Below are 57671 nucleotides of genomic sequence, written 5' to 3' on the forward strand. Positions count from 1 at the left end.
AATGATTGGAATATAGCGTTGGCAAGGAACTTTGTTGGATGAGATTGGCACGATTTAATAAGTGTAGCATGGGATACTCCTTTTCTCTGAGGATGAAGCGAATAGTGTTTTTAATTGATAATGATTATCATTTATATTTAATGGGTCGTCAAGTGACTTTTTTCACTTTTTCATCAAATTTAATGCTTTATAATGGGTAACAATCAACAGTTTGAGAAAAATATGTCAAAAGTCGTTAATGTGGCAGTCGCGGTGATACATTTTAACAATCAATATCTACTGGGATTTCGTCATGCTAGTCAACACCAAGGCAATCGCTATGAATTTGTTGGGGGGAAAATTGAGCCAGATGAAACCCCAACACAAGGGTTAATTCGTGAAGTCTATGAAGAGATTGGCTTGGATATCGCGCAAAATACCGCAGTCAAAATGGGGGTGATACGCCATGATTATGCTGATAAAACCGTGGCATTGCATGTCTTTAAAATTCGAGTGAGCCAAGCCCAGTTTGATGGGTTACAACAGGGTAAAGGCAAGGAAGGTCAAGCCGTCACATGGGTTCATCAGTCAGACTTGGTCGCCAATCAGTACCCTTTGCCCGATGCCAATGCCCGCATTTTAGAGTGGTTAAAATTGCCTAATACAATTTATATCACCCAGCCTTTAGATAGCTTGGTTAGTGTGGATAAGTGGGTTGATTTTTATAGCCAAAAACTGCCCCAAAGTGCCCATTGTTATCTTCGCCCGCAAACCAGCGATGAAAATGCCACCGCTATGATTGATGGCTTACTCACGATAAGGGCGGATATCACCCCGATTATTCAATATGCAACAGTTGAGCGCTTATTTGAGTACTTACCTGAGCGCTTATTTCAGCGTTTAGATGCGTGGTTAAAAAACGGCATGGTACATTTAAATCACCAACAACTCATGACGCTTGATTTCTCAAGTTTATCAAAAAATTATCACTATTTTGCCAGTTGCCATGACCAACATAGCCTAAGCAGATTAAATACCTTGGCAACCTCGCACACTGTCATGGGCTGTTTTTTATCCCCGGTGAAAGCCACACCGACACATCCAGAAACCTTTCAAAGTGGGGGCATGGGCTGGCAAACCTTGGGTGAATTGGCAAAAATCTGTGATGTGCCGGTGTTTGCGCTGGGCGGGGTGGGGCAGGCAGATTTAGCCACCGCCTATGAGCATGGGGCGATGGGAATCGCGGGTATTCGGTTATTGTTCGACAAGGTATAAAAAGTAGCCAACAGGTTGACTTTTTGTTACAACTTGGTGACATACTTTGTGGGCGGTAGAGCGATTTGCTTTATTAATTTACTTTTTTAACTTGCTTTTTTAACTTGCTTTTTAACTGAGTTGGTTTGTTAGCGAAACTGTGTACAATCTTTAACCTAATGAAAAAAGCCCATAAGCGTTTGGGCGTTTGCTATTTAACAATAGCGCATTCGTTGTAACAACTGGCTGACAAAAAATGCCCCAATAGTCACCGTTTGAGCGTTTATTTTGGGCTAAAATGACTACTTTAATGCGCAATAACACTGAGTAAAATAAGGTGATATAGACAATGAAAATAATGAGTAAAAAAACGTTAGCAGTGGCAGGTATTGCAGGTACATTAATTGCGATAAGTGCTTGCTCCACCACCACCCCCACCAAAAACACCTCAACCGAAACCACCGCCAAGTCCACAGGCATTGGTAAAGCTCAGGCGGTGCAAAGCGTTGATTTAAACCGTTATGCGGGCAAATGGTACGAAATCGCCCGTTTGCCGATGTTTTTTCAGCGTAACTGTGCCAGTGATGTCACCGCCACTTATACCCTACAACCGACAGGCAAGGTGGAAGTTAATAACCAGTGTATGGGCAAAGACGGCAAACCCATGCAAAGCATTGGTGAAGCCACCAAAAATGGCGATAGTGGCAGTAAACTTAAAGTTACTTTCTTGCCGCAAGGATTGCGTTGGTTGCCTGTGGGTAAAGCCGACTATTGGGTGCTTGCTTTAGACCCCAATTATAACCATGCGTTGGTAGGTACGCCAAACCAAAAATACTTGTGGATTTTGTCACGCACACCCACGATGGATGAAGACACTTATCAAACAATGGTCGCTACCGCAAAATCTCAAGGGTACGATGTCAGTAAATTGCAAAAAACCGTACAAAACAGCCGATAAGCTTGCTAGCTGAAACACCCTGCTTTAAAATTGCTAAAACGCCTAAATTCCGTTACAATTTAGGCGTTTATTTATTGCTGCATTTTCCACAGATTTTATTTTTCCTTCACAAAAAAAGGTCATACTATGTCTGCCAATCTCTACCAAGACCACCTCACTACTCGCAAAAATCAAGAAGCCCAAGCGATTCAGTTGTTAGTTGAGCTAAATACCCTAGCCAATAAAGGCGTCGATGTGCTGTTTTTTGGCAACCGCATTGCCTTAAACCTTGTTGATATCATCGCCCATCATGACAAAAACGCCCTTAACATCGCTGATACGCTCGCCTTTGTCACCGCGTTAAACGACCAAGATCTAAGCCATACCACCGTGGACTTGGGTCAAGCGCTAAAATCAGGTAAACAAGCCGACAGCTTTACCAGCGGTGACGAAGTGCCTGCGACAGATGTCGTGTTGTATGGTTTTGGTCGTATCGGTCGTATCTTGGCTCGGTTGCTGATGAGCCGTCCTGCCTCAGATAAAGGCTTACAATTAAAAGCCATCGTCGTCCGTCCAGCCGGTGAAGCCGATTTGGAAAAACGTGCAAGCTTGCTTGAGCGTGACTCGGTACATGGCTGGTTTGATGGCTCAGTGGTGGTTGATAAAGCAAACAGCGGTATCATCGCCAACGGTCGTTTTATCAAAGTCATTTATGCTGCTGACCCAAGCGAAATCGACTACACGTCTTATGGTATCGACAATGCCTTAATCATCGACAATACCGGTAAATGGAAAGATGAAGCAGGTCTTGGCAAGCATTTACAGTCAAAAGGTGCCAAAAAAGTGCTATTGACTGCCCCAGCGTCGGGCGATATCAAAAACATCGTCTATAATGTCAATGATGACACCATCGGCAGTGATACCATCGTATCAGCGGCAAGCTGTACTACCAATGCGATTACCCCTACGCTTAAACTCTTAAACGATAAATACGGCATTGAAAACGGTCACATGGAAACCATCCATGCGTTCACCAATGACCAAAACTTGGTCGATAACCACCATAAAGCCGAGCGTCGTGGGCGTGCTGCAACCTTAAATATGGTGATGACAAGCACAGGTGCTGCCAAAGCGGTCAGTAAAGCAATTCCAGAATTAAAAGGCAAATTGTCAGGTAGCTCGGTACGTGTACCAACGCCAAACGTGAGCCTTGCGATTTTGAATTTGAATTTCAAAAACCCGGTTAATTCAAGCGATGAACTCAATGCCTTTATCAAAGAAGCCAGTCAGAGCGAACAATGGCAAGCGCAAATTGCTTATTCAGATTCAGATGAAGCTGTTTCTACCGATTTTGTGGGCTGTGAAAAAGTGGCGATTTGGGATGCCAAATCTACGCTTGCGCAAGACAACCGTGCAGTGATGTACCTATGGTATGACAACGAAATGGGCTATAGCACCCAAGTATTGCGTGTCGCTGAAACCATGGCGAAAAATGTCTAAGTGTTCCTAAGCGTTAAGGACGATTACAAGACCGCTCAAGTTTGGGCGGTTTTTTATTGAATAAAATTTCAAACATCGATTGAGTTCAAATTTTTCTTGCTAAAATTCATGCTATAATATTTGGTTATCCAAGAATTTAAGGAAAGTCTTCAATGCGTTTTATCGATGAAGCAATCGTAACAGTCAAAGCAGGCGACGGCGGCAATGGTATCGTCAGTTTTCGCCGAGAAAAATACGTCCCCAAAGGCGGCCCCGATGGTGGTGATGGCGGCAAAGGCGGTGATGTGTATGTGGTGTGCGACGACAACACCAATACCCTCGTCGATTACCGGTTTACACGTCGCTATGATGCCAAACGCGGCGAAAATGGCGGCGCCAAAAACTGTTCAGGTCGTGGGGCGGATGATATCTATCTATCCGTACCCATCGGTACCACCGTGGTTGATACCGAAACAGGTGAGGTTTTAGCGGACTTGACCAAAAAAGGGCAAACGGCGAGGATTGCCAAAGGCGGTGACGGCGGGCAAGGTAATACCCATTTCAAAACCTCCACCAATCAAGCACCACGACGTGCCACCCCAGGTTTCCCAGGCGAATTAAAAGTCTTGAAGTTTGAGCTAAAAGTGGTGGCTGACGTGGGTCTTATTGGTCTGCCAAATGCGGGTAAATCCACCTTTATTCGTCAAGTCTCTGCTGCCAAACCCAAAGTTGCCAATTATCCGTTTACTACTTTGGTACCGAATCTAGGTGTCGTGGATGTGGGCAAACACCGCTCATTTGTCATGGCAGATATCCCAGGACTGATTGAAGGGGCATCTGAAGGGGCAGGACTGGGTATCCGCTTTTTAAAACACGTCGCTCGTACCCGTCGATTATTGCATCTTGTCGATGTACAGCCCATTGATGGTAGCGACCCTGTGGCAAACGCCCAAGTGATTTTTAATGAGTTAGAGAAATTCTCACCAGAGCTGTCAAAATTGCCACAGATTTTGATTTTAAATAAAATCGACCAAGTGCCCGCAGAAGAATTAAACCAACTTTGCACCCACATCGTGGCAGAGCTTGGTTGGACAGGGATGGTTTTTCGTACCTCCACGCTCACAGGCGAAGGGGTTGATGCCGTGGTTTGGCATTTGATGAATGAAATCGAGCAAGAGCGCGAGATGGAAGAAACTGATCCCGACTTTGCTGAAAGTCAGCGGTTGCGTTTTGAACGACTGGAAGCGGAAGTGCGCGCCAATACGGAAGAGCAAAAAGAAGCATATCGTGCCAAACGTAAAGCTGAGCGTGAAGGTCGCGCATTGGATGAAGATGATTTTGATGACGACGACTACGATGACGATGATGGCGTGGAAGTAGTATACGCACCTTAGCGGTGATGGAAATAGCTTTAAAAAGGTTAGCCCGGGCTAACCTTTTTATTAAGTGAATTTAGATAAGGACGGGTCATTTTTTTAATGCTTTGACAATATGCGGTAATTCACCATAAAACACCCCAATGCCTGTCCCCATCAAGCCATGATTGGCAAGCGAAATAGTCGACACGCGAATGACAAGCAAATCATCCCAACCAAAATGGGTCGCTAATATTTTTTTAAAAAATTCGGTACTTTCATGATGCCCCGTATCTGTCAAATAGATAAACGCGGGTTGATTTGCGGCAAGTTTTTCGATGGTTTTTCCCATGGTGATCAGGGTTTTTTCAAGCTTGCGCACTTTTTCCACCGCGATAATCTCGCCAATTTGATTAATTTGCATAATCGGTTTAATATCAAATAAGTTGGCAACAAATGCGGCAGGGGCGGACAATTTTTTGTTGCGAATAATATAGTCCAAGTCACTGAGGGTAAATAAAAATTCACTGCGACGTCGCAAATCGTCAAGTTTTTTTGCCACGTTTTCAAACGATTCACCTTGTTCAATCAACACTTTTGCCTCGTACGCCAGCGCCCCTTCAGCAATATTGAGTGTTTTGGTGTCATACACAAAGATGTGCAGACGATTGGCATAATGTACTTTGAGTTCTTCTAGCATGGGCAAGGTTTGGCTAAATTTGGACGAGATGCCGCAAACAAATACCTCAGTGACTCCGCGAGCAATCAAATCATTAAACAACAGATGCATTTCATGGATGGATGGCGGAAATGTACTCGCTACCGATTTGAGGTTGGTTTTCATGATGGTTGCTAGGCGCTCACTGGTGATATTTTTACCATCGATAAAATCAACGTTGTTGATGTTTACGTGTAAACGCAGAATGTCTATGCCTTGCGACAATCCGTGGGCTTCAAGACAAGATGAGGAAGTGGTGACAACAGCGCTTTTCATAAATTTGATAAACCCAGTAGCACATGACGATGAGCAAATTTATATAAAAGCAATGTTGATAGCAAGTTATCCTCATCTAAATTGAGAAAACCTCAAGTCAATATTTTTTAGTTGACAATGTCAATTTGTTTTTTCAATGGTTACTATTTGATTGGGATAGAAATGCGTATGATAAAAACATGTGATATTTAACGGCTACCGGCATCGAATTAGCATTTATAAAGCCAGTAAAAATTGTTACAATGCTCAGCCAAGCCATTATGGCATTTAATTTGATTAAAAAATTGCACTTGACTAATTATGATTGCCAACTTATGACTGCCAACGCCTCACCTAGCTCAACTAAAAAAGCCCTTAAGTCAAATACTATTGTGGTAAAAATTGGTTCATCGCTACTAACCAATAATGGTAAAGGCTTGGATCGCACCGCAATTTATGAATGGGCGAAGCAAATTGCCAAGCTGCATAATGAAGGTTATCAGGTATTGCTAGTGTCCTCAGGGGCAGTGGCAGAAGGGGTGGTGCGGATGAATTTGGAAGAACGCCCCAAAAAATTGCAAGCCTTGCAAGCCTGCGCCGCCATTGGGCAGATGGGCTTGATTGAAACTTGGTGGTCGGCGTTGATTCAGTATGGTGTACAAAGCGCCCAGTTGCTACTGACCCATGACGATCTTGCCAACCGAAATCGTTATCTCAATACCGCTAATACGTTAAATCAGCTACTTGAATGGCGCGTGCTACCGGTCATTAATGAAAATGACACCGTCAGTGTCGATGAAATCAAATTTGGTGATAATGACAGTCTAGGTGCGATGGTGGCAGCCATGGTCAAAGCTGATTTATACATTATATTGACCGACCAGCAAGGCGTATTCACCGATAACCCTCGCACCAACCCGGATGCGAAGCTGATTAAGAGCGAACGGGCAATGGCAGATTATTTGTTTGACGTGGCGGGAGATGGTGGCAAATTGGGTCGTGGCGGGATGATTACCAAAATTCGCGCGGCAAGGCTTGCGGCAATGGGTGGTTGTCCCACCGTGATTGTCAGCGGCAGCATCGATAACGTGATTAATCGCGTGGTCAAAGGGGAATCCTTAGGTACGATGCTCACTACCAATGACGATGATAAACGCATTGCCAAAAAACAATGGCTAGCCGCTCATCTGCGTATGGCAGGTCGCTTGGTGATTGACGATGGCGCAGTGGATGCCATCATTAAAAATAACAAAAGCTTATTGCCTGTCGGGGTGATTGAAGTGCAAGGTGATTTTGATGAGGGCGATGTGGTGGAGTGCGTTGATAAAACAGGGGTGCGTATCGCGGTCGGTCAGGTGGATTTCTCATCAAATGAAGCTAAGCGCATCGCTCGCAAACGCAATAGCGACATCGAAGCGATTTTGGGTAAAAATGAGGAACGGCACGTGATGGTACATCGTGATAATATGGCGATTATCGTATAATTTTCGACAATTCTTGATTGAAATTTGACTACTTTTAGACTGATTCAATATTATTTTACCCAATAGTATTTTTACCCAAGATTATTTTTGAAGGCAATGACATGACCCATAACTTTCCGATGTTAAAAAATGACCGCATTTTAAGAGCCATGCGTTTTGAATCTGTGGATGTGACCCCTGTGTGGATGATGCGACAAGCCGGTCGATATTTGCCTGAGTATAAACAAACCCGTGCCCAAGCCGGTGATTTTCTATCGCTTTGCAAAAATACCGATTTGGCGACGGAAGTCACCATTCAGCCATTTCGCCGTTTTGAGTTGGATGCGGCGATTTTGTTTAGTGATATTTTAACCATTCCTGATGCGCTCGGTTTGGGTCTGTATTTTGAGGCAGGGGAAGGTCCAAAATTTCACAAAACTGTCAGAAGCATGGCAGAGGTTGAAGCCTTGCCAACCGTCGCGATGGCAGATGCACTTGACTATGTGATGAAAGCGGTGACCAGTATTCGTCATGCGCTGGCAGGCCGTGCGCCATTATTTGGCTTCTCGGGTAGTCCGTGGACGCTAGCGACCTATATGATTGAAGGCGGTAGTTCTAAAGAATACCGCTATGCCAAAGCCATGTTGTATGGCGAGCCTGAAACCTTGCATGCGCTGCTCGCTAAAATCACTGATGCTGTGATTGATTATTTGCTAGCGCAGATAGCAGCGGGGGCGCAGTTATTACAAATTTTTGATAGTTGGGGTGGGGCATTGGCGCATCGCCAATTTGTTGAATTCTCGCACCATTACAATACTAAAATTGTCGCGGCGATCAAAGCAACATACCCAGAGGTACCTGTGGTACTATTTACCAAAGGTGGCGGCTTGTGGTTAGATACCCAATGCCACAGTGGCGCGGATGCGCTAGGACTTGATTGGACGATGCCACTAGATAGAGCCCGCAGCATCGTCTTTGAACAACAAAAAGAATTGACCAAATTGCACAAAAAGCTGCATACAGGCATCGCGCTGCAAGGTAATCTTGACCCCGCGACATTATTTGCATCGCCTGAGCATATTCGCCAGCAGACGCATTTGATGCTACAGGACGCCTACAGCCTCGGTGATAAAACAGGCTATATAGCAAACTTAGGTCACGGTATTAACCAATGGGTTAATCCTGACCATGCCAAAGCTTTTATTGATGCGGTGCATGAATATAAACTTTAATACCAACATCAGGAGACGACCATGATCAAAGTAGGTATTGTCGGTGGCACAGGCTACACTGGCGTAGAGCTAATTCGACTATTGAGTCGTCATCCACAGGCACAAGTGACGATGCTGACATCGCGCTCAGAAGCGGGCCGACGCGTTGATGATATGTTTCCAAGTTTGCGGGGCGTGACCGATTTAACGTTTTCGGATTTGGATGAAAAAAAATTAGCAGCATGTGATGTGGTATTCTTTGCTACGCCCCACGGCGTTGCCATGAAGCATGCCAAATTTTTAACCGAAAATGGCACTAAAGTCATCGATTTGGCGGCAGATTTTCGTTTGCAGTCGCTACAAGATTTTGAAACTTGGTATAAACTTGAACATACTTGCCCCGATATTTTAAAAGAAGCTGTGTATGGGTTACCCGAAGTCAATCGTGATGCCATTGCCAAAGCCAAGGTCATTGGCAACCCAGGTTGTTATCCCACCACGGCGATTTTGGGATTAAAACCACTAATCGACGCCCAAAACAGCCAGCAGCAGGCATTGATTGAGCCTTGGATTATTATTGATGCCAAATCAGGCGTCTCAGGTGCAGGTCGCCAAGCCAAAATGAATTTGTTATTTAGCGAGACATCGGATAGTTTTAGCGCCTATGGCGTGGCAGGTCATCGTCACGCTCCAGAGATTAGCCAAGGGATTGACCAAATATTGGGTCAAAGCAAACGCTTTCAGTCGCATGATATCCGCTTTGTACCCCATTTAGTACCCATGATTCGCGGTATGTTTACCACGATTCATGTTCGCTTGACGGCGGCGGGTCAAGCGTTAGATTTACAATCTTTATATGAAACCAGCTATCAAAACGAATATTTTGTAGACGTCATGCCAAAAGGGATGTACCCAGATACCCGTAGTGTACGGGGTAGCAACTATTTAAGAATTGCGGTGCAAACACTAGAAAATAGCCCGATGGCGACGATTTTGGTGGTACAAGATAATTTGGTCAAAGGTGCGGCAGGACAAGCCGTGCAAAATATGAACGTGATGTTTGGGCTTGCAGAGCAAACAGGGTTGGCGTTAGTTGCCGTCGTGCCTTAAGTTATTTCTTTAATAAGTGGTTTTCTTAAGCTATTTATGGTCAGCCTATTTAAAAATGTTAATGCCATAACAAGCATTGCTTTATTTTTTTTAGCCAAAAAAATATGACGCTATGATGAAATGGGCTAACTTTATTATTTTTTCAGTCAATAAATTTAGCTGAATTCATCATAATTTTTGTTTATAATGGGGTTCGCTTTAATGGATGTCATATTCATCAACCCTTTTTGAGCTATCATCAGTACTGTGATTATCCATGTTTTGATCGTTTTTCAATTTGAGTATCTCTATGGATTTGCCCGAAGATAATAACTCTTCTCAATCTTTGCCAGAAGCACAACGCAATTATATTGCCCAACCCAACAAGGTGTCGGGGTGGCTGATTGCGTTTGGGGTTAGTTTGTTGTTAGTTGCCATCATTGCACTGGTGTTAGGTCAACGCATTGGTTATCATCGCGGCTTGAGCTTTGCTGCTGAAGAAGCGAAAAAAACCGCCGCAGGTCTTGAAATCTCAGCAGAAAACATCAAATCATTAAAGCTAAAATCTGATACGTTACAAAGCCAATTAACCACTGCGCAGCAAGAGCGTGATATCAGCTTGGCGAACCTATCAGCGCTGCGTACCGATATTCAAGATCTAAAAGTCACCAACTTACAGCTTGAACAAGGTCAGCAATTCTTAACCACGTCGCTTGCCAAAAAAGGCGGTATGAGTTTACAAGTCATCGGGGCAAAAATCGCACCATTGCCAGAAAATGCCTATGAATACCGCTTTGATGTCGGTATGGTCGATCCATCAAATCAGCCAAAAAATCTGATACCAAAATTGACCTTGCTCGATGAAGTTAATATGGTCGAAGTCCCATTGCAACCTAATAGTTACTCGATTCATGGGATTGCAAGAATTCGCGGGCGTTTTTTGATGCCCAAAAACTTTGTACCCAAACAAGTGAAACTTGAATTAGCCGCCGGCAACCAAAAAACTGAGCAAGTGTATGATTGGCAACTCGGTCAACCGATTGATAACATGCCGTATACGCTTGAAGAAACGCCTGAAGCGGATAAACGACCTGTGAGTTCGACCGATAGCACGCCAGTGGCAAGCACAGCCAATACGCAAAAACCTGCCGCAACGACTGCTGTAAAGTAGTATAATCAATGTTTAATCTAATCTTAGGTAAATGTTCAATTAATGATGCTTCAAACGCTTAATTTTTCTCGTCAATCAGTTGTATCACAGCCAACCACCACGAATATGGATTGGCATCTACCCGCATGGTTGCCAACACAGTCCCCTAAACAGCCACCTAGCCAATCACCAAATTCATTGCCAGCCCGTTTGACCGACATAGAAGGCGAGCCAAATACTGACCCCGTCGAAGATGTGCTATTGGCTGACCCTGAACTTAAAAAACCACAGATGTATGCGGTGGTCATGTATAACGATGACTATACGCCGATGGAATTTGTGGTGGATGTTTTACAAAATCATTTTAAACATACGCTAGATTCAGCTATCAGTATTATGCTTGCCATTCATCAACAAGGCAAAGGAATTGCCGGTATATACCCTAAAGACATCGCAGAAACCAAAGCCCAAGCCGTTAACCGTGAAGCGCGTCAGGCAGGTTATCCGTTACTGAGTCAAATTGAGCCGCAAGGTTAGTGGCAGTTTGCTATTTAACCCAGTTTTATTTTGGGTAGCACCTTATTTCTATTTTTTATTCATCATTGAATTTTTTGCCATTTTAAAACCCGCCATTAACTACGTTTTATCACTTGAATTTATTAGCAATGTCATTATATTAAAGGTAATGATTTTGATTTTTCCCATTTTGTCATCTTTCATTTTTACTTCCTTTTAACCGAACTTAGCATGATTAGCCAGATATCAACAGGATATTTGGTGCTGAAGTGACGGCAAATGAAACTTGAGAAAACATCAACGCAAAAAACCATCAACACCTATAACGACATCAAACCAATCAATTAGATAACGTATGATTTTTCACGTAGGGCAAAATCAAAAACCGTCGGTGACAAGTATTAAGGACATCTTATGTTAAGTTTAGAATTACAAAGCACGTTGCGGTTGGTAGTGACACTCGCAAAACAACGTGCACATGAATATTTAACGGTCGAGCATTTGCTATTGGCACTGTTAGAGAATGAAAATGCGGTAGAAGCCTTGGTGGCTTGTGCAGTCAATGTGGATCAGCTCGGCAAAGATTTGACCCAGTATATTGATGAACATACCCCAACGGTCGATATCAACGAAGATTACTCGCCACAACCAACGCGCAGTTTTGACCGTATCTTGCAGCGTGCGATTTTTCATGTGCAATCGGTTGCTAGCAGCCGTTTGGTAGAAGGCTCAGATTTGCTAGTGTCTATGTTCTCAGAGCATGACACCTACGCGGTGTACCTGCTTAAAAAACAAGGGGTGACGCGACTTGAGTTGACCCAGTACTTATCGCATGGTCAAGACAAAAAAGTGCGCGACAAATTAACCAGTGTTGAAACTGAAGAAACGGGTGAAAAAGCCAATAAAGACCCATTGACTGAATTTACCGTTAATCTCAATCAAAAAGCCTCTACGGGTGGCACCGATCCGTTAATTGGTCGCCAAGCAGAAATCGAGCGTACCGCGCAGATTTTATGCCGCCGCCGCAAAAATAATCCGCTACTGGTGGGTGACCCAGGGGTGGGTAAAACGTCGATTGCGGAAGGCTTGGCATGGTTGATTGTCAATGACAAAGCACCAAAACCATTATCAGGCTGTGTGGTATATAGTTTAGATATTGGTGCGCTGATTGCCGGTACAAAATACCGCGGTGATTTTGAAAAACGGATGAAAGCGCTATTAGATGCCTTAAAAGCCAAGCCCAATGCGATTTTATTTATTGACGAAATCCATATGATTATCGGCGCAGGCTCATCGATGAGCAGCAATATGGATGTGTCAAATTTAATCAAACCTGCGTTGGCATCCGGTGAGCTGCGTTGTATCGGCTCAACCACCTTTACCGAATACCGCCAAGTGTTTGAAAAAGACCATGCCTTAAGTCGTCGTTTCCAAAAAGTTGATGTCAACGAGCCATCCATTGATGAAACGATTGATATTCTACGCGGTCTGAAAAAACAATATGAGAAATTCCATAACGTCAGCTATACCGATCAGGCGCTACAAAGTGCGGTGCATCTGGCGGTAAAACACATTCACGAACGCTTTTTACCTGACAAAGCCATTGATGTGATTGATGAAGCGGGTGCATTTGTTCGCCTGCAAAAACAAGCCGAAAATCAGGTTGAATCTACTGTGGACAGCAATCAATCCACTGATAATGTCGCAAATGACAAGTTATCAAATCAGCCTGTGGTGGATGAAGACGCACTTGTCGATGACTTAGATGTTAGCCATGCAGCGGATGGTGTTGTCGAACCTGAGGCTATGTTAAGCGAAGCAGATAATCAAGTGATTGACGCGGCACAACACGGCGGACAAGTGGTGATTGATGTCCCGCAAATTGAATACATTATCTCAAAAATTGCGCGCATCCCGCCAAAATCCGTCTCAACGGATGACAAATCGGTGCTACAAAATCTTGAAAGTAACCTAAAACATCTGGTGTTTGGTCAAGATGAAGCCATTAAAAACTTGGCAGATGCCATCAAGTTGTCACGTGCAGGCTTAAAACCCGATGATAAACCGATTGGTTCATTTATGTTTGCTGGTCCTACCGGTGTCGGTAAAACTGAAGTCAGTCGTCAGTTAGCGAATTTGTTAGGCATTGAGCTGGTTCGTTTTGATATGTCTGAGTATATGGAAGCACATACAGCGTCCCGCTTGATTGGGGCACCGCCAGGCTATGTGGGCTTTGATCAGGGTGGTTTATTGACCGAAAAAATCAATCAATTCCCGCATTGTGTACTATTGCTAGATGAGATTGAAAAAGCCCATCCTGATGTATTTAACTTGCTGCTCCAAGTGATGGATCATGGCTCGCTCACCGACAATAACGGTCGCACATCAAGCTTTAAGCAAGTGATACTGATCATGACCACCAATGTCGGTGCTGATAGCATCAGTCGCAACAGCATGGGCTTTACCAAACAAGACCATAGTCGCGACAATAGTGAGGCGATGAAACGGATGTTTACCCCAGAGTTTCGTAATCGTTTGGATGCCATCATTCAATTTAACCCATTGGATCAAAATGTCATTGTATCTGTGGTTGATAAATTCTTGGTTGAGCTGCAAGCCCAGCTTGATGACAAGAAAGTGGTGCTTGAAATTGATGATGCGGTCAGAAATTATCTGGCAGAAAAAGGTTACGATCGTCTCATGGGTGCACGCCCAATGAACCGCTTGATTCAAGATGAAATCAAAAAACCATTGGCAGAGCAAATATTATTTGGTGATTTGGTGAATGGCGGTACGGTTTCGATTCGTATGAATGCCGATAAAACAGCGATTGAGCTTGTGCCCATTGATGAAAAGCAAATCGACAATGTATAGTAATGTCTAGTATAAAAAAAGGAGCTATTGAGCTCCTTTTTTTATGCCTACTGATTATAGTTAATGACTATACTTAATGACTATCGCTAATGATTATAATTAACCCCAGTTCTACATAAGCCATACTCTAAGGCTTTGAATTAGCAAGCAATCTTAGCGACGAAAGGTTCAATCAGCACATTTTTAAGTGTCGGTTTCTTGGGTTGATGGCAATAAGCAATCAGCCCTGCCACCAAATTACTCATAAACCCAACATGGCTACGATGCCTTGAATGCTCGATATGGCAAATATTCTTTAACTCATCAAACACCGTCTCAATCAAGAAACGGCGTTTAAGCAATCGTTTATCTAACCAAGCAATGTCTTTAGCTTTCATATTCTTTTTGACGTTGGTAACCAGTTCAACATCCAAGTTTTCGTCGAGCCAAGCGGTTAGGGATCTATCAATGTAGCCTTTATCGCCAAACAGTTTACCAAAGACTTGGTTTTCACACAGTTGTTTGACAGGCTTTCTGTCATCAACATTGCCCGCTGTTACGGTAAGATTCACGAGTTCACCTTGGTGGTTGATGATGGCGTGTAATTTAAAGCCAAAGAACCAGCCCATACTGCTTTTGCCCCGTCCTGCTGTATCGGCAAAGACTTTGTTGCGTTTGATACGGTGGTTATCACAAACCGCTAGGCTGGTTGAGTCGATGTAGCTAATCCCTGTGCAGTTGCCTTGCATTAAGAATTGTAGGTAGTCACACATGGGATATACGGCTTTTTCCATCAGTTCTACCATTCTGTTGTAACTTGGTAGTCTTGGAAAGGCATTTTTTAGCCATTGACAGACATAGCCATAGTAAAAGGCTTTAAATTCTCGATAGCGTATTTGATGAAATAGTACCAAGATGGTGATGATTTCTGCTAAACTTATTTTGCATGGTTTGTTGCGTGGCTTTTTACTGCTGTTGCTCGGCTGTGTAGGCTTTGCAAAAGTCGTCGATGTGGCAGTAAAGTTCTACAAGATTGTCCATGTAAGAAGTCCTGGTTAAAGGTGTTTGTGGTGAACTTACTTTAGCATGTTGGACTTCTTTTTTTTATCCTTTCTTATGTCGAATTCAGGTTAATTAATGATTGGGCTTAATAATTACACAAAACCAAATTTGGGTTTTTCTGCTTGTTTCTCTCGATAGGACAGATGATCCATGTTGGTTAGCTCTGCCAATGAGTGCGGTTTATTGACGATGATAGCTTTATCAATCGATGCCAAAAACGCGTTGGATTTTTCAACGGACAATTCTTTGAATTTATACTCAGCTATCAATCGACCTTTACGCAGCAGCGCGGGGTCAATTTTTGAGATATCGGAGTTAAAGGTACAAATAAACTGACACTCCAACACATCCGACAGCATACCATCAGCAATGTTCAAAATCGCCGATACCACATCGGTATTGGCGTTATCAATGCTACGTTCGGCAATGTAGTTTTCACAGTCTTCAAGCACTAATACCGAGTTTTTATTATCCACCAATAGTGACATAAATTCAGGGTTGGTCAAATACCCAATCATAGTAGTGGGCACAAAGATGAATTTTTTATTAGGCACTTGGCTGGTTAGCCATTTGATATAGTTGGTTTTACCTGAGCCCGCCACGCCATGCAACAGTACCACGCCTTTACCATCGTGATTGAGTGACTCTTTGATATGCTGATGCACAGGCAGAAAATCCTCGTGATACATGGTATCTAAATTGATGGGAAATGGCTTGATACGATGGGTTTTAAATACAAAACCATGGACTTCTTTAAGTAAAATCGATACTTTAGCCTCTTGCGAGACATACTTTTGCAAGTATTCATCAAACACGTTTTTGACACTTGCCGCCGAATGCGGATTGGTCGAAATATAGTAAATACTGACGACTTTTAACAAGCCTGACTCAAAGATGTATTCGTCATAGTCATTTGACAAATCTTCATTGGTGAGCATGAACACTTCATATTTGGGATGAAAATAACAAGCTTCACGCTCATACAATGTATTATTTTTATGCGAATAGGCGACGGTAGTAAAATCGGTGCAACGCTCAAAATCTTTAAGCTGCTCTTTGCGAATTACCATATCATGGTTGCCAACATGCACCCCAGGGAAAATATCATCGAGTAGCGACTCAAAAGGATTATATTTGCTAGCGTATTGGAGGTTGTCTTCAATAAGTTGAACAGTATAGGGCGGCTCGGAGGAGGCGCTGAGCAGCTTTCGCGGCTGGTAATAGGGCGATTGTAAAATTTTCATAGGAATATAGGCTTATAAAAGGCAGTAGAAAAATTAACATAGTTAGTAGTAAACAAGCTAACTATAGAGATGGGGCAGTTAATACTAGATGCAAGTTAAAAATTAGCTAGTTGGCAATCAGTTAAAAAATTTTTAGCAACAAAATGAGCAGCATACTGGCTAACAGTAAGGCAGTAAGCAATGGTGAGATAAGATAGACAGGAATTTTAGGCATAAAAAAACCTGCAAGAGGCAGGTTAATTTAACTAATACCGATTTGAGTGGTGGGGCTGAAGAGACTCGAACTCTTACACCTCGCGGCGCTGGAACCTAAATCCAGTGCGTCTACCAATTTCGCCACAGCCCCATGAGTTGCCTCAAAGTGTTGACTCAATATTTGTATCAGTGTCTTTGTGGTTGGCTATTATATAGAAAATTTTCGCTTTGGCAAGGGGTTTTTTAAAAAAAACGCATTTTTTTATTGGTTAAGTAAAATTTTTAGCGCATTGATAATATCTGCCAAGTTACTAATACGGTTTTCCACGCGTTTTGCCAGCAGCTTGTCAATAAAAGGCTGGCAAGCTTGGCAAGCAAATTCTGATAACTGATGATTTGGGCATAGAAAAGGCACGGGCTGTTGGCGATGCGCGATTGCCCAACCAGGATAATCATCTGCCATAAAAGGCAGACATCCCATCAATAATTCGTACCATATCACCCCCAAACTATAGTAGTCGCTAAACTTGTCAAAAGGCTGTCCTGTGAATTGCTCAGGACTCATATAGGCAGGCGTACCAGCGGTGTAAGTTTTGCAGTTCAGTGAGGCATTTTTCCCCATAGCATCGCCAAGACCAATATCACTAAAACTAAAATCACTCAGACCAAAATCAATTAACACCACTTCAAGATTGGGTTTTACAATAAAGTTGGCGGGTTTGAGATCCAAATGCATCAGCCCAAATTGATGCAAACGGTTGACCACTTGGCAACTATGTAAAAAAATGGTCATTTTTTGCGGAAGATTAAGTATTGGCAATTTAGCATGCGCATACAGCAAGGATTTTAACGTCTCGCCTGGATGATACGACATGACTAGACACGGACTAACAGATTGCTGCGGCTGCTGTTGGTCAAAGATGAGGGTATCAGGTAGAAGGTTTGAAGCATACAGCGTGGGAATACCGCTTGTATGATGGGTGCTGTCAATCGCTAGGCTTTGGCAATGATGAAGGGCGTTAATTTCTTGCTCAAAATGGGCGAGATTGGTTGCATTAAAGTGAGGTAGTAATTGTTTAACGACAACGGCAGTAGGCGGGGAGTGAGTTGAATGCCATACCCCGTACCAAAGCTCGGTATGGTTGAGTGGATTTGAAGCTGATAGTGGCTGTAAGTCAGTAACGAGCGACTGACAGCCATTTTTTATGATAACCAGTACTTTGTGAGTTGACCTTGTCTCAATCATGATGGCTTAACGAGTCTACCTTCAATCAACTGCTGGTATTTTCGGGTCACGGTATTGCGCCCCCAACCCAGTAGGTCAGCCGCTTGTCCTTTATGCTGAGCAGTATGGGCAAGTGCCACTTCAAGTAAACATTTCTCAAACATCGGATAAGCGGTTTGCAGAATGTCGTACTGTCCTTCAGCGAGTGCTTGTTGTGCCCAAACTTGCAGCGGCGTGATCCAATCTGCGGTTGCGCCAGTTTGTGAGGCGTGCAAGGTCGGTATGACCGTCGTAGCGGATAAAGGCGTTGGCAGCTCACTCGAATGGACATTCAGATTAGCACTAGCACTGGGGCTGTTACTCGGAGCTGGCAAAGATGACGGATGTTCGCTAGCAGGTGCCTCAAACTGAGTGTCAGGCTGATAGTTATGTGTCGTATGTGTATTGGGCTCACGCGTAGTTACAGGCTTGCTATCTTGTAATTCAAACGCTTGTAAAATCTCGGGTGGCAAATCACTCGGCTGAATGGTTTGCCCTGTTGTCATCACACTGAGCCAGCGGCAGGTATTTTCAAGTTGACGCACGTTACCTTGCCAAGGATAGCTTTGCAAAATATGCATCGCAGACGGCGTGATGGTTTTGGTGTGGGTATGCATGCTTTTGGCGATATTTTGCATAAAAAAATCGATTAACAGCGGAATGTCTTCGCGGCGCTCACGTAGGGAAGGTAGCGCCAGTCGAATGACATTGAGCCGATAAAACAAATCTTCACGAAACTTGCCTTGCTGCACCAGAGTTTCTAGGTTTTGATGGGTCGCTGCGATGATACGTACGTCGACTTTAATGGGTTTGAGCCCACCGACACGGTAAAACTCACCATTTGCTAAGACGCGCAGCAAACGCGTTTGGGTCGGTAAAGGCATGTCGCCGATTTCATCCAAAAATAAAGTGCCGCCATGCGCCTGCTCAAAACGCCCTTGGCGCGTGGTAGTCGCACCCGTAAACGCGCCTTTTTCATGACCAAATAGTTCAGCTTCAATCAAATCATGCGGAATCGCCGCCATATTGAGGGCGATAAATGGTTTGGATTTGCGTGGCGAATGTTCGTGTAAGGCACTGGCAATCAGCTCTTTACCCGTCCCTGATTCGCCGGTGATGAGTACTGTCATCGGCATATGCGACAAGCGACCAATCGCACGAAATACTTTTTGCATGGCAATGGATTGCCCGATGATGCCCGATGGGTTGGTGGGGGCTTTTTCTAGCGCGACTGCTACTTTTTGCGCTGGCGGCTGCTGTGCATCACGAATCAGAGAGTCGTTGTAGTTCTCAGACTTACTGCGCTTTTGTGTTTGGTTTGACTGGCTTTGCAGGCAAGCTTTTTTCACCATGGCAATGGCATCATCCAACTCAAACGGCTTGGGTAAGTAATCAAATGCGCCTGATTGATAGCTATCCACCGCAGACTGCACATCGGCATGCGCGGTCATGATGATGACAGGGATTTGTGCAAAGGCTTGTTTGATTTTACTGCTAAAGTCCAATCCGTTCATCATCGGCATTCGAATATCGGTGACGATGACACTTGGCAAGGAGGCACTATTGTCACTCTTCGGTTGGCTGTCTTGCTCGCTATCTTGTAGTAGCCGCCACGCCGATTGCGCATTGCCAAAGGTTTGCACTTGAAACCCACTATCTGTCAGCGTATCTTCTAAAATCATACGTAGCGCTTGGTCGTCATCGATGACCCAAACAATAGGCTCGGTGGTTGGCGTTTTATTATTGGTATAAGTCATATAAAAACCCTATATGGGAAACTGTAGTGTTTAAAAATTCATAGCCGATCAGTCATGATGCTGTGGTGTATCACGCTTAAACTATCATTTGGTTATTTGCCGAATTTGCCAAGGTAAAAAAATCGTAAATAGGGTTTCACCTGGCTGAGAGGTCACACTGATTTGCCCTTGATGGCGCTGAATAATGTCATGAGCAAGTGCCAGTCCCAACCCTGTACCATTGGCGCGTCCTGTGACCAAAGGATAAAAAATTTGCGGTAACAACTCACTATCAATGCCCAAGCCATTATCAATAAAATCAACCCGCAATACGCTTTTATGTCGTATATCGCCAATGGTTTGTTGGTGCTGAATACGGGTCTTTACCGTGATGATAGGCGATACAATGTCGTTTTCATTGAGCGCTTGTATCGCATTATTGACGATATTCATAAATACTTGTACGAGCTGGTCTTTATCAGCGGTGATTTCTGGCAACGATAAATCAAAGTCTCTGACTAGACTAATATTGGGGTTTTGTATCTCTGCCAACGTTAGTACATGCTGCAGGGGCTCATGTACATTGATTAATTGCCAGTTGGGCAAATTTGGCGCACCCAGCAATTGGGTCACTAAGTTATTGAGTCGTCTGGTCTCATCCATGATGATACTGAGATAATTCGCGACCTTTTGCGCCTTGGTGTCGTTAATATAGCGCACAATCCCATCAAACTTCATGATTTGATTAAAATTCTTCTCAAGCAGTTGGCTTGCCCCAAGGATGCCGGCTAAAGGGTTTTTGACTTCGTGTGCCATACTGCGAATCATTTGACGGGTTATCAAATGTTGGTGATTTTGATACTGTTCTTGTTGAATACGACTTTCGCGATCTTTTGCCCAAATTTCAATCAAATAGAAAAAACCCGCCTCGGTTTCTAACGGGGAAACCCCATAATCGACCAATAATGGTGCACCAATCCCTTGAGCGCTTAGCCCCAAAATGGTGCAATCATGATGGATGAATGCTTGGTACATTTTTTTGGTATGTTCAAATTGGTTTTGCAGCGCCAATTTGACCTGTGCTTTGGTTTTTTTATGGGTTATCGGGTCATCATCCGTATGCGATTGCTCTGATGCTTGCGTTAGTAATTTTTCATAGTTTGCGGGGGTTAAAATATCGATCACATTTTTATGAAGTAAATGGTGCTGACTGACTGACAAAATCTGCTCAGCCGTCGCGTTGATATAGACGCACTCGTAGTTGATGTCAGCGACAATTAACCCCGATAGTAGGTTATTGAACATGTCCTCAAACAGGTTCTGGTTGGATTCGAGACTATGTAAAAAAGTAGGATGGGTCATTGGATAACTACCACAAATTTGAGCAATGGTTAAAGTGCAATTTAAATGCCAATAAACTATTGGATAATTTTTGGATTATTGTCATAACAGATAAATAATTAGAGTGATGGGCAGCAAATCAGTCATTTGATATTAAAAAATCACTCATTTATAGCAACGTGCTAATCGTAGTATGATATATTTTGAACCAAAATAGTGCAAAAGTTAAAGCCTAATTGCTAAAAAAAGACATATAAAAAAAGGGCATAAAATCTATGCCCTTTGATGTACTGTAGCTATAAAAATTTAGAACCATTGGTAGGTTAGTGAGACGAATGAATTAATGCCTTTTTGGCGGTAGCCATAAACGGTCTCATAATCTTTATCTGTGAGATTATTAAGACGACTGCTAATGGTTAGGTTGGGACTGACATAATAATTCCCAGTCAGGTTCAACAAGGTGTAGCTGTCTAGAGTTTGTGAATTGTTGGCATCACGATAACGCTCTCCGACGTATTGTACCTCCGTTCGAATGTCATATTTTGGCTGTTGATAGCCTAGGTAAACAATACCTTTGTTTTTGGGTTGATAAATTAATTCTTTGCCCGTTTTTTTATCTTCAGTATCTAGATAATCATAACCTAGACCAAATAAAGTATTATTTAACTGCCAGTCACTGGTTAACGAAATACCGTTAATATCCGCTTTATCTATATTTTGCATTTGACCTGCATAAGTAAGTGGGTCGGTGGTTACCCAAGCTAATTTATCGGTAAATTTAGATTGGTAGGCTGTTACGCGTGTGTGTTGATGATGATTGCTGTTTTCAATAAAGATTTCTGCATTTTTGCTGGTTTCAGGTTTTAAGTTGGGATTTTCTGAGCCTGGCCAATACAAATCGTTGAATGTGGGGGCACGAAAATTGGTTGCGTATGATGCACCAATGCGAGTGTTGGGGCTAAGACGATACGCACCGCCCACATTGTAGGTGGTCTTGCTATCAAATTGTGAGTTATCATCGTGACGCACATTTAATTGCACATCATATTTATCTTGAGCGAGCTGATATCCCAAAAACTCACTGTTGATAGTGCGGTGAGTCACGTCATAATCATTAGAGCTATCAACTTCTTGTTTTAAATTCTCATAACCACCGATAAGCTTACCGAGTGGCAACTGATAGCCAAGCTGTATGGTTACTTGTTTCTGAGTCGTATTGATTACATCGTCTAGGCGACCTGTTTGCCAATCTGCACCATCATACGTGGTAGATTTATCATAACTTTGACCATATTTAATATTTGCAGACAGTTTATCTTGTTGATAATCGGCAAAAGCTGAGACAGCCGCGTTTTTTTGGTCAGCATACGCGTTTGGCACTTCTGAACCACTATCAATATCTGTAGTGGATTTTGCAAATAATCCTGTTGCTCCAATTTCAACATTGTCATTGACTTTATGCTTGGCGACCAAACTTGCGTTTTTGGACTCAAAACCGTCTTTGTCAGCATGATGTATGCCGAACTGAGCGTAAGGTTTCGTCGCGTCAATGCCATTGGTCTTTTCATAACCCGTAGAAAGGCTTAAAGTCGTTGCAGAATTAACCAGTTGTCCTGTAATTTGCCCTTTATAGCTGTTTTCTGTGCCGCCGCCAACAGTCAATGCGACATTAGACTGTTGGGCGTTTTGACCTTTAGTAAAGACTTGAATCACGCCGCCCATCGCATCTGAGCCATAAAGACTTGAGCCAGAAGCACCATAAACTATTTCTATTCTATCGATTTGGTCGACTGGTAACAGCGATAATGCTGCTCCACCTGCGGTTGCAGAGCTGTAACGAATCCCATCGATTAATACTAAGACTTGACTATTGGAGTAACCACGCAATCTGACACCACTGCTCGCACCATCCCCACCATTTTGAGTAACATATATGCCACCTTGTCCACGAAGTACATCTATCACGCTTTGACCGCGATAACGTTGCAATTGTTCTTCATCAATCACAGTGGTTTGGGCGATGGTATTCTTGACAAGCGTCGGCGTTTTGGTTGCCGTGGTGGTAAAAGTAAGGCTCGGCAAAGTCGTTTCAGCTTCGCCAATAGCAGCTTCGCTAGTCGCTGCATGAGCGCTAACACCAGTCATGGACATGCCAATAATCACCAAAACGCTTTGCGTCATTGGATGGATATTAAAAAATGGCTTTTTGATAAAACGAGGTGATGTCTGACAGGTATAACGCATAACTTGACCCAAAAAAATAGTTTAAAGATACATTGTAGAAAAATATCGTTACATAAGCTATTACTTTTGCTTGGTTATTGCTCATCAAAGCTTGAGGATTTTTCAATAAAAAACCCCTTTAGCAACTAAAGGGGTTTTGATAAAAGCCTTCGTATCAACAGTTAGCTGGCTTGTTGCTGTAATTTTTTAGCTTTTTGGTAGCATTCATTGATGTGATTTTCAGCAATTTTTTTAAACATCAAATAACCGATGGTACCTGCCACTAATTGACCGCCAAATGGTACAAATTTGGTGACCTGCTTGGCGATAATACGGCTGCCAAAACCTTGGAAAGTTTTTTTGGCAATACTGCGCGTCACCACTAGCCCTGCAAAATCCACTGCTTTATCTTTTAATTGGCTGATTTGCGCGCCGTTGTTCAAATCTACAGCTGTTTGGGCGGGTTCAATTAAACCAAATTTAGCAGAAATTTCAGGTAGCAATTTTGATAACAGCGTGGCATCCACCGCAACGTCTAGCAGCGGCACAGGGACAACCGCGGCGGCTGCCGATATTTTGGCTTTACTTTTAATCATCGCCTCGCATTCGCGTTTGATTTTTTCTAAATCAAGTTTTGGGTCGATGGTTTTGGTCGAATTTTCTGCTGACATAATTTTTCCTTCTAAAAAATTTCAATTATCAATAGTAAAGGTAGTATTGCAAAACGCTTGCAACAAGAGATGATTATTCATTAATGGTCATTGATACTGTTTCATTAATGGTAAGTGATAACTCCATGGTTTGATTATAACTGAGTGTAAACGTATGAATAAGCATCTTTTTGCAAAAAAATGCTAATGGTTTGTAGTGGCATTATTACGATATGCAAAATCCACAGAGGACTATGGAAGCTGATGGGATGTTTTTCACCGTTTCGCTGTTGTAATTTTGCCTATTCACTCTCATTATGCTAGTTTATTCTCTCTACTTTATTTGGCAAACATGATAAATTTATGTTGACTGTAACTCCCCGTTTTAGTGCGACCCATATTGACGAGATTCCCCATGATTTACAGCCGTTGGCGCAGACATCGATGACATTAGCACGCATTTTGGCTGGGCGAGGCGTGCAAGATGTGGCAAATTTAGACACCGCCTTTAATAAGATGTTGCCTGCAAATTTGCTGACAGGCATTACAAAAGCAGTGGCTCTGCTTGACAAGGCGATTGATACGCAGCAAAAAATACTGATTGTGGGTGATTTTGACTGCGATGGCGCGACCAGCACGGCACTGATGGTAAGGGTGCTGCGTGAAATGGGCGCGCAGGTTGAGTTTTTGGTGCCCGATCGTTTTAAGTACGGTTATGGACTGACGCCAGAAATTGTTGCGCTAGGTATTGAAACCTATGATCCTGATGTGATTGTCACGGTTGATAATGGTATTTCCAGCCATGCCGGGGTCGAGCTTGCCAAAGCCAAAGGGCTAACGGTGATTATTACCGATCATCACCTGACGACGCAGGCGACACCAAACGCCGATGCCGTGGTCAATCCCAATCAGCTGGGCTGTGATTTTGCTAGTAAATCATTGGTAGGGGTTGGGGTGGCATTTTATGTGCTAGGCAATCTGGCCAAAGTCAGACGCCAAGCCAATAAATCCACCACCCAAGTGAGTCGCTATATTGATTTGGTGGCACTTGGCACGGTGGCGGATGTGGGCGTATTAGACCAAAATAATCGCATCTTGGTACACCAAGGCATCCAAGCCATCAAGCAAGGTCGTTGCTGTGTGGGTATTTTGGCGTTGTTGGAGCAGGCGAGTCGGCAGGCAGCAGATATCACGGCTCAAGATTTTGGTTTTATTTTAGGACCCCGCATCAACGCCGCAGGTCGTATGGAGAGTATGCGGATTGGCATTGACTGCTTGCTCACCGATGATTGGGGGGAGGCACAGCGGCTTGCGTATCAGCTTGATAAACTTAATCAAGAGCGCCGCCAAGTCGAGCAGGGTATGCGACAACAAGCCGATAGTGTATTAAAGACGCTTGAGAATCCATCTGAGCAAAATGCTGTAAATCAAGTAACGCACCGCAAACGCAGTATTATTTTGTATCAAGATGAGTGGCACCAAGGGGTGATTGGTATCGTCGCAGGCAGGCTAAAAGAAAGCTACCATGTGCCCGCTATCGTGTTTGCCCCTGCTGATACGGACATGATCGAAGATAACGATCCTATCAAAGGCTCAGCACGCTCCATTGAAGGCATTCATATCCGTGATGCCATTGAATCAGTCGCGCAAACCCACCCCGAACTTATTAGCCACTTTGGTGGGCATGCGATGGCGGCAGGTCTGACAATCAAACGAAAAAACTTTGAGCCGTTTTGTAAAGCGTTTGATGAGGTAATTGCAGCGGTGGCTGATGAGGTATTTGCCGAGACGTTATATAGCGATGGCGCATTGACAGCCGGTGAATTCACGGTCGATTTTGTAGATAGCTTGCAGACGTTGGCTATTTGGGGACATGGTTTTGTGGCACCGATATTTGATGGGGTGTTTGTGGTGCAAGATTATCGGGTGTTAAAAGAGCGGCATTTAAAATTATGGTTATCGTATCCCGATGTCCCTTTTACTATCGAAGCGATTTGGTTTAATGCTGACTTTGACGCGATAGCTTTGTCTGCCATCAATCGCAGTGTGTCAAAAGTGCATTTGCTGTATGAGCTGGAGAAAAATTTATTTAATGGACAAACTAAATTGCAGTTAAGGGTAAAAAAGGGTGTACTCCTCTAGACAAGCGTTTTTGCTGATTCATACACAATCTGATAACCATAACACCCAATAAAGATGATAAACGACATAAAATGACATGTTAATATAATTTATCACCTATATTGCGCTAAATTTTGCTAAATTATGCAGGTATCAAGGTGTTAATTTTTTAAAGCTTGATAAAGCTTTGGCGCTTAGCTAGCTATTATTTATTATTTAACCGTTTGTTTATTAACTGGCTATCTTTTAACTGGCTGTTTTTTAACTATCTGTCTTTTACCTGCGTATGGAGAATTGCCATGAGTAAATCGCTTGCCAACAATGCAACCGCAACGACGGCTCGGCAATGGCAAATCCTCTCACAGCTGGATCGCAAACGTTGGCTCGGTACAACCCATATCAAAGAACAGCTTGATTTGATGGGTTTTGATATCAGTTTGCGAACCATTCAGCGAGATTTAAACGCTTTGGCAACGCGTTTTCCGATTGAAAAAAACAACACCAATCCACAAGGTTGGCGCTGGCGTGAAGATGCACCGATGCAAAGCTTGCCGCACATGAATTTGTCGCAAGCGGTGGCGTTTAGTATGATGCGTCATAATTTGACCCAGCTATTACCCCCGGCTATTTTAGATGAATTGATTCCGTGGTTTGACCTAGCGAATCGGCAACTCAAAGAAAGCAAAGTGGCAAATACTTGGCTCGATAGAGTGCGTATCCTGTCAGCCAATCAACCGCTCATCCCGCCATCGGTCAATCCAGCCGCCAAAGACGCCATCTATGATGCATTGTTTCAAAATAAAAAACTCATCGCCTGTTATAAAGCGCGTGGGCGAGAGGAAGCGCAAAAATACATTTTAAATCCGCTAGCCATTGTGCAGCGTGGTGTGGTGATTTACTTGATTGCCTCGCGAACAGACAGAGCGTCTAACGATGTGCGCCAATTTGCTTTGCACCGTTTTGAAAGTGCGGAAGTCAGCGCAAGCGATGCGCAAACCCCGAAAGATTTTAATTTAGACAGTTATATCAACACAGGCGCGATGGGGTTTAATTACCCGTTGTTCCAAAAACTCATGCCTGAGAGCGAAAAAAACAACCACGAGCCGCCCACGCAGCAAGTGCAGTTACTGTTTCATCCGTTATCGGGGGCAAGTTTGCTTGAAAGCCCCTTATCAACCGACCAGCAAAGCTGGGAAGACGACGAAGGATTGCATATCACAGCCACAGTGAACATGACCTCCCAACTGGTATGGTGGCTACGCGGTTTTGGTAAAGGACTGCGAAAAATCGAGCCTGAGATTTTATCAATCGCCGTCTTTGAAACCCAAACGCCAAACCAACAACCCACCGCCCAAACAATAAGCGAATAACTAACAAACGCCCAAGTAAACTAACTACTTTGTCCGATTTTTCGAGAATTTTATGAAACATACTGATAATAACACCCTTGAATCCACTGCCACCGACACCAACTCACAGCAGCCTAGTAAGCCAAAAACCACGATTTTATACAGTGATTTGACGGATGATTCACCTATCACATCTGCCAAATCGCCTGACAATCTGACACCCAGCACTACCACAGAGACCTACCAGATTATTTCGGCGCAGTTTGCTGACCCAGCGGTTGAAATAATAGCGCCTGTCAACTCACCCAATTTGACCGATAAAAACACCAATGAGACAGTAGTGTCAGGCACCTTGCCGCTACAGAAAGCGCCAACAATAAACCCCATGACTGATGACAAGATTTTGCAAAAAAGTCATCAGCTAGCAATCACCCAAGACGATCAGCTTGAAGATGATAAAACAGCTTCAGGTATAGCCGTCGAGCATATGGATGTGGTACTCAAGCAGTGGTATTTTACCGTGCAATGGCAGAAAACGCAGATGCCAAAATCTGGGCTTTATAATAAATTTAAAAAACGCACGCAAGCCATGGATATAGACTTATCCTGCTTGCTTTGTAACCGATATGGCGAGGTAATCGAAACTGTTTGGTTCAAAAATGTCCGTGATAAAGCGCAATCAGTGCGTCATCAAGGCGATGAATTATTGGGCAAAAAGCCATTTAGCGCTATCGATGACCGCAAAGAAGACGCTGACAACAATCAAAGCACCAAGGTCAATGATGCCAACCTCAATCAAGAAAGTATGGTGCTTTTTTTAAGTAAGCTTCCGCCCCAAGTATTTCATGTGGTTATGATTGTGTCATCTTATCACGGCTATGCGCTTAGCAAAGCGAAAGAAGCGTCTTGTCAGCTCAGTGATGATGAAGGTAATGTGATTAGTGAATTAGCTTTTACCAAACTGCCGACTGATACTAAGGCCTTATGGTTTGCCAGTCTTACCCGTTTTGCCGATAGCTGGCGCTATAATACCGAGCATCAACCTTTAGATAATAACAAGATGGCGCTAATTGAAAAAGAAGTGAGTGAAAAATTGGTACGTACGGCCAGATGATTGGGGGATGTAGTGTAAACTTATTGTTTCTCAGAGGTAAAATAACGAAGCAATTTTAAAGCCAAAATTTTATACATTTGAGGATGTTGCCATCGCATCTGTCAGTGATTGGATGTATTCGTCACTGTGATACTGTGGTACACTATGACAAAAAAAGGGATTGTCTTAATCGATAGGGATACATCGCATCTGCATTATTTTTCTCCTAAATATAGGTATTCCTAGATACATTATTGACTCATTATGCGGTAACCGTATACTTTGCGTTTAAAATGGTCAATCACATTTTATCCCCTAATTAGTAATACTTACTGTGAAATTTCTCACGCTGCTAGATGCATCATCTAGTCTCTCAATTAACATTCATATAAAAGAGGTTCTCTATGGCTAGTGGAAAGTCAAATATTATCTATACTTTAACTGACGAAGCACCGCTACTGGCGACTTATTCACTACTTCCTATTATTGAAACATTTACCAAGCCTGCTGGCGTTGAAATCACTAAAACCGATATTTCCGTTGCCGCGCGTGTATTGGCAGAGTTCTCCGACTACCTGACCCCAGAACAACAAGTGACCGACAATCTTGCTGAGCTTGGTCGGTTGACCCAAGACCCAGACACCAATATTATCAAATTGCCTAATATCAGTGCCTCAGTGGCTCAGCTGCAAGAATGTATTGAAGAGTTACAAGCCAAAGGCTACAACATTCCTAATTACCCAGAAAACCCAACCACAGACGAAGAAAAAGCCCTCAAAGCCCGTTATGGTAAATGTTTAGGTTCTGCGGTAAATCCCGTATTACGTGAAGGTAACTCAGATCGCCGTGCCCCAGCTGCCGTAAAAAACTATGCCAAAAAACACCCGCATTCAATGGGTGAATGGAAACAATGGTCAAAAACCCACGTCTCTCACATGGAAGAAGGTGACTTTTACCATGGCGAAAAATCAATGACCCTTGATAAAGCGCGTAAAGTCAAAATGGAGCTCATCACCCATAGTGGCAAAGCTGTGGTGCTAAAACCCGAAGTTGCCCTACAAGACGGTGAAGTGATTGACTCAATGTTTATGAGCAAAAAAGCCTTAATCGAGTTTTATGAAAAAGAGCTAGAAGATTGCCGCGAAGGTAAAATCCTGTTCTCTCTACACGTCAAAGCCACGATGATGAAGGTGTCACATCCTATCGTATTTGGTCACTGCGTGAGAGTGTACTACAAAGATGCATTCGAAAAATGGAACAAAACCTTTGACGAACTAGGTATTAATGTTAACAACGGTATGGCAGGACTATACGAAAAAATCGAAACCCTACCGACCACTATCCGTGAAGAAATCGTCCGTGACCTGCATGCCTGTCAAGAACATCGCCCCGCATTGGCGATGGTGGACTCAGCGAAGGGAATCGATAACTTCTATTCGCCAAATGACGTCATTGTAGATGCCTCAATGCCAGCGATGATTCGTAATGGTGGTAAAATGTGGGCAGCCGATGGCAAGCCTTACGACTGTAAAGCAGTGATGCCAGAATCGACCTTTGCCCGTATTTACCAAGAAGTCATCAACTTCTGTAAATGGCATGGCAACTTTGACCCAGCGACCATGGGTACCGTACCAAACGTAGGTTTAATGGCACAAAAAGCGGAAGAATACGGCTCTCACGACAAAACTTTTGAAATCCCAGAGGCAGGCGTTGCCAATATCACTGACATTGAGACCGGCGAAGTATTGATGTCGCAAAATGTTGAAGAAGGCGATATTTGGCGTATGTGTCAAGTCAAAGATGCGCCAATTCGTGACTGGGTAAAACTGGCAGTGACGCGTGCACGTAACTCAGGCATGCCAGCTATCTTCTGGCTTGACCCATACCGCCCACATGAAAATGAGCTCATCAAGAAAGTTAAAAAATACTTACAAGAGCATGATACTACAGGGCTAGATATCCAAATCATGTCTCAAGTTCGTGCGATGCGTTATACCCTTGAGCGTGTGGCGCGTGGTTTGGACACCATCTCAGTCACAGGTAACATCTTGCGTGACTACTTAACTGACTTGTTCCCAATTTTAGAATTAGGCACGTCAGCCAAAATGCTATCAATTGTCCCATTGATGGAAGGCGGTGGTCTTTACGAAACAGGGGCAGGCGGTTCAGCCCCAAAACATGTCGAGCAGTTGGTTGAAGAAAACCACTTGCGCTGGGATTCACTCGGTGAGATGCTGGCGCTTGCCGTATCTTTAGAAGACTTAGGCATTAAAGAAAACAATTCACGGATAAAATTACTGGCAAAAACTCTAGACTTGGCAACGGGTAAATTGTTGGATAACGACAAATCACCATCACGCCGTACCGGTGAGCTCGACAACCGTGGTAGCCATTATTATCTAGCCAAATATTGGGCAGAAGAATTGGCAAACCAAGAGGAAGATAGCGAGCTTAAGTCCAAGTTTGCGCCACTTGCTCAAGCATTGTCAGAAAATGAAGACAAAATCGTTGCTGAATTAAATGATGTTCAAGGTCAAGGCGCGGATATTGGCGGTTACTATCAACCAGACCAACAAAAACTAAGCCAAGTGATGCGCCCAAGTGCGACATTTAACCAAGCATTGGCTTCGTTTGATGCCTAATTCAATAGTATAAAAAAAGCCGAAGCTGGATGCTTCGGCTTTTTTAGTATCTGGTTTTTAGTGTCGGTAAATGGTTAAACATAGCTAAGCTAAGAATATAGCTGAGCAAAAACCGTCAATATCATTATTTTTGCTTTTCTTCGACAAGCGCCAATGCAGATTTTAGCTGGTTAGTAATATCATTTTTATCATAATTACGAATATCATGAAAATTTAAATGTAGGTTAAACCCAGGCAAGCTAAAGTCCACCCAATCGGTTTGTTGCATTGATTCGCTTTTGGGTTCAAGCAATTCCCACACATTCATGGCATCTTGAAAGCCTTTAAATTTAAATTGCCCCACGGCTTGGCAATGATGGACATGACCAATTAAATTAAACGTACTTTCACTCATCAAAATTTGATTGTTTTGCGCGGCAGATTCAAGGCGAGAGGCAAAATTGGCCTCTTTTCCAACCACGGTATAAGTCATACGATTGCGGCTGCCAAAATTACCGACATAACAATACCCTGTATTGATACCCATACGTACATGCAGCCCTTCAAAACCGAGTAATCGCCATTGGTGGCGCAGCACTTCCATTTCACGGCGCATCTCAATGGCCATACTGGCACAAGCAATGGCGTTATCACGGTCACTACCACCCATATCACCAAAATAGCACAATAACCCATCTCCCAAAAACTTATCGAGGGTCGCCCCATATTTTTGGCTCACTTGGGTCATACGGTCAAGGTAAGTATTTAAAATATTGGCTAAATGGTCGGGACTAATATGATCCGACAAATCAGTAAAACCAACAATGTCCGAAAACAAAATAGTTAGCTTGCGCCGTTGATTAATGACTTCAACCTTGGTGTTATTTTTGACAATCGGTTGCCAAATCTGGGGCGGCAAAAAACGGGTTAATTTATTGGTCACATTAACCAAGGTATCAATCCGTGCTTGTTGCTGCGCAAGCATTTGATTTTTTTGGCGTAAGCGAATCACCAGAGAACAGATATGATAACCAACTATCAAGATATCGGTAAATACGATGACAAAATTTAAAATATCTTCTTGCTTGGCGGTCAAACTAATGGCGGGTAATAAAAAATGCGCAGATATCAGACTAAGTAGACCCACTGCTACGGTTAATAATACCAACGAAACAGTATGTTTGGTATCTGAAAAAATCAGACGAATCAAAATCAACAACCATAACGCAAGGCTTGGGATATAGTTAAACTGCAACATACCCGTTGCCAACGCCATCAGGGTTAATACACTGGCTGAAGTAATATAGTGATGGGGCCGGATAACACTCAAAGCAGTGACAATAACGCCTGCTACCAACAGCAAAATACTGAGCGTATGATAAATAGGCGGTACATCAAGAGAGGTTAAGGTAAGCAATAAAATAAAAAATGCCGCCAGTTCAATGAATTTCGGACTTTTTAGATTGGTCGAAAGACCTTGAATGGATTCACGCAATTTAGTTTGTCTACCTCGTGCCTCGTAGTAAAATTTTTTTTAGACGTTCATTTGCCAATCAAATGGCATATCACGATGACCCCGCAGCGCCATCATCAGTGTCTGCTGCATATGGCTGAGCACTTCAGGGGTATAAGGGATAGCAGGATTACCCCATACCGGATTAGGCCAAGCAATGTCATTTTGGTAGCGCACGATATGATGAAAATGCAATTGCGGCACTTGGTTGCCAAGCGCGGCGATGTTCATTTTGTCGGCTTGAAAAGTTTTGGCAAGCTGACTTGATAGCCAGCTGGATTCACGTAAAAACTGGGCTTGGTCACTGGCGGATAATTCGTATAATTCTTTGATACCGGGTACACGCGGAATTAGAATCAACCAAGGAAATTGACAGTCGTTCATCAAGCGGCAAGTAGATAACGGAAATTCGCCCACCAAAAAAGTATCTTTTGCTAGTTGCGGATGTAAATTAAACATAATAACTCAATGCATTTAAAAGTGTTTTTGGAATTTAAAACTGATAAAATCAAATAATGCGCGTATTTTAGCAGTTATACCTACAAGACGAAATACTTTATTCAGAATAAGCGCATTGCAATTTAGGATTTCTTAAAACATAAATCAAGGCCGTTTATTTAGCCTAACTATGTCTGAGCGTTTTACAAATTTTGGGAAGTTTATGCCGTTGTCAAAGTCTCTTAACCAATGTCAGCGTCATGCTGATGCACCATCTTTATACCGCCGTTGTTTTATGATGGCATTGTTTGCTTTACTCATGGTTATCACCAGTGTCAAACCCACCGCTGTATGGGCGGCTGATAGCAGCAAATCAGCCAGTAGCGCCAGCGGCACAGCAACCCCACAAGACACCTTTGGGCGTGATACCCCGCGCGGCAGCGTGCAAGGCTTTATTCAAGCCTTGGCAAAAAGTGATTGGATGCTCGCCAGCCGTTATGTGGATTTAAGTTCTACCAAAGACCCCAGTGGTACGCTCGAATCTTTAAAATCGGCACTCGATAGCGGCGGACGTATCAACGAGCAGCTACAAATTAGCAATGACCCTACCGGCAATCTCGATGACAAACTAGCGCCCAATCTCGATAAGGTAGGGGAAATCAACAATCCCGACGCTGACAAAAAGAGTATTGATATCTTAATGCAGCGTGTCAAACAATCTAACGGCACCTATATTTGGCTGATTTCACGACAAACCTTGCAAGAAGTGGCGTCGTTATCACAGGTTACCCAGCCGACACTGGTAGAAAAGTACATTCCCAAACAATGGATTGAGAAAGATATTAAAGGCTATAGTCTTGGGCATATTGCGGCAGTGATTGCGCTCATGATAGCGACTTATCTCGCCTGTCTATTGATTAGCCAAATCTTATATATGATTATCACGCGAATTTATCTAGCGACCCACCCAGATAAAGAAAAGCAATTTCCGATTGATGGGCGCGTGGTCGTACCTGCCGCAATGGTGCTGACGGCGCTGATTATCAAAGAAGCGATGATTTTGGTGGGTATTAATTTGGTTGTGCGTAATATGGCGTCCAACCTTGCCGATATTTTATCTTGGGTATCCATGGTATGGTTGATTTTACGAATTTTGGATTTGATTTTTAAACGTGCAGAAAACTATGCCAGCAATAACCATCATCCAGAGCGGCTATCTGTCCTAAATCTGCTGCGAAAAGTGGTAAAATTGATTTTGATTGCGATTGCGATCATTGTGATTTTGGGTAATCTAGGCTACGACTTAACCACAGGTATTGCCGCATTGGGGATTGGTGGTGTGGCGTTGGCATTGGGTGCACAAAAAACGATTGAAAACTTGGTGGGCAGCGTATCGGTCGTTGCTGACCAGCCTGTCAATGTGGGCGACTACTGCCGCTTTGGCACGCAAGAAGGTACGGTTGAGGACATCGGTATCCGCTCCACCCGTCTGCGCACCACCGATCGCACAGTGGTGACGATTCCCAATGGTAACTTCTCATCGATGAGCATTGAAAATGTCTCTCAGCGCGATATGTTTCATTTTTCGCAAGTGTTCTATATCTCGCGCGATAGCGACATTGATAAATTACGTGAATTTATGGAGCAAACACAAATTTATATCACCAATCATCCGGACACCAACAGTGTGTGGAATCAAGTGCGTATCTCTGGCACTCAGCAAGACGCTTATCTGGTTGAAGTGCGATGCTATCTCAATGTGAAAGGGGCGATGGATTTTAATCAAAAACAAACTGATATGATTTTAAAAATCGCGGAGATGATGAAAGAGGTGGGACTCAAAAATGCGTTACCGACCAGCCGTGTGATGATGGGCAAACCGATTGATGTTACCTATTCAAATTTTGCTAATACTGTACCTGTAAAAGATAAAGGGGCGGCGTCAGAAAAACTGGCACAATCGGACAAGCCTGATACCAAGCCTTAGTGACTCATAGTTTTGGCATTGGCTTTTGAGATTGAATTGGGCAGGGTGGTGGCAGGTGTGGCATCACCCAAGTCCACATAGACAGGAATCGGACTGTCATATGTTTGCGGCAAAGAAGCACACGAGGTAAGGTTCATGAATAAAATGGCATAAACAATTAATGGGTTTTTCAAGTTCAAACATCCTATGTAATAAAAATCCATGCAATGAAAATTTCTAGGCTTTTAATCATAAAAGCCTAGATGTTACATCGAAATAATTTAAGTAATCAATTTAATGGGTTATGCCATTTTTATTTGTTTTTACTGAACATAAATCACGGAATAAAAAACGAGGGATAATCCATCAGTATTATCCCTAAATACTCTCTTATAAAGTACAAGCCCCGCCAGCACAGCCATTTTCAAGGTCGTCTTGGGCATCATTTGCGCCATCACGGGTGTTATGATAGTACAGCGTCTTAACGCCCAGTTTATACGCCATCAACAAGTCTTGAATCATCACCTTCATCGGTACACGGCTATCTTCAAACTTGGTTGGGTCGTAGTTGGTATTCGCTGAGATACTTTGGTCAATGAATTTTTGCATAATCGCCACAAGACTCAAGTAACCTTTGTTATTTGGCATTTGCCATAATAGCTCGTATTGATCTTTGAGCTTATCAATCTCAGGCACCACTTGTTTTAAAATACCGTCTTTTGATGCTTTGACAGATACCAGACCACGCGGTGGCTCAATACCATTAGTTGCGTTAGCAATCTGGCTAGAGGTTTCTGATGGCATCAAGGCGGTCAAGGTTGAATTGCGAAGACCGTGAGTTTTGATATCGTGACGCAGTGCTTCCCAGTCGAGTTGTAGCGGCTCATTGCAAATCGCATCAATATCTGCTTTATAGGTATCAATCGGTAAAATACCTTGTGAATATGTGGTATCGCCAAATGCAGGACACGCGCCTTGCTCTTTAGCCAGTTTGTTTGACGCCACCAACAGATAGTACTGTAAGGCTTCAAAAGTGCGATGGGTTAAACCGAGCGCCGTAGGATCTGAATATTTGGTACCGTTTTTGGCAAGATAATAGGCGTAGTTGATGACACCAATACCCAGCGTGCGGCGTTTCATAGAGCCATTTTTAGCAGCGATGACAGGATAGTCTTGATAGTCAAGCAAGGCATCTAGCGCACGCACGATCAGTTCCGCGGGCTCTTTGATGTCTTCTAATTGGTTGATTTCACCCAAGTTAATGCCTGATAACGTACAAAGGGCGATTTCACCGCTTTCATCATTGATGTTGTCAAGCGGTTGGGTTGGTAGCGCGATTTCCATACATAGGTTAGATTGGCGAATTGGCGCGACACTTGGGTCAAACGGACTGTGGGTGTTGCAATGGTCAACGTTTTGCACATAGATACGACCCGTGCTGGCACGCTCTTGCATCATCAGGCTAAACAACTCTTGCGCGGGCACACTGCGTTTGCGAATGGATTCATCTTGCTCATATTGCTCATACAAACGCTCAAACTCGGCTTGATCGGCAAAAAAAGCATCGTACAAACCTGGTATATCCGATGGGGAAAACAGGGTCACGTTTTGATTTTTAATCAATCGGGTATAGATGGTTTTATTGATTTGCACGCCATAATCCATGTGGCGAACACGGTTGTCTTCCACGCCGCGGTTGTTTTTGAGCACCAGCAGATTTTCCACTTCCAAATGCCAAATCGGGTAGAACAAGGTCGCTGCACCACCGCGCACGCCACCTTGTGAGCAGCATTTAACAGCAGTTTGGAATAGTTTGTAAAAAGGAATACAGCCGGTGTGCTGCGCTTCACCGCCACGAATAGGACTACCTAATGCGCGAATACGACCCGCATTGACACCAATACCGGCACGCTGTGACACATACCGCACGATGGCACTGGTGGTGGCGTTGATACTATCTAAGCTATCATCACATTCAATGAGTACACATGAGCTAAACTGACGCGATGGGGTACGCACGCCCGACATGATTGGCGTTGGCAGTGAGATTTTGAAAGTGGACGTGGTGTCATAAAAGCGCTTGATATAATCTAATCGCGCGGCCTTGTCATATTGTTTGTCGTAACTGGCAAACAGACACATACCGACGAGCATGTATAAAAATTGTGGGCTTTCAAAGACTTGTTTGCTGACGCGGTCTTGCACCAAATATTTGCCTTCCATTTGTTTGACGGCGGCATACGCAAAGCTTAAATCACGGTTATGGTCAATATAGTCATTGAGTGTATCAAATTCTTCTTTGCTAAAGTCTTGCAAAATATGGGCATCGTAACGACCTTCTTGGGTCAGTTTGGTGACATGGTCAAACAAATGCGGCGGTTCAAATTGACCAAACGCGATTTTGCGTAAATGAAAAATTGCCAATCGCGCTGCCAAATACTGATAATCAGGCGTTGCCGCAGAAATCAAATCCGCGGCTGATTTAATGATGGTTTCATGGATGCTTTTGGTGGTGATTTTGTCATAAAACTGGATGTGTGAGCTGATTTCTACTTGCGAAACAGACACATTATCGAGCCCTTCTGCTGCCCACTCGATGACTCGGTGAATCTTATCCAAATCAATTTTTTCCAAACGCCCGTCGCGTTTTTGCACGAGGATGTCTTCAGTACGAGTCATAATACGTTCCTTTTTTTACCTGTTTATCAACGTCATATCTGTATGTATTAAAAAGGCGCTGAGTGAGAGGTGGTGAGATAAAAATGCCCAGTAAAACAGCTAACCGAAAGTATAGTGAGTGTGTGTACCGCTTTTAAATACCGCTTTTGAGCCAAAGCTACACCACGTATATAGCATCGCAAAGTCATTGCCGTACTATTGCAAGGTTTTGCAAAAAAATACTATATCTAGGGGTTGTTTTATTATTTCGCACAATATAGCCTAAAAAAATTTGTAATTCTAGCTTGTATTTTTTTCAATTTTTTGCCTATTTTTCTGCAAAAATCCTAGACGCTTGATTTTATTAGCAGTTCATCAAGTCAAGCAAAAAGATAAAAAATTTGTAATTGTTAAAGTCAGATGGATTCATGAATGCGTAGTCATTGTCATAAAAATTTGAAAAATTTATGCTATAGTCAAACTATAGTCAAACCATTAAAACGATTTTGCAATCGTGGTTTTTTATGAAATCAATCAACAAAAAAAGGACGGACAATGACAACTTTTAGTAATTTTACCTATGATGAATTAACTATCGGGCAAACTGCCAGCATGACCCGCCAAGTGACCGCAGATGATGTCAAAGCATTTGCGCTTGTTACCCATGACTACAACCCAGCGCATCTCGATAATGAGTATGCCGAGCAGAGCCAGTTTAAAGGTGTGATTGCGCATGGTATGTGGACAGCAGGTCTATTATCAGCCTTGATTGGTACCAAATTTCCAGGATTGGGGACAATTTATCTGGACCAAAGTTTGTCTTTCCGTCGTCCTGTGCATATCGATGATACCTTAACCGCGACCTTGACGGTGAAAAGTAAAGACGATAGCAAAAAATGGGTGGTGTTAGATTGCCAAGTGACTAATCAAGAGGGTAAAGCGGTAGTGACAGGCGAAGCACAAGTAATTCCCCCTACTGAAAAAAGCAGCCGTGAAGCGGTAAAATTAGACGATTTTACCCTGCGTCAAACCTTCACAGAATAATCAGCCGGTATAGAGTAGACAACATAGAAGTGTTGCAGTTATTGATGACAATTATTTGCTACAATAAAGCCAAGAGATTCTTTGGCTTTTTTTATAATTTTTTGATAGCAGATAAACCATGAAAACATTAACGCCTGAACAACAACAAATTTTAGCCAATGTCAAAATGCCGGACGACTGGAAGCAGGCCTTGGCGACAGAGCTAACGAGCAGTAATATGGATAAGATTCGCCAGTTTTTGCGAGATCAATATCATGCGCAAAAAGTGATTTATCCCTCGGGTAGTCAGATGTTCAATGCGTTTAATTTGACGCCTTTGTCGCAGGTTAAAGTAGTGATTTTGGGTCAAGACCCGTACCATGGCGCGGGACAAGCGATGGGGTTATCTTTTTCTGTGCCCAAAGCCATCCCCAAACCCCCGAGTCTACAAAATATTTTACGAGAGCTCGCCGCCGATTTGGGTATCGCCCCGTCAAAACATGGCGATTTGACCCATTGGGCAACCCAAGGGGTGCTGCTACTCAACAGTATGTTATCCGTAGAAGCAGGGCAGGCAGGCAGCCATCAGCGTATTGGCTGGGAAACATTCACTGATGCAGTGATTGAGGCTGTCAATCAGCACTGCGAGCACTGTGTCTTTATCCTATGGGGGAGTTACGCACAGAAAAAAGGCCGTTTTATTGATACCTCTAAGCATTTAATCATTACAGGCACGCATCCATCACCGCTTGGCGCCAATCGGGGTGGTTTTTTTGGCACGCGTCCTTTTTCCAAAGCCAATGATTATCTGATAGCTCACGGCAAAAGCCCAATAGATTGGCAGTTGCCACAGTAGTTTGGGTGGTATAAAAAATGGGTGCTAGTGAACATAACTGTTGTGAAAGCAGCTTTTATGAAAAAGAATTTTGTGACACAGGCTTTTATGACAGCGATGACGCCTTTATGCAAGCGGCGCTTGACGTTGCAGCCGAGGGCGGAGAGAGGGGCGAAGTGCCAGTGGGTGCGGTGATTGTGCATCAAGGCACCATCATAGCCAAAGGCTACAATCAACCGATTTTAAGTCATGATGCCACGGCCCACGCCGAAATCGTGGCAATAAGGCAGGCATGTCAATATTTTGATAATTACCGTCTGCCAGCGGATTGTGAACTGTTTGTCACGCTTGAGCCTTGCACCATGTGTCTAGGAGCGATTATTCACGCCAGAGTGTCGCGCTTGGTGTTTGCAGCGACAGAGCCGAAAGCAGGCATGATTGTCAGCCAACAGGATTTTAGCCAAGTGGCGTTTTATAATCATTTTTTGACCGTAAAACAAGGCGTGATGGCAGAGCAAAGTCGCGCGTTGTTGCAGGATTTTTTTCGCCATCGCCGTGAGCAAAAAAAACAAATGCGCGAGCAGTTAAGGGCAAACCAATAACCAATGAGTCTCTCAAAACCATTCTTTAAAATAAAAAATATTGGATAAAAAAAGGCAACCCATCGGCTGCCTTGTTTGACGCAAAAAACAGTTAGATTTTTAGACTAAAGCATGTTAGAGAATGTCATGACGCTTTTGGTGTTAATGCTTTTGGCGTTAAACAGTTACGCTGCATCAAAAAGCCTTGCCAGCCAAAAAAGCTAAAGTTACGGATATTGGCATGGTTCGTACCTTTCGGCTCTGCTTTAACACTGTCATAGTGCTCAGCAAACAGTTTTAGCGTATCTTGTTGGGTCAAATGGTTGAGTAGGGCAAAGCCAAACACTTTCGCACTGCCTTCATTTTCACCCGCCGCATTGTGCACTTCGCCATTGTTAAACTCAGTTGGTCGATAGTCATAGTAACTATCGATGATAGCTAGCACGGAAGCAAAATCTAGCGATTTGTTTTCTAGTTTAGCTAATAGTTTTGATAGTTCTAGCTTATCAATAGCGCTCATAGTTACTCCAAAAGTCAAAATAAATAAGGTGATTAACGGTTAAAATAATCGTCCTCAAACGGATCAAAAGCTGGGTTAAAATTATTGTTGGTCTGACCAAAACCGCGGTTTTCCACACGGTTTTCTAAATGACGCATTTGCTGACCGCTGTTACGCGGTTGAGAGGGTTTACTGCGCTCTTGGGGGAAGGCCTCATGACTGGCTGCCCCAAAACCACTGCGGTCTTGACCCATTCTATCATGGGCGGCAAAATCGACTGGGTGATTATCATAACCCATGCGTTCATGCCCAGTCCGTTCATGCAGAATTCTTTGATAAATCTCTTCACGGTGTACGGCAATGTCTTTTGGCGCATTGACGCCCAGTCTGACTTGATTACCTTTTACACCCAGTACGGTGACACTGACTTCGTCACCTATCATTAACGTTTCGCCAACACGGCGAGTCAAAATTAACATGCGTCACACTCCTTATGTCGCAACAAGTACCATCAATGTCCTATGATGATTCAACGATAAATTAGCTAAATTCGTCAAATATATTATCATGTATCATTGCCCAATGATACGTTAAAGACAGACTGCAAGGGCATAATTTAAGCGAACTCATCATGCTTGGCGGCTATTTGCCAACAGTCAAAATAGGCATTGAGGGGTCAGTTGCGTTTGTGCCCAATAAACGAGATGCCATTATAAACGAAATGCTGAAGTAAAAAAAAGGTTAACACCCGCAAAACGCGGATATTAACCTTGTTTTTGTGGAGAATTACAAATTTCTTATAATCCAGCAACCTTGCTTTCACCGTCTTCACGGTCAAGACCAAAAGCAGTATGTAACGCTTTAACCGCTTTTTCCAGTTGTTCTTCTTGAATCAGTACCGAGATTTTGATTTCGCTGGTAGAAATCATTTGGATATTGATGTTGTTTTCTGCCAGTGTTTCAAACATTTTGCTTGCCACGCCTGCATGTGAACGCATACCAACACCCACCAGTGATACTTTAACCACATTGTTGTTGCTCACGATTTCTTTGCCGCCAATCTCAGCAAGATTGTCACCCAAAATCGCTAGGGTTTTATCAAAGTCACCACGATTAACGGTAAAGGTAAAGTCGGTCAATCCGTTTTCTGCGATGTTTTGGATAATCATATCGATTTCGATATTGGCAGCACTGATTGGGCTTAAAATCGATGATGCAATACCAGGGCGATCAGGCACTGCTAAGATAGATACTTTAGCTTCGTCACGGTTAAAGGCGATGCCCGAAATAATTGGTTGTTCCATGCTGTCTCCCTCATCGGTGGTAATTAATGTACCTACATTCTTTTTAAAATCATCATCGAATTGACCATCGGCGTTTTCATCAAAACTGGATAAAACACGCAGTGGTACTTGGTATTTTCCGGCAAATTCAACCGAGCGAATTTGCAACACTTTTGAGCCAAGGCTTGCCATTTCTAGCATTTCTTCAAAGGTAATTTTTGATAATTTTTTGGCTTTTGGTGTCACCCGTGGGTCAGTAGTGTACACGCCGTCGACATCGGTATAGATTTGACATTCATCGGCAGATAGGGCAGCAGCCAGTGCAACGCCTGTGGTATCTGAGCCACCACGACCTAAAGTGTTGATGTCACCTTTTTCATCCACGCCTTGGAAACCCGCCACCACAACGACCATGCCAGCATCGAGTGCGGCACGAAGCTGACTATCATCGATATGTTGAATACGGGCTTTGGTATGACTGTCATCCGTACGAATCGCCACTTGTCCACCCGTCATTGACTTGGCGCTCACACCGATTTCATTTAATGCCATAGCAAGTAAAGAAATCGAGACTTGCTCGCCGGTTGACACCATTTGGTCGTATTCACGAGCGTTCGGCTCTTTACTGATTTGACGTGCCAAATCAATCAAGCGATTGGTCTCGCCACTCATGGCAGAGACGACAACCACCACTTGATGACCATTGTCATGCCAACGTTTGACGCGCTGTGCCACATTTTTGATACGTTCGACACTACCCATCGACGTACCACCGTATTTTTGTACGATTAAAGCCATTGTCAATACACCCTATAATATCGTGCACATTGTTTGCCATCGCTATGCAAGACTTGCCATACCAAGTCCTTGATGGATTGCTTAGCAGATTGTTTACAATGTCACGAAACGTAAATTAAACGGTACTTTATACCATATTTCCCAATTTTGGGGCAAGGCAAAATTGCCAAAAATCGTCAAATGACTGGCTCAAAGCGCAGGGTTATCGTGAACAAAACGTTATCAGTTTAGGCAATCGGTTGTAGCGGTAAAGCTACAGCGCGTTGCACGGCAGGACGGTCATGCAGGTTTTTTGCCCAGCGTTGTAGATGGGTGTAGTCTTGCACTTGTAAAAACTCGCCAGCGTTATACAATTTGCCCAGTGCCAACTGACCATACCATGCCCAAATCGCGATATCCGCGATACTGTAGTCATTACCTACCATAAACGTGTGAGTCGCTAAATGTTGATCGAGTAAATCTAATTGGCGTTTGGTTTCCATGGTAAAGCGATTGATAGCATATTCAAACTTCTCTGGGGCATACGCATAAAAATGCCCAAAGCCGCCACCGACATATGGCGCAGCGCCCATTTGCCAAAACAACCATGACAAACATTCGGCACGTTTGGCGGTGTCTGCTGGGATAAACTGCCCAAACTTTTCGGCAAGGTATAGCAATATAGCGCCTGATTCAAACAGTTTAATCGGTGGATTAACACTGTTATCCACTAGTGCAGGGATTTTAGAATTGAGATTGATGTCAACAAAATCTGAGCCAAATTGATCGCCATTCATGATGTCGATTTTGTAGGCGTCATACTGTGCGCCTTCAATACCGAGCTCTGCCAACTCTTCAAGTAACATATTGATTTTGATACCGTTTGGGGTGTTAAGGCTGTAAAGCTGCAAAGGATTTTTACCAATCGGTAAATGTTGCTCGTGGGTCGCTCCTGCGGTAGGGCGGTTGGTACTGGCAAATTTGCCACCGTTTTGGCTATCATTTGTCCAAATTTTGGGGGGCTGGTAATGATTATCCATGATGTTTCCTTATTGATTATGAGTATTTTAAAGCTATAAGCATGATTTAAAGCTTCGTTGGTTGATAAGATGTTAGATGTGATTATGGACACGACTATAAATGCGATTATAGAGACGATTATACACAATGTGCTTTAGGCTTTATGATACCGAATGTTTGGCTAAAGTAAATGGCGCTTTGATTAAGCTTGATTAAACGCATGCCTTATATAGCCGCATAAAAAATAACCGCATAAAAAACGCCGAATAAGTCATTCGGCGTTTTTTTAGGTGTAGTTTTAATTAGGCAAGTCGCTCAGCCAACCAATTTGGTAGCGCTTCTAATACGGTTGGCAATCCTGCCACATCAGTTGCGCCGCCTTGGGCAAAGTCGGGTTTACCACCGCCTTTACCGCCAAGCTGCTCGCTTAAGTGTTTGATGATATCGCCCGCTTTGATTTTACTGGTTAAGTCTTTGCCGACACTGGCAGTCAAGGCAATTTTATCGTCAGCTACGCCAGCGAGCACCACGATGCCATCATGCAATTTGGACTTCATGTCATCGGCAATCGTGCGTAATGCTTTACCATCCATGCCTGGTAAACTTGCAATCAGCACTTTTTGTCCATTGATATCTTGCACGTTGTTGATTAAGTCTTTGGCTTGGCTGCTGGCCAATTTTTGCTGCAAACGCTCAAGCTGTTTTTCTAGGTCGCGTGTTTTGTCGGTCATTTGATTGACACGGTCGGCGATTTCGTCGCGCTTCGCTTTGAGCTGACTGGCAAGTTGATTGAGCTGCTTTTCACCTTGCTGCACATATTTGACTGCGCCCATGCCTGTCACTGCTTCGATACGGCGAATGCCTGCCGCGATACCTTGCTCACTGACGATTTTGAATAAGCCGATATCACCCGTGCGCTGTACATGCAGACCACCACATAGCTCGATGGAGAAAGGCTTGCCGTCTTTATCTACCGTACCCATCGACAATACGCGAACCGTGTCACCATATTTTTCACCAAACAGTGCCATCGCGCCTTTGTCTTGCGCTTGCGTCATGCTGAGCATTTCTACAGTGGCAGGTTGGTTGGCAAGGATTTGTTGGTTGACAATGTTTTCAATGGTGATGATGTCTTGCTCAGTCAAGGCTTTGTCATACGAGAAGTCAAAACGCAACACCTCACTATTGACCAATGACCCTTTTTGGGTGACGCCTGTGCCAAGATGCTCACGAAGGGCGGCGTGCAGTAGGTGAGTGGCGGAGTGGTTTTTGGCACTCATGGCGCGTACTTGGCTTGCGACGCGTGCTTCGCTTGACTGACCCTGGCGGATACTGCCCATTTTGACTACGCCATGATGGATGATGGCTTGACCAGATTTTTTGGTGTCTTGGACTTCAAATACGCCGGTCTCGGTTTGGATATCACCTAATTCACCGGCTTGACCACCGCCTTCAGCATAAAAAGGCGTTGCCGATAATACGATGACGCCTTCATCGCCCTCCTGCAATTGCTCAGCCGATTTGCCCTCAAGGTATAAATGGGTGATAGTGCTGCTGTGCTCTGCTTTGTCATACCCCAAAAATTCAGTGGCACTGTCAACTTGAATCAATTGGTTATAATCAACGCCAAATTTACCTGCTTCACGGGCGCGGGCGCGTTGCTGCGCCATGCCTTGTTCAAAACCGGCTTCATCAATGCTGATGTCGCGTTCGCGCACGATGTCGGCTGTCAAATCGGCAGGGAAACCGTAAGTGTCATACAGTTTAAACACGGTTGCACCCGACAACGTATCGCCAGATTTTAAGCTATCTAATTCTTGGGATAGTAGTTTGAGACCTTGCGATAAGGTTTTGGCAAATTGCTCTTCTTCTTTTAAGATGGCTTGCTCAATGTTGGCTTGTTGTTCCCGAAGCTGTGGGTAGGCATCGCCCATGATTTGAGCCAGTGGCGCGACGAGCTTATAAAAGAAGTTGTCATTAGCGCCTAATTTGTTGCCATGACGAACCGCGCGGCGGATGATACGACGCAGCACATAACCACGGCCTTCATTGCTTGGCAATACGCCGTCTGCAATTAAAAAGGAAACGGAGCGGATATGGTCGGCAAGCACTTTGAGTGATGGCTCAGACTGTAAATCGATATCGTTTGGCAAGCCAATCACTTGCGCCGCGTGCTGCATGAGATGGGTAAATATATCGATTTCATAGTTGCTATGCACGCCTTGCATGATGGCACTAATACGCTCAAGCCCCATTCCCGTATCGACACTTGGCGCAGGCAGTTTTTCAAGTGTACCGTCTTTTTGGCGGTTAAACTGCATAAAGACGTTGTTCCAAATCTCGACAAAACGGTCGCCGTCTTCTTCAGGTGTACCTGGCAGACCGCCCCAAATATGCTCGCCGTGGTCATAAAATACTTCGGTACAAGGACCACAAGGACCTGTGTCACCCATTGCCCAAAAGTTATCCGATTGGTATTGACCGCCTTTATTATCCCCAATACGGATGATACGCTCGGCAGGCAAGCCTACCACATTATGCCAAATATCAAAGGCTTCATCATCGGTGTGATATACCGTCACGTAAAGTTTATCTTTGGGTAATCCAAGCCACTCATCAGATGTCAAAAACTCCCAACAAAATGGAATGGCTTGTTGTTTAAAATAATCACCAAACGAGAAATTACCGAGCATCTCAAAAAACGTATGGTGACGCGCGGTATAGCCGACATTGTCAAGGTCATTGTGTTTACCGCCTGCGCGTACACATTTTTGCGATGATACTGCACGTTTATAATCGCGTTTGTCTATCCCTAAGAACACATCTTTAAATTGGTTCATACCGGCATTGGTGAATAGCAGGGTAGGGTCATTGTGTGGGACTAGGCTCGATGATGCCACTGGGGTATGACCATTTTCGGCAAAATAATTGATAAAAGCTTGACGTATATCGGCTGAAGAAAACGGACGGCTCACAGCGGCTCCTTAAGAGTTTTCAAAATTAAATTTGGCATATATTATCAAAAAAATGTAAACATTGTATTTTAGCAGAATTCATTCGATGTGAATAATGCTTTTATAAATAGCACCTTTTAACAATCCCAATTTTTATAAAACGCACCTTTTAAAAACCGTACATGGCATCTAAAACCGTGGGCGTCAAGTATGGGATTTGCAACGTTTTTCATGGCGTTAAAAAAAAGACCGATAAGTAGCATCGATCTTTTTTGATAATTCTTTTTTGCCAATTTTTTATAGCAATGTAGTTTGGAGTAAAAAATTACCGCTCTACTTGACTGACATCACGTACCGCACCTGTATCCGCGCTAGTAGTCATCGCTGCATACGCCCGCAAGGCGGCTGACACTTGGCGCTCACGATTGACAGGTTTCCAAGCTTGGTTGCCACGGTTCACCATCGCTTCTCGGCGTTTTTCCAGTTCGGCAAAATCAACCGCCAAATGAATCGAGCGATTAGGGATATCAATCTCGATGGTGTCGCCTTCATTGACCAAACCGATGGTACCGCCTTCAGCGGCTTCTGGGCTGACGTGACCGATGGATAAACCTGACGTACCCCCTGAAAAACGACCATCGGTGAGTAGCGCACAGGCTTTACCCAGACCTTTTGATTTTAGGTAAGAGGTCGGATACAACATTTCTTGCATACCCGGACCGCCTTTTGGACCTTCATAGCGAATTACCACGATGTCACCTGCGACAATTTGGTCTGCTAAAATCGCTGCAACGGCATCGTCTTGGCTCTCAAAAACACGGGCACGACCGGTAAATTTTAGGATGCTGTCATCCACGCCCGCTGTTTTGACGACACAGCCACGTTCAGCAATATTACCAAACAATACCGCCAAACCACCGTCTTGCGAGTAGGCAAATTCTTTGCTACGGATACAGCCAGATTCGCGGTTGACATCAAGATTGGACCACGCATTGTTTTGGCTAAAGGCTTGCGTGGTGCGTACCCCACCTGGGGCTGCAATATAACGCTCACGTGCCTCGGTATTATCAGGATTCATGATATCCCATTGGCTAAGCGCTGCTTTGAGTGACGCACTATGAACGGTGGGAACATCGGTTTGCAGTAGGTTTGCGCGATCAAGCTCGGCTAAAATTGCCATCACACCCCCAGCACGGTGCACGTCTTCCATATGATATTTTTGTGTTGCCGGAGCAACTTTCGATAGACAAGGCACACGGCGGCTTAGACGGTCAATATCCGCCATTTTAAAATCTACTTGGGCTTCATGGGCAGCGGCAAGCAAATGTAGAATTGTGTTGGTTGAGCCGCCCATGGCGATATCAAGGCTCATGGCGTTTTCAAATGCCGCTTTGGTCGCAATTGAGCGTGGCAATACGCTGGCGTTATCTTGCTCATAATAACGTTTGGCAAGTGTTACGATACGACGACCTGCTTCTAAGAATAAATCTTTACGTTTGGCGTGAGTGGCAAGTAACGAGCCATTACCAGGCAGGGATAAGCCTAAGGCTTCGGTCAAACAGTTCATCGAGTTGGCAGTGAACATGCCTGAGCATGAGCCACAAGTTGGGCAAGCAGAGCGCTCAGTTTGTGCCACATCTTCGTCACTAATCAAGTCATCTGCCGCATCAATCATGGCGTCGACTAGGTCAAGTTTGCGAATTTTTTCACCCAATTCATTCATCACGGTTTCATGGGTGGTATGCCCATCGCCCAACGTGGATGCCAATACTTTGCCCGCTTCCATTGGACCGCCCGACACAAAAATCGTTGGGATATTGAGGCGCATCGCTGCCATCAGCATACCAGGGGTGATTTTGTCACAGTTTGAGATACAAACTAGCGCATCGGCGCAGTGGGCATTGACCATATACTCCACGCTATCGGCAATTAAATCACGGCTTGGCAAGCTATAGAGCATACCCAAGTGACCCATGGCGATACCATCATCCACCGCAATGGTGTTAAATTCTTTGGCAACACCACCTGCCGCTTCAATCTCGCGGGCAACCAACTGACCCAAGTCTTTTAGGTGTACGTGCCCGGGTACAAACTGGGTAAACGAGTTGGCAATCGCGATAATCGGTTTGTTAAAGTCCTCATCTGTCATACCCGTTGCACGCCAAAGTGCGCGTGCACCCGCCATATTGCGGCCAGACGTGGAGGTTTTTGAGCGATATTGTGGCATGGTTGTTCCTTATTTCTAACAGTCAATACAAGTGATAAATTTAGCACTTAGTGTACTCTGTCTCGACCAAAAGGGCTAGTCATGGCTCATGATAGATAGTTATAATTGGTTTTAAAGAATGGCATATTAGCCACCCTTATCATTGCTATATCACAGCTATCATTTAACCCTATCTATCAACCGTATCTGATAAAAACTCATCAAAAGGATTTTATTTTGACCAATCCCACCTTAAGCATTACTGATGTCATCCGACAAAGTCTGGCATTTTTAAGTAAAGATAGCCTAAGCAAACATGATTTGAACAAACACGATTCAAGCGAAGATAAAAATGCCGCAGCAGCAAATCAACCCTTCACTGGATTGATTATTGGTAATGACACGCAGTCGGTTTTTAGCCAAATTCAAGCCATTGATGAAGCTATTGATCAAGCCGTGAGTTGGGAAGCGTTTGATTATCAAGAGTTTATCGCGCATCGGTTTGCCAAACGCTATGACTTGGCAGTGATAATTTTATCAAACGATAGCGCTATCGATACCCAAATTATTCAGCGCTGTCGCGACTTGTTTGCCAAGCATTGTTTGGTGGTGCAAAATTTATCCGAGCCGGCAACAGGCGTGGATATGGTGAGCTTTGGCTTTAGCCGATTACATGAGCAGCCGATTGTGGAAAATGACCAAGATCACCATGCAACCAGCTACCAAGTATGGCAATTTAATCTGTTTGACTATAAACATTTGCCAGATTGGTTTAATAGCAAGTTTTGGGCAAACCCTGAATTATGGAATAAATTTCGTTGGTAGCGGTTGTAGACACAACTTTAGACAGTTTGTTTTTTTATCACTTATCTTATAAAAGGTGATTTCTTCAGCTATTCGTTTAATCCAAAAATTAAACTACTTTGAGAATTTCGAGGAAAAGTTGGCTAAATTTACAGTAATACTGTTTACAAAAAGCGCGAGATTGATTTACTCTATCGAAAAGTAACAAACAAAATAGGTAAACGCGTTAAATAATAATTTTTGAGGAAAGACTATGAAATTAACGATACTAAAAGTAGTAAGCGCTGCTGCGATGATGGCAACCATCGCCTTAACAGGGTGTTCTGCCAAACGTACTGGCACGTCTGAAGTGGTGGTTGCGCCGATGGGCGTTCCCGGTGGTGTAGGCTACTATAACGGTGGCGCTGTGGTAACAAACTCGACGTCAGTCATCACTGCCGCGGGTGCTAACCCAAATACCGTGTATTTCGGCTTTGATAGCAGTGAAATCGACGCTCAAGGTCAAGCCGTGTTAAATCAACAAGCGCAATTCTTACAAGCCAACCCAAGTGCCCGTGTCGCTATTGCGGGTCACACCGATGAGCGTGGTAGCCGTGAATACAATCTGGCATTGGGTGAGCGCCGTGCCCAAGCTGTACAAGCCTACTTAGCTACGTCAGGGGTATCAGCTTCACGTATGGAAGCCATCAGCTACGGTGAAGACCAACCTGCCGATCCCGGTCATGACGAATCAGCATGGGCAAAAAACCGCCGTGCAGAAATTTCTTACTAAGTATTATCTACTAAGTATTTGTTACTAAGCATTTCTTAGTGAGTAAAAGACAAAAAAACCTGTTGATTCAACAGGTTTTTTTGTGGTTAAAATCGGTTTATTTGACCAGTTGAACGGTACCATTGGCAGTGACCGTAATGGTGCTATCGCCCGCTTGGAAGTTTTGGTCAGCGACTTTGGCACTGCTGGCTTCTAGCATCATTACACTGCCATACGCGCGCGGTGCACGATAATCGCCCCCTTGACTAAAATCCAACGAGACTAATTGATAGCCTTTTGCGCCCCACACAGGTAGCAGCGTTTGCGCTTGGCGCTGGAAGTTTTTGGAAGCTTCCATCATCAATTCTTGCTCAGTGGCTTTGCGCGCGGCATCAGACACGCTAAAGTCTAATCCATCAACCGTCATAAAACTTTGCAATTCGGCAATCAATTTGCTAGCGGCGACTGTGTCAGTGCTTTTTAAATTCAAGCTTGCACTCCCCGTCCAACCAATGATTTTTTGGTTTTTATCATATTGTGGATAGGTGGTTTGATTGCCCGTACTCACTTGCACTTGTGGGTATTTTTTGGCAATAGCTACCGCTTGGTTCAACGTGGTAGCGATTTGATTAGCCACCTCACTGCTTGATTTGTTTTGCACAGTTTTGCTAAGGGTAGCATTGATTTGGTCATTGCTGACTTTTTTACTCGCCGAGGCAGCAAAGTTAAGCAAGCCGTAGTTTAAAGTATTGGTCATTAATGAGTTCGCAGGGGATGGGTTCACAGGGTAGGTGGCGGCTGAAACACTGGTAAAAGGTAATAGCGTCGCCATAGCAAGCAAGCTGGCTGCAATACCTTTGGTCATTGTATGATTGGCATGCGTTTTATGATTGGGATGATTGTTAGTTGCGGCGCTTAAATGTGTCATAGTGTTTCCTATTGTTTTTTTCCTAGTTTTTTCTAGTACTTCTTTATATGGGTTGGCATGAATCTGTTGCTGATTAAAATACTGTATTAGCTTATTCAATATGTTGCTGAATGGGCATTATAAAATATTTTGTAACATTTGCAGTGGAAGAATTGTAGAAAAAGGGTAAGAAGTTCGACAAAAATTTACCCGAATGTTGCTTGGTGATGGGTTAGCGTGCGTAAAAGTGAAATAAATACAAAAATTTGGTGTATATGATAAAAAGAGTTTGCATTTGGTCGCCAAATTCTCTAGAATACCGCTTCGGTAACCCCATTGGTAGCTTCGCAACTAGCTGCTGTGAACCCCGCCAGGACCGGAAGGTAGCAACGGTAGCAGCCAGCCAGTGTGCCGAAGATGTGCTAGTGGGGTTATCACTTTTTTAAGTAGGTGTTTTTGATGCCTATTTCACTTGGTAAGTTTTTTAATTGCGAAAGAAAACTGACCAATAATGACTCATATACGCTACCTAAACGCTAAGAGCAACGTCAATTTTCCAATTAATCTAGCTTATCCATCTGCCTAATATCAAGCGCGCCATTGTAAGCGCTGATAATCTTCCGATGATAACCTAATATTTAGCATTGTATTTTTTTAAGCATTCTTGTGAATGCCGCGATACGAACTTTTTGATGGTTTTACTGTTTCAAAAGTTTTGATAAGTCTGACAGTAGGTTTTGTCACTATTTTTATAGTGAAAATAAGTCTTACAGACACGATTACAATGCTTTAAAGCGATTAACACGATATTTGTGATTAATGATAGCTGATAATTTTGCCTATTCATTTTGCTTATCCATTTTGAAAGTGCATTCAGCTTGAGGGCTTTTGCTTGTTGCGTGTTTTCAATCAAGGTTACCACCGACACTTTGATTAACTTATTTTTTAAGGACTTACATGACTGATTTTAATTTACCCACAGATTTTGCTGATAACTCAATCGATAATTTTTTTAGCAATAGCAATAGCAATAGCAATAGCAATAGCAATAGCAATAGCCAAGCCAACAGCAATGAGCCTACTGACAATACCCCAGTTAATGATACAGAAGCAACTGCGACAACGGATGTTGTAGCGACTGATATTGTAGCAACGGATGCGCCAACGTCTGATGATGCTAACCCTAGCGAAAATGGGTTTGCCGCATTGGGTCTTTCAGGCTCATTATTAAAAAGTATTGTCGCAACGGGTTATACCACACCAACACCTATCCAAGCGCGCGCGATTCCTGCGGCATTAGCGGGTCGTGATTTGCTATTATCCGCACAAACAGGTAGTGGTAAAACTGCCGCGTTTGTATTACCAATTTTGCATCAACTAAGCGAACTACAAGCCAAAGAAAAAGCGGCAGAAAAAACCGCAAGTGGCAAACGTGGTCGCCAACAGCCAAAAGTCGTACAAGCGTTGATTTTGACACCGACGCGTGAGCTGGCTAACCAAGTACAAGACAGCATCCGCAAATATGGCTCAGCCATGAAAGATTTATACAGTGTGCCACTTGTGGGTGGTGCGGCATACAGTGGTCAAATCCGTGCGCTGAAAAAAGGCGTACAAATCATCGTGGCGACGCCGGGTCGTTTGCTAGATCATATCAATGCGCAGCGTGTGAACCTATCTGATTTGACTATGTTGGTACTTGATGAAGCAGACCGTATGCTAGACATGGGTTTTGCCGATGATATCAATGCGATTTTGGAAGCCACACCCCCGCATCGCCAAACCATCATGTCATCTGCGACATGGGATGGTCCAGTCGGTAAAATCGCTGAAAGCTTTACCAAAGACCCAGAGCGTATCAACATCAAAGTTGAAACCGCACACATCGATGAAAAAGTGTACTTCTGTGACAACTTTGACCACAAAAATAAATTATTAGAGCAGCTGATCTGTGACCCAGAGCGTGGTCAAGCGATTATCTTTACCGCGACCAAACGCAGCAGTGAAGAAGTCGCTGAGCGCCTACAACAATGGGAACACAAAGCCTGTTATCTGCATGGTGACTTGCCACAAAGCAAGCGTAATCGTATTGTCTCAGATTTACGCAGTGGCAAATTTGACATCGTGGTAGCAACAGACGTGGCAGCACGTGGTCTTGATTTACCTAATATTACCCATGTATTTAATTATGATTTACCGCGCCAAGTGGAAGACTATGTGCATCGTATCGGTCGCTCAGGTCGTGCTGGTCGTACTGGTATTGCTATCAACCTATGTAGCCGCGATGACCGTCGTCAATTTGGCAATATTGCCCGTTACCTAAAACGTGATATCAATGAAGCGCAAGTTGAAGGTTTAGAACCGCGTTTTGTGGAAAAATTTGAAGGTCGTGGTAAGCCTAATGGTCGTGATGGTCGCGGTCGTGGTCGCAGCGGCAGTGATAGCCGTGGCGGTCGTGATGACCGTGGCAGTCGCTCACAACGTTTTGCTGGTTCAAGCGATAGACCTTCGAGCGAGCGTCGTTTTGCGGACAAGCCACGTTTTGACAACCAAGAACGCTATGGCAAATCAGCGAGCAACGATAGTTCGGCACGTTTTGAAAAACGCGAGCGTTTTGACAAAGGTCACCAAGGCAACAGCGATAGTCGTTTTGGGCGTGATGATGCGAGTGCGCCGCCTCGTCACCGCGATTCAGATAACCGTCATGGCAACAGTCAGGGCGATTTTCACCGCGCCGCTAAATCATCGGATAAACCAAATTTTGACCGTGATTCACGCCAAGGCAATCGTGAGCCTCGCCAAGGTGAGTATGCAGATCGTCGCCGCGATGATAACCGTAGCTTTAACAAAGATGGCTTTAAAGGCTATCAAGGTGATAAACCACGTTACAACACTGACCGTAACAGCAGTGAGCGTCATGGCGAGCGTCCTAACCGCTTTGAAAAAAATGACCGTTTTGGTGACAAACCTTTTGCCAAAAAAACCGAACGCTCTAGCGAGTTTCGTGGCGATGACCGCGCTCGCAAGCCACGTCCAATCGTAGAAGAAACCTTTGGTCAACCGCTTAAAAAACGTAGCGACAGACCATATCCGGCAAAAGATGGTCAACGTGCTGGTGATTCACGCTCAAATGGGTTTAAATCTGAGGGTTTCAGAAAATCAGACAAATCATTTGCCGGTAAATCATCAAGATCGGAAGGATTTAAGTCATCGTCTGACCGTTATGCTTCATCAAGCAAGCCATCAGCTAAACCGGCTGGTAAACAAGATGGTTGGGATGCGCCAAAACGTAGCCGCCGCAATAGCACAGGCAAACCGCTATAAGTTATAAGCAGTAAAAAAAAGCACCTAATTGGGTGCTTTTTTATTGGCTAGATTATTTTGGCTTGTCATCAGACTGGGCAAATTTTATCCGGCTGTGTAGGTGTTTGGGGCGTTTGGTTATTGGCAGAATTCGCCAACGGATTGATACAGTTGTTGGCATTGCTCAGGGCACAGATTTTCCATATTCAAAAATGCGTGCGGCATATCCGCAAAATGGACGAGTTGGGATGGCGCGCCTGCGTCTTTTAGTACGTCATGATAGCCGATATCTTCATCACGCAGCGGACAATAACCAGCCGTTAGGTGCAGTGTCTTTGGGGCTTGATACGGCGAATGATGTAGTAGGGTGGCCATATCGGTCCAAAACGGTGAGCTCAGCTCACGGTCATCATACGCTGAAAAATAATTGTCAAAATACCAGCGGATTTTGCTAGATTCTAGTAAATAACCCGTGCCATTTTCCTCAATCGAAGGCTGTGACATGGTGTAATCTAGACTGGCATAAATCAAAATTTGATGGGTGATAGCCAAGTCTGTGCTCACACGGTTGGCAAGCCAATCTTGCACCAAGCTGGCAGTAATCGCACCGCCACCGCTATCACCCGCTATGATAAGCTTGCCGTTACAGGCATAACCGACTTGCTGTAGGGTCGCTGTTAAATACGTTAAAATCGAGTGGGCATCATCAATCGCGGCAGGGTAGCGGTTTTCTGGTGCAAGGCGATATTCGGGCGCTACTACCACGCAGCCTGTCGCTTCGGCCAATTTTTTATAGAGTTTATCATACACGGTGACGCTACCTGCCATGCCACCACCGCCATGAAAATACACCATTACCGGCACGTCAGCCGTTGCTTGTTCATTTGGCAGGGGGCAGTTGCTCGGTACAAATAGCCTAAGCGGTACGTTATAACCACGAAAATTGCTTGGCGTCACCAGCACCGTATCGATGATTTTTGCCATATTGGGTGCGTCAGTGACAAATGCGGTTGTCAAATTGGCTAACGCCTCACGTGCGTTGATGGCATTGGGCTGAACGCCTTGCGCTAACAGATACGGCACAATCACTTGATGCAGCTGTGTCAAATACGCTTGCATGGCAGCGGGCATTGGCTGTTTTAAATTCTTTGGCATAATTCAATCCTATTGATTTTAAGGTTAACTTCCACAATGTGCTAAATATTACTGCAATTTCGTCATGGCTGGGTAGTTATGTTTTGAAAAATACGGATGTTTTAGCAAACAGCCATGTGTTAAAAATATGATGCTCTAGGGTGCCAAATTTGGCATTGAAGGGCATTCCAATACCCCTCAATTCACGTGATTGGCTTGAAAATTACAGCTTAAGGTTAAACTTCTTTTAACAATAAATAGCCTGCTTTAGTGCTAGTATAGGCATTTCTTTCACGGGCACTACTTTGTAAAAAGGTCACCTATGACTTCTCAACCACAACATGCCACTGGGCATTTGGATTCTTCCAATCATTCCACTGACACTGATACTAATACTCACGCACTAATATCCAGTAACCTAACTAGCCGCAATCTATCCAATAGCCAACCGCAAAATCAACCGCCTTCTCAACAACTGAATGCCAAACCACCGACAATGCCACCTTCATTGATAGTCAAAATCATGATTGGCATGATTGGCGCGTTTGCATTTTTGCAGGTCTATTCGATTCAAGCGATTTTGCCGATTATGATGCAAGCGTTCTCAGCGACCGAAACGCAAGTGGGCATGACAGTTGGGGCGACAGTGATTGCCATTGCCATCATGTCACCTTTTATGGGGATGTTGTCTGATGCCGTGGGTCGTAAAAATATCATTGTGGCATCCATTGCCTTTATGGCAATACCCACGATGATGATTGGGCTATCTGACTCACTCTCTAGTATCGTTATTTGGCGATTTATGCAAGGGTTGGCGGTACCTGGCATTACAGTGGTGACGATTGCCTATGTCGGGGAAGAGTACGCCGGCAAAGAGATGGCAAAAATGATGTCCTACTATGTCTCAGGTACCGTATTTGGGGGATTTTTAGGGCGCTTTATCTTGGGGCATTTAGAAGAGCTTATCGGCTGGGAAAAAGGCTTTGTGTTCATGGGTGTGTTGACGGTGCTAGGCGCTGGTTTGGTGGCTTGGTTATTACCGCGCTCGCGTCATTTTCATGCCAACCCAAATTTTACATCGGCGCTGCACATGCTAAGTAAACATCTGCGCAACCGTTATGTGGTGACCGCAGGACTGCTTGGCGCGTGTGTATTGTTTTCATTAGTGGGCTGTTTTACCTATGTTAATTTGCACTTGGCAGATACACCCTACAATCTATCGAGTGCTGGGCTTGCTAACATTTTTGCGGTGTATTTGATTGGGGTGGTGGTCACACCGATTGCAAGTAGTTTAATTGCCAAATATGGCGCTGCGCGTATGGTGCGCGTGGCCGTGTTGATTTCGATGATAGGCGTGCTGATGACACTGGCTGCGCCTATCTCTTTGGTGATTGTGGCGCTTGCTGTGATGTCAACGGGGGTATTTATTACCCAATCGGCGACCATTACTTATATCGCGGTGAATGTCAAAGAAGGGCGGTCGCTGGCGTCAGGTTTATATTATATGGCGTATTATATCGGTGGTAGTATCGGGGCGTGGGCGTGTGGTCTGGCATATGCACAAGGCAAATGGCTATATACAGTCTATACACTGCTGGCTGTACAAGTCATCGCCTTACTGATTGCGTTTTTTGGGTTAATTAAAATCCCAATCAAAAGATAATCATTCATCACAACAATAAACCCCAATCAATGGGGCTTATTTTTTTTAACGGTTATTAAGTGAAAGCATTAAAGCAGTCACATATTAAAATTAGGGTGCAAAGCGATCATGGTTGGGATGTTCACCAAATTCTTTACGGTACTTGGCTGAAATTTCATCCCAAACTGGCGCATTGTGTACGCCATTGGCGCGCGCATCATA

At 43.9% G+C, this 57671-nt stretch carries 41 protein-coding genes, 1 tRNA gene, 1 other RNA gene and 3 pseudogenes (2 of these 46 cut by a window edge); 23 read left to right on the forward strand and 23 right to left on the reverse strand.

From position 1 onward, the window contains the following. On the reverse strand, positions 1–70 hold the start of the coding sequence (gene hemP / locus RT084_RS06955) for a hemin uptake protein HemP (protein WP_007114963.1). It extends 95 nt beyond the left edge of the window; the window shows 70 of its 165 coding nt (coding positions 1–70); its start codon is at positions 68–70; the stop codon falls past the left edge of the window. A gap of 122 nt (positions 71–192) precedes the next feature. Here hemP and RT084_RS06960 point away from each other — a divergent pair, with 122 nt between their 5' ends. The 4 genes from RT084_RS06960 (at position 193) to obgE (ending at position 5043) form a co-directional block, all read left to right on the forward strand. Then, on the forward strand, positions 193–1254 hold the full coding sequence (locus tag RT084_RS06960; RefSeq protein WP_313098611.1) for an NUDIX domain-containing protein: 1062 nt from the start codon (positions 193–195) through the stop codon (positions 1252–1254). Between the two features lie 328 nt (positions 1255–1582). Further along, the gene (locus RT084_RS06965; protein WP_409418407.1) at positions 1583–2191 is read left to right on the forward strand and encodes a lipocalin family protein; all 609 of its coding nucleotides are present in this window, start codon (positions 1583–1585) and stop codon (positions 2189–2191) included. A gap of 126 nt (positions 2192–2317) precedes the next feature. After that, a complete protein-coding gene (locus RT084_RS06970; RefSeq protein ID WP_313098615.1) occupies positions 2318–3670 on the forward strand; it encodes a glyceraldehyde-3-phosphate dehydrogenase in 1353 nt (450 codons plus the stop codon). A gap of 152 nt (positions 3671–3822) precedes the next feature. After that, the gene (gene obgE, locus RT084_RS06975) at positions 3823–5043 is read left to right on the forward strand and encodes a GTPase ObgE (protein WP_007114967.1); all 1221 of its coding nucleotides are present in this window, start codon (positions 3823–3825) and stop codon (positions 5041–5043) included. A 73-nt stretch (positions 5044–5116) separates the two neighbouring features. Here the strand turns inward: obgE and RT084_RS06980 are convergent, their stop codons facing one another. After that, a complete protein-coding gene (locus RT084_RS06980) occupies positions 5117–5998 on the reverse strand; it encodes a DegV family protein (RefSeq protein ID WP_312384097.1) in 882 nt (293 codons plus the stop codon). Between the two features lie 314 nt (positions 5999–6312). On the opposite strand from RT084_RS06980, the gene proB reads away from it, so the two are divergent. The 6 genes from proB (at position 6313) to clpA (ending at position 14280) form a co-directional block, all read left to right on the forward strand. Continuing rightward, positions 6313–7461, forward strand: a complete 1149-nt coding sequence (proB, locus tag RT084_RS06985; protein ID WP_312384096.1) for a glutamate 5-kinase — start codon at positions 6313–6315, stop codon at positions 7459–7461. 101 nt (positions 7462–7562) lie between these two features. Next, positions 7563–8672, forward strand: a complete 1110-nt coding sequence (hemE, locus tag RT084_RS06990) for a uroporphyrinogen decarboxylase (protein WP_312384095.1) — start codon at positions 7563–7565, stop codon at positions 8670–8672. Between the two features lie 21 nt (positions 8673–8693). Further along, on the forward strand, positions 8694–9761 hold the full coding sequence (argC, locus tag RT084_RS06995) for an N-acetyl-gamma-glutamyl-phosphate reductase (RefSeq protein ID WP_188874992.1): 1068 nt from the start codon (positions 8694–8696) through the stop codon (positions 9759–9761). A gap of 289 nt (positions 9762–10050) precedes the next feature. Then, positions 10051–10911 (forward strand): hypothetical protein, encoded by an 861-nt coding sequence (locus RT084_RS07000; RefSeq protein WP_312116364.1) that lies wholly within the window; start codon positions 10051–10053, stop codon positions 10909–10911. Positions 10912–10953: 42 nt separating this feature from the next. Beyond that, on the forward strand, positions 10954–11427 hold the full coding sequence (locus tag RT084_RS07005) for an ATP-dependent Clp protease adaptor ClpS (protein ID WP_313098625.1): 474 nt from the start codon (positions 10954–10956) through the stop codon (positions 11425–11427). A 393-nt stretch (positions 11428–11820) separates the two neighbouring features. After that, complete coding sequence (clpA, locus tag RT084_RS07010; RefSeq protein WP_313098629.1) at positions 11821–14280, forward strand: ATP-dependent Clp protease ATP-binding subunit ClpA; 2460 nt, start codon at positions 11821–11823, stop codon at positions 14278–14280. A 140-nt stretch (positions 14281–14420) separates the two neighbouring features. On the opposite strand, the pseudogene RT084_RS07015 reads toward clpA, so the two are convergent. The 8 genes and pseudogenes from RT084_RS07015 to RT084_RS07050 all read right to left on the reverse strand — a co-directional run bounded on the left by RT084_RS07015 (position 14421) and on the right by RT084_RS07050 (position 23995). Beyond that, a pseudogene (locus RT084_RS07015) lies at positions 14421–15300 on the reverse strand (IS982 family transposase). A 113-nt stretch (positions 15301–15413) separates the two neighbouring features. Continuing rightward, positions 15414–16565, reverse strand: a complete 1152-nt coding sequence (locus RT084_RS07020; protein ID WP_313098631.1) for an AAA family ATPase — start codon at positions 16563–16565, stop codon at positions 15414–15416. Positions 16566–16826: 261 nt separating this feature from the next. Further along, a tRNA-Leu gene (locus RT084_RS07025) sits at positions 16827–16911 on the reverse strand. A gap of 111 nt (positions 16912–17022) precedes the next feature. Beyond that, entirely contained in the window at positions 17023–18006 is a 984-nt protein-coding gene (locus tag RT084_RS07030; protein ID WP_312384089.1) for a serine/threonine-protein kinase, read from the reverse strand. Next, the gene (locus RT084_RS07035) at positions 18003–19781 is read right to left on the reverse strand and encodes a sigma 54-interacting transcriptional regulator (RefSeq protein ID WP_312384088.1); all 1779 of its coding nucleotides are present in this window, start codon (positions 19779–19781) and stop codon (positions 18003–18005) included. Before RT084_RS07035 ends, RT084_RS07030 begins: the two co-directional genes overlap by 4 nt. Before the next feature lie 84 nt (positions 19782–19865). Further along, a complete protein-coding gene (locus RT084_RS07040) occupies positions 19866–21122 on the reverse strand; it encodes a two-component system sensor histidine kinase NtrB (protein WP_312384086.1) in 1257 nt (418 codons plus the stop codon). A gap of 285 nt (positions 21123–21407) precedes the next feature. Then, on the reverse strand, positions 21408–23345 hold the full coding sequence (locus tag RT084_RS07045) for a TonB-dependent receptor domain-containing protein (protein WP_312384084.1): 1938 nt from the start codon (positions 23343–23345) through the stop codon (positions 21408–21410). Positions 23346–23506: 161 nt separating this feature from the next. Continuing rightward, complete coding sequence (locus RT084_RS07050) at positions 23507–23995, reverse strand: hypothetical protein (protein WP_313098639.1); 489 nt, start codon at positions 23993–23995, stop codon at positions 23507–23509. Positions 23996–24337: 342 nt separating this feature from the next. On the opposite strand from RT084_RS07050, the gene recJ reads away from it, so the two are divergent. The 4 genes from recJ to RT084_RS07070 all read left to right on the forward strand — a co-directional run bounded on the left by recJ (position 24338) and on the right by RT084_RS07070 (position 31179). Beyond that, the gene (gene recJ / locus RT084_RS07055; RefSeq protein ID WP_313098643.1) at positions 24338–26116 is read left to right on the forward strand and encodes a single-stranded-DNA-specific exonuclease RecJ; all 1779 of its coding nucleotides are present in this window, start codon (positions 24338–24340) and stop codon (positions 26114–26116) included. 278 nt (positions 26117–26394) lie between these two features. Next, entirely contained in the window at positions 26395–27465 is a 1071-nt protein-coding gene (locus RT084_RS07060; RefSeq protein ID WP_313098646.1) for a helix-turn-helix transcriptional regulator, read from the forward strand. A 52-nt stretch (positions 27466–27517) separates the two neighbouring features. Continuing rightward, positions 27518–28558 (forward strand): TerD family protein, encoded by a 1041-nt coding sequence (locus tag RT084_RS07065; RefSeq protein ID WP_313098649.1) that lies wholly within the window; start codon positions 27518–27520, stop codon positions 28556–28558. Positions 28559–28941: 383 nt separating this feature from the next. Beyond that, the gene (locus RT084_RS07070) at positions 28942–31179 is read left to right on the forward strand and encodes an NADP-dependent isocitrate dehydrogenase (protein WP_313098653.1); all 2238 of its coding nucleotides are present in this window, start codon (positions 28942–28944) and stop codon (positions 31177–31179) included. 124 nt (positions 31180–31303) lie between these two features. Here the strand turns inward: RT084_RS07070 and RT084_RS07075 are convergent, their stop codons facing one another. Further along, complete coding sequence (locus RT084_RS07075; RefSeq protein WP_312522249.1) at positions 31304–32653, reverse strand: adenylate/guanylate cyclase domain-containing protein; 1350 nt, start codon at positions 32651–32653, stop codon at positions 31304–31306. A 39-nt stretch (positions 32654–32692) separates the two neighbouring features. Continuing rightward, complete coding sequence (locus tag RT084_RS07080; protein ID WP_036601311.1) at positions 32693–33130, reverse strand: HIT domain-containing protein; 438 nt, start codon at positions 33128–33130, stop codon at positions 32693–32695. Positions 33131–33332: 202 nt separating this feature from the next. Between RT084_RS07080 and RT084_RS07085 the strand changes: the two genes are divergently transcribed. Further along, entirely contained in the window at positions 33333–35096 is a 1764-nt protein-coding gene (locus RT084_RS07085; RefSeq protein WP_313098658.1) for a mechanosensitive ion channel family protein, read from the forward strand. On the opposite strand, the gene RT084_RS07090 is transcribed toward RT084_RS07085, so the two are convergent. Next, positions 35093–35269 (reverse strand): hypothetical protein, encoded by a 177-nt coding sequence (locus tag RT084_RS07090; RefSeq protein ID WP_282841887.1) that lies wholly within the window; start codon positions 35267–35269, stop codon positions 35093–35095. The genes RT084_RS07085 and RT084_RS07090 overlap by 4 nt on opposite strands. Before the next feature lie 196 nt (positions 35270–35465). Then, complete coding sequence (gene nrdA / locus RT084_RS07095) at positions 35466–37754, reverse strand: class 1a ribonucleoside-diphosphate reductase subunit alpha (RefSeq protein WP_313098662.1); 2289 nt, start codon at positions 37752–37754, stop codon at positions 35466–35468. 534 nt (positions 37755–38288) lie between these two features. Between nrdA and RT084_RS07100 the strand changes: the two genes are divergently transcribed. The 3 genes from RT084_RS07100 (at position 38289) to tadA (ending at position 40193) form a co-directional block, all read left to right on the forward strand. After that, a complete protein-coding gene (locus tag RT084_RS07100; RefSeq protein WP_312384063.1) occupies positions 38289–38777 on the forward strand; it encodes a MaoC/PaaZ C-terminal domain-containing protein in 489 nt (162 codons plus the stop codon). A gap of 118 nt (positions 38778–38895) precedes the next feature. Beyond that, complete coding sequence (gene ung / locus RT084_RS07105; protein WP_065264178.1) at positions 38896–39612, forward strand: uracil-DNA glycosylase; 717 nt, start codon at positions 38896–38898, stop codon at positions 39610–39612. Positions 39613–39629: 17 nt separating this feature from the next. Next, complete coding sequence (gene tadA / locus RT084_RS07110) at positions 39630–40193, forward strand: tRNA adenosine(34) deaminase TadA (protein WP_312384061.1); 564 nt, start codon at positions 39630–39632, stop codon at positions 40191–40193. 124 nt (positions 40194–40317) lie between these two features. Here the strand turns inward: tadA and RT084_RS07115 are convergent, their stop codons facing one another. The 6 genes and pseudogenes from RT084_RS07115 to ilvD all read right to left on the reverse strand — a co-directional run bounded on the left by RT084_RS07115 (position 40318) and on the right by ilvD (position 48932). Beyond that, positions 40318–40692, reverse strand: a complete 375-nt coding sequence (locus tag RT084_RS07115) for a HopJ type III effector protein (RefSeq protein ID WP_099808227.1) — start codon at positions 40690–40692, stop codon at positions 40318–40320. Positions 40693–40967: 275 nt separating this feature from the next. Continuing rightward, positions 40968–41150: pseudogene (gene csrA / locus RT084_RS07120) on the reverse strand (carbon storage regulator CsrA); the annotation flags it as partial. 318 nt (positions 41151–41468) lie between these two features. Beyond that, positions 41469–42752 carry an aspartate kinase gene (locus RT084_RS07125; protein WP_099808225.1) on the reverse strand — a complete coding sequence of 428 codons (1284 nt, stop codon included), beginning with the start codon at positions 42750–42752 and terminating at the stop codon, positions 41469–41471. A 227-nt stretch (positions 42753–42979) separates the two neighbouring features. Next, positions 42980–43771 carry a glutathione-dependent disulfide-bond oxidoreductase gene (gene yghU, locus RT084_RS07130; protein ID WP_312384060.1) on the reverse strand — a complete coding sequence of 264 codons (792 nt, stop codon included), beginning with the start codon at positions 43769–43771 and terminating at the stop codon, positions 42980–42982. Between the two features lie 282 nt (positions 43772–44053). Next, on the reverse strand, positions 44054–46726 hold the full coding sequence (gene alaS / locus RT084_RS07135) for an alanine--tRNA ligase (protein WP_313098674.1): 2673 nt from the start codon (positions 46724–46726) through the stop codon (positions 44054–44056). A 304-nt stretch (positions 46727–47030) separates the two neighbouring features. After that, positions 47031–48932: a dihydroxy-acid dehydratase gene (ilvD, locus tag RT084_RS07140; protein ID WP_313098677.1), complete on the reverse strand. Its 1902-nt coding sequence runs from the start codon at positions 48930–48932 to the stop codon at positions 47031–47033. Positions 48933–49148: 216 nt separating this feature from the next. On the opposite strand from ilvD, the gene RT084_RS07145 reads away from it, so the two are divergent. Together RT084_RS07145 and pal are read left to right on the forward strand one after the other, a co-directional pair. Next, entirely contained in the window at positions 49149–49736 is a 588-nt protein-coding gene (locus tag RT084_RS07145; RefSeq protein ID WP_313098681.1) for a DUF6231 family protein, read from the forward strand. A 232-nt stretch (positions 49737–49968) separates the two neighbouring features. After that, a complete protein-coding gene (pal, locus tag RT084_RS07150; RefSeq protein WP_313098684.1) occupies positions 49969–50487 on the forward strand; it encodes a peptidoglycan-associated lipoprotein Pal in 519 nt (172 codons plus the stop codon). A 97-nt stretch (positions 50488–50584) separates the two neighbouring features. Here the strand turns inward: pal and RT084_RS07155 are convergent, their stop codons facing one another. Beyond that, entirely contained in the window at positions 50585–51394 is an 810-nt protein-coding gene (locus RT084_RS07155) for an SIMPL domain-containing protein (RefSeq protein WP_313098689.1), read from the reverse strand. Positions 51395–51707: 313 nt separating this feature from the next. On the opposite strand from RT084_RS07155, the gene ffs reads away from it, so the two are divergent. Beyond that, positions 51708–51804: signal recognition particle sRNA small type (gene ffs, locus RT084_RS07160), an RNA gene on the forward strand. Between the two features lie 712 nt (positions 51805–52516). Next, positions 52517–53977 (forward strand): annotated as a pseudogene (locus RT084_RS07165) (DEAD/DEAH box helicase); the annotation flags it as partial. 834 nt (positions 53978–54811) lie between these two features. Here the strand turns inward: RT084_RS07165 and RT084_RS07170 are convergent. Continuing rightward, on the reverse strand, positions 54812–55828 hold the full coding sequence (locus tag RT084_RS07170) for an alpha/beta hydrolase (protein WP_313098692.1): 1017 nt from the start codon (positions 55826–55828) through the stop codon (positions 54812–54814). Between the two features lie 475 nt (positions 55829–56303). Between RT084_RS07170 and RT084_RS07175 the strand changes: the two genes are divergently transcribed. Beyond that, positions 56304–57470, forward strand: a complete 1167-nt coding sequence (locus tag RT084_RS07175) for an MFS transporter (protein WP_312384276.1) — start codon at positions 56304–56306, stop codon at positions 57468–57470. A gap of 90 nt (positions 57471–57560) precedes the next feature. Here the strand turns inward: RT084_RS07175 and RT084_RS07180 are convergent, their stop codons facing one another. Beyond that, on the reverse strand, positions 57561–57671 hold the 3' portion of the coding sequence (locus tag RT084_RS07180; protein WP_313098696.1) for an alanine/glycine:cation symporter family protein. Its footprint extends 1383 nt past the window's final position; only the last 111 of its 1494 coding nucleotides appear in the window; the start codon falls outside the window, past its right edge — the gene reads right to left on this strand; the stop codon is at positions 57561–57563.

Source organism: Moraxella sp. CTOTU48717 (assembly GCF_032057165.1).
Classification (GTDB): Bacteria; Pseudomonadota; Gammaproteobacteria; order Pseudomonadales; family Moraxellaceae; genus Faucicola; species Faucicola tetraodonis.

Coding starts and splice junctions, on each gene's coding strand:
- RT084_RS06960 (WP_313098611.1), top strand. CDS start 193: ATGGGTAACAATCAACAGTTTGAGAAAAATATGTCAAAAGTCGTTAAT.
- RT084_RS06965 (WP_409418407.1), top strand. CDS start 1,583: ATGAAAATAATGAGTAAAAAAACGTTAGCAGTGGCAGGTATTGCAGGT.
- RT084_RS06970 (WP_313098615.1), top strand. CDS start 2,318: ATGTCTGCCAATCTCTACCAAGACCACCTCACTACTCGCAAAAATCAA.
- obgE (WP_007114967.1), top strand. CDS start 3,823: ATGCGTTTTATCGATGAAGCAATCGTAACAGTCAAAGCAGGCGACGGC.
- RT084_RS06980 (WP_312384097.1), bottom strand. CDS start 5,998: ATGAAAAGCGCTGTTGTCACCACTTCCTCATCTTGTCTTGAAGCCCAC.
- proB (WP_312384096.1), top strand. CDS start 6,313: ATGACTGCCAACGCCTCACCTAGCTCAACTAAAAAAGCCCTTAAGTCA.
- hemE (WP_312384095.1), top strand. CDS start 7,563: ATGACCCATAACTTTCCGATGTTAAAAAATGACCGCATTTTAAGAGCC.
- argC (WP_188874992.1), top strand. CDS start 8,694: ATGATCAAAGTAGGTATTGTCGGTGGCACAGGCTACACTGGCGTAGAG.
- RT084_RS07000 (WP_312116364.1), top strand. CDS start 10,051: ATGGATTTGCCCGAAGATAATAACTCTTCTCAATCTTTGCCAGAAGCA.
- RT084_RS07005 (WP_313098625.1), top strand. CDS start 10,954: ATGATGCTTCAAACGCTTAATTTTTCTCGTCAATCAGTTGTATCACAG.
- clpA (WP_313098629.1), top strand. CDS start 11,821: ATGTTAAGTTTAGAATTACAAAGCACGTTGCGGTTGGTAGTGACACTC.
- RT084_RS07020 (WP_313098631.1), bottom strand. CDS start 16,565: ATGAAAATTTTACAATCGCCCTATTACCAGCCGCGAAAGCTGCTCAGC.
- RT084_RS07030 (WP_312384089.1), bottom strand. CDS start 18,006: ATGATTGAGACAAGGTCAACTCACAAAGTACTGGTTATCATAAAAAAT.
- RT084_RS07035 (WP_312384088.1), bottom strand. CDS start 19,781: ATGACTTATACCAATAATAAAACGCCAACCACCGAGCCTATTGTTTGG.
- RT084_RS07040 (WP_312384086.1), bottom strand. CDS start 21,122: ATGACCCATCCTACTTTTTTACATAGTCTCGAATCCAACCAGAACCTG.
- RT084_RS07045 (WP_312384084.1), bottom strand. CDS start 23,345: ATGCGTTATACCTGTCAGACATCACCTCGTTTTATCAAAAAGCCATTT.
- RT084_RS07050 (WP_313098639.1), bottom strand. CDS start 23,995: ATGTCAGCAGAAAATTCGACCAAAACCATCGACCCAAAACTTGATTTA.
- recJ (WP_313098643.1), top strand. CDS start 24,338: ATGTTGACTGTAACTCCCCGTTTTAGTGCGACCCATATTGACGAGATT.
- RT084_RS07060 (WP_313098646.1), top strand. CDS start 26,395: ATGAGTAAATCGCTTGCCAACAATGCAACCGCAACGACGGCTCGGCAA.
- RT084_RS07065 (WP_313098649.1), top strand. CDS start 27,518: ATGAAACATACTGATAATAACACCCTTGAATCCACTGCCACCGACACC.
- RT084_RS07070 (WP_313098653.1), top strand. CDS start 28,942: ATGGCTAGTGGAAAGTCAAATATTATCTATACTTTAACTGACGAAGCA.
- RT084_RS07080 (WP_036601311.1), bottom strand. CDS start 33,130: ATGTTTAATTTACATCCGCAACTAGCAAAAGATACTTTTTTGGTGGGC.
- RT084_RS07085 (WP_313098658.1), top strand. CDS start 33,333: ATGCCGTTGTCAAAGTCTCTTAACCAATGTCAGCGTCATGCTGATGCA.
- nrdA (WP_313098662.1), bottom strand. CDS start 37,754: ATGACTCGTACTGAAGACATCCTCGTGCAAAAACGCGACGGGCGTTTG.
- RT084_RS07100 (WP_312384063.1), top strand. CDS start 38,289: ATGACAACTTTTAGTAATTTTACCTATGATGAATTAACTATCGGGCAA.
- ung (WP_065264178.1), top strand. CDS start 38,896: ATGAAAACATTAACGCCTGAACAACAACAAATTTTAGCCAATGTCAAA.
- tadA (WP_312384061.1), top strand. CDS start 39,630: ATGGGTGCTAGTGAACATAACTGTTGTGAAAGCAGCTTTTATGAAAAA.
- RT084_RS07115 (WP_099808227.1), bottom strand. CDS start 40,692: ATGAGCGCTATTGATAAGCTAGAACTATCAAAACTATTAGCTAAACTA.
- RT084_RS07125 (WP_099808225.1), bottom strand. CDS start 42,752: ATGGCTTTAATCGTACAAAAATACGGTGGTACGTCGATGGGTAGTGTC.
- yghU (WP_312384060.1), bottom strand. CDS start 43,771: ATGGATAATCATTACCAGCCCCCCAAAATTTGGACAAATGATAGCCAA.
- ilvD (WP_313098677.1), bottom strand. CDS start 48,932: ATGCCACAATATCGCTCAAAAACCTCCACGTCTGGCCGCAATATGGCG.
- pal (WP_313098684.1), top strand. CDS start 49,969: ATGAAATTAACGATACTAAAAGTAGTAAGCGCTGCTGCGATGATGGCA.
- RT084_RS07155 (WP_313098689.1), bottom strand. CDS start 51,394: ATGACACATTTAAGCGCCGCAACTAACAATCATCCCAATCATAAAACG.
- RT084_RS07170 (WP_313098692.1), bottom strand. CDS start 55,828: ATGCCAAAGAATTTAAAACAGCCAATGCCCGCTGCCATGCAAGCGTAT.
- RT084_RS07175 (WP_312384276.1), top strand. CDS start 56,304: ATGCCACCTTCATTGATAGTCAAAATCATGATTGGCATGATTGGCGCG.